Below are 56,096 nucleotides of genomic sequence, written 5' to 3'. Positions count from 1 at the left end.
CCGTGCGCCCCAGGGGCAGCTTCTCGGGGACGAAGCCCCGCAGCATGAGCGCCGCGGCGATGTAGCTGAGGCCGGCCGCCGCCAGGGCGACACCGCCCCAGCCCCACCGGGCCGACGCCACAACCTCCACCAGGTTCACCCTGCTGAGCTGGGAGAGCAGGAAGTAGGCGGCGAAGGCGCTGGCGATGATCGTCACGAGGGTGCGGGGCTGGAACCGCTCCAGCCGCACCTCCTCGACGTGCTCCCGCGGGGTGAGGGACAGGATCTGCTCGCGCAGCGCGGGCAGCAGCTCCTTGTCCTTGGCGACCTCGGCGCGGGTGCCCCTGGTGAGGGCGATGCGCTGCAGGAGCGGCAACGCGCCCGCGAGCTCGCGCTTGGGCATGACCTCGGCGGCGCAGGCCACCGAGCGCTCGGGACCCACCCGCAGCGCCAGGTAGGTGAGGAGCTGCGCGACGTCCAGGCGGAGCAGCAGGTCGCCGGCGGCGATCTCGCCGCTGCGGGCGTCCATGAGCACCACGCCGCCCTCGGCGTCGATGTGGATGCTGTCGCCGGTGAGGCGGCGATGGGCCAGGCGCTGCGCCTGGAGCAGCTCCACCTGCCGCCAGATCCGGACGAGCAGCCGGTCATCCAGCTCGTCGTCGGGGATGTCGGCGAGCTGCCGCGTCTCCAGGTGCTCGTACGCCAGCAGCGCCGCCTCGGTGCCGATCTCGCTGGTGGCGACCAGGCGCGGGGTGCACACGCCGGCGGCCTGCGCCGCGTAGGCCATCAGGGCCTCGCGCTCCAGCTCCGCGCGCAGCGAGCGGATGGCCCGGCGGCGGGTCTCGGAGTTGAGGCGCATGCGGCGCCACAGCCGGTAGAGCACCCCGGCGACCTGCCGGTCGCGGTCGAGCACGGTGACGTCGAAGCGGCGGCCGTCGGTGAGCATGACCCCGTACCTGCGGCTTCCCTGCGCGTCGTCGGCGATGCGACGGGCGTGCGCGGGCACGAGCCCGAGACGGCGCAGCGCGCCCATGACCGCGCCGCCGGGCGGGCGGGTGTTGGGGCTGCCGACGGCGTACAGGGTGGCGAACCCGACGGCCAGGCCGACGAGGTAGGTGACGATGACGCCCAGGGCGGTCGCCTCGGCACCGGTGAACAGGGCGAAGACGTCCAGCGCGATGGCCGCCCACATGAGCCCGCGCCAGGTGGGCCGCCGGGACAGGCGCACGGCGGTGACGTAGGCGACGACCGACGTGAGCAGGGTGTTGATCGGCTCGACGTCGCGGTTGCCGGTCAGCAGGAGGCGCAGGTCGTCCGGGCCGGCCACGGCGAGCCACTCGCCCAGGACGAAGGAGACGAGCATGCCGACGATCGCGGCGATCAGGCCCTCGGCGACCCGCAGCCCGTCGCGGTGGAAGACCCGCTCGACGGCGAAGGCGGCCGGGACGGCGAGGACGGCGGTGCCGGCCAGGAAGGCGGCCACGCCGATCAGCAGGTCGGGGGCCCGGCTGGTGCCGTCGGCGACGTCCCTCTCAAGGCCGTTGAGGGTCTGCTTGGCGACGAGGGCCAGCAGGATGACGGCGCCGAGGCTGAGCAGGGTGGCGAGGAAGCGCAGGGCGTCGGACGTGCGGCGGATGCGCTGGGGCAGCAGCGGCTCCACGACGAGCACGAACGGCTCGCCGGAGCCCTCAGCCGAGGCCCGGCCGTTCTCCTGGGCCGTGGCCGGCGCCGGAGCCGCCGCGCCGAAGTCCTGTGGCCCGTCGTCGTCCGCCTCGCCCACGGGGGAGTCTGAGAGCGTGACGGAACGCGCCGCGGAGTCGTCGGACCCCCCGGCCTCGTCGGCTTCGTCCCGCTCGCGGATGTCGGTCACCGCCGGTCTGTACGCACCTCTCTGGTCGCAGGGCACTTTCGCGGCTCTGCTCCTATTTTGGCGTCCGAGAGGCCGACGCGCGCCGACCCCCGGCCGTCACGCGGAGATCACCGGCGATCCGGCACCACCCCGGGCATTCGCTGACACTCTACGGCGCATGGGCACTGGGGGGTCGCCCGCCCGCTCAACCCCGGCACCTCTTCGCCGCCGACCTGGTGCTGGGTACCGTTGCGGGTATGAGCCGTGAGTTGAACGTCCTCGGCGCCTGCCCCCTCGACTGTCCGGACACCTGCTCGTGGGTCGTCACGGTGAAGGACGGAGAGGCCGTCCGCATGCGGGGCAATCGTGACCATCCCTACACCCGCGGCGCCCTGTGCGTGAAGGTCAACCGCTACCTGGAGCACTCCAAGGCTCCCGACCGCATCCTGCATCCGATGCGCAGGGTGGGGCCCAAGGGTTCGGGCCGGTTCGAGCGCGTCTCCTGGGACGAGGCGCTGGACGAGATCGCTGAGCGGCTCACGTCGATCGTCGCGGAGTACGGCGGCGAGGCGATCTGGCCGTACCAGGGCACCGGGACGCTCGGGTACATCCAGGGCGTCGGCGGCAGGGCGGGGCGGCGGCTGTGGAACGTGCTCGGGGCCGCACAGCACGACATGAACATCTGCTCCCGGGCCGGGAACATCGGGCTGAGGCACACGAACGGCAACCCGGGCGGCATGGACCCCGAGGCGTTCGCCCTGTCGCGGCTCATCCTGCTGTGGGGCACCAACACGCTGACGAGCGGCCACCACCTGTGGAAGTTCATCCAGGACGCGAGGGCCGCCGGGGCGCACGTGGTGGCGATCGACCCGATCAGGACCCGCACCGCCGACCAGGCCGACGAGCACCTGGCGATCCGGCCGGGCACCGATGCCGTCCTGGCGCTGGCCCTGATGCACGTGGTGCTCGACGAGGACGCCGAGGACCGCGACTTCCTGAACCACCACACCAGCGGGTTCGAGGGCTTCGAGCGGGAGATCCGGAAGTATCCGCCGGCCGTGGCCGCGGAGATCACCGGCATCGCGGAGAAGGACATCCGCGCCCTGGGCGTGCGTCTGGCGCACACGCGGCCGACCGGCATCCGGGCCACGATGGGCCTGCAGCGGCACCGGGGCGGCGGCACGGCCCTGCGCACCATCGCCTGCATCCCCGGCCTCACCGGCGACTGGCGGCATCCGGGAGGCGGCGTCTCCTACTCCACCACCGGCCACGTGCCCATCGTCCCGGACACCCGCCCCGATCTGCTGGCCGGCCCGGTGCGCACGCTGACCATGACCCGGCTCGCCGAGGGCCTGGAGGACACGCTCGCCCCCGTTAAGTGCCTGTGGGTGTACGCCGCCAACCCGATGGCCAGCACGTCCGACCAGAACCGCATCCGGCGGGGCCTGATGCGCGACGACCTGTTCACGGTGGTGATGGAGCAGTTTCCCACCGACACCGTCGACTACGCCGACATCGTGCTCCCGGCCACCATGCAGACCGAGCACACCGACCTGCACTCCGGATACGGGCACCTGTACCTCATGTGGAACGAGCCCGCCGTGGCGCCGCCCGGCGAGTGCCTGTCCACGACCGAGACGTTCCGCAGGCTGGCCCTGCGGCTGGGCCTGACCGAGCCGTCCCTGTACGACTCCGACCTCCAGCTGGCCGAGCAGATGCTGTCGGGGGGCCATCCCTTCCTGGAGGGCATCACGGTCGAGCGGCTGCGTGCCGAGGGATGGGCCCGGCTGAACGTCCCCGAGCCGTTCCTGCCGTACGCCGAAGGGTTCCCCACCGCCTCCGGCCGGCTGGAGTTCGCCCCGGAGGGCCAGGCCTACGTCGCCCCCTTCACCGCGGAGCCGGCCGGGCCGTACAGGCTCGCGATGATCACCCCGGCCTCGCACACGTTCCTCAACACGGTGTTCGCCAACAACCCCGAGCTGCTGCGCCGCGCGGGCGGGCCGAAGATCCTGGTGAACGAGAAGGACGCCGCCGAGCGCGGGCTGGCCGGCGGCCAGCGTGTCCGCGTGTTCAACGACCACGGCGAGCTGGTCGCCGAGCTGGAGGTCAGCGACCGGGTGAGCCCCGGCGTCGTCGCGACGAACAAGGGGAACTGGCCGAAGCTCAGCCCCGGGGGCGGCAACGTCAACACCCTGGTGCGGGAGAGCGACGCCGACATGGGCAGGGGCGCGGTCTACCACGACAACCTGGTGGAGATCGCGGCGCTGTGAGCGCCCGGCCGCGGGCCGGGGCGGGTCAGGGGAGGATCAGGGTCGGACCCCGATGTGCCGGAACCGCCCCGGAGGGCAGTCTGTCGGTATGAACGAACTGACCCGACGCGACGAGATGTCGCTCGCCGGCGCCGCCCTGCGGGGCGCGCCCTGGAAGGCCGCGGCGATCTCCGGTGGAGCGATCGCGGCGATCAGTACGGTGCTCGGCTTCCTCACCGGGGACCCCGACCTGAGCTGGGCGTTCTGCGTCGGCATCAGCGTCTTCAGCCTGGTCGCCGCCGTCGGCGCCGTGAGCAAGCCCACCGTCGGCGACCGGGTGACCCGCCAGGCGCGGGTCTGGTCGCTGCGGCACCCGTGGCGGTTCTCCCTGTACCCGGGCGCCGGGGCGGCCGTCCTGATGTACCCGGTGCAGCTCGTCTTCGACCAGGAGGGCGTGTTCGGCGCCGCCTGGGACGCGCTGTGGGGCGGCGCGGTGGTCTACGTGCTGTCGGGCCTGATGACCCTGGCCCTGAAGGGAAGGATCCGCCCGACCGGATGACCCCGCACCCCGCGCCGTGACGGCGCGGCACGAGCGCGGCGCCCAGGAGCCTGCCGGCTCCCGGCGCCGCGTTCTCTCGTTGCCGGGCCGGGCGCGTGTCCTCTCGTCGCCGGGCCGGGTGCGTGTCGCCCTCCGGCCGTGGACGGCCCCTCCAGACGCCGGTCTCCTCGATCTCCCCCAGAATTCTCCGCGGGAGCGGAAACACTTCCGCGCGTCCGGACATGTGGAGAGATGACTGGCTCTTCTGGCAGAGCCGGTCGGACAGCTCCCCATCGGGAAGGCGGGCGGCGTGGGACCACCAGACCCCAGGCGGCACTTCGAAGAGCTCTACACGGCCAACTACGAGGATCTCCTCGGTTACGTCCGGCGGCGCACCGACTCCCCGGACGACGCGGCCGACGCGCTCGCGGAGACGTTCACCACGGCCTGGCGCCGCATGGACGACATCCCCGGCGGGGACCAGACCCGCCTCTGGCTGTTCGGGGTGGCGCGCCGGGTGCTCGCCAACCAGCGCCGCGGCGACTCGCGGCGGACGGCCCTGGCGGCGCGGCTGCGCGCCGAGCTGGCCGACTGGGAGGACACGGCGCCCAGCCACGAGGCGGACGCGATACGCGACGCCTTCCGGCGCCTGGCCCCCGCCGACAGGGAGGTGCTGTCGCTGGTGAGCTGGGAGGGCCTGAGCACGGCGGAGATCGCGACGGTGCTCGGCTGCTCGCGGGGCGCGGTGCGGCTGCGCCTGCACCGCGCGCGTAAACGCCTCGCAGGTGAGCTGGAGTCCGCCGACCTCGACCTCGTCCGCTACGGCCCGCGCGCCACCGCGCTCGTGAGGGAGCAGCCGTGAACGCCGACCTCGACCGCCTGGTCGCCTCGATCGCCCCCCGCCCCGGGCCGGGGATGACACCGGGCGCCCGGGAGCTGCTGCGGGAGATCACCGACACCGTGGCCCGCGAGCCGGAGGCTCCTCCCGTCGCCGCGCCCGCCCGGCGCCGGATCGCGGGGCTCGTGTCACACGGCCGGCGCGGGTGGGCGAACGCCCGGCGCCCTCCGGGCTCACCGCTCAGGCGCCTGCGCCTCGTGGCCCCGCTGGCCTTCGTCATGGTCCTGACGACCTGGCTCCTGCCGTCCACGGCGGTGCTCGGCCCGGGAACGGCCTCCGCTCTGGACATCAAGCGGGTCGCGGACACCTACCACGTCGTGGTGGCCGACGTCTTCGCCTCCCCCGAGCGTTACGAGCGGGAGCTCAGGGCCGTCCACCTGAACATCCGGCTGAGCACCGAGCCCGTCGCCGCGAGCCTCGTCGGCTACATCCTGACGGGGACGGACGAGATCACCGCCCTGGCGATCTCCGGCCGCTGCCGGCCGGCCGCCCGGACCGGCCGCTGCCGGATCGGGCTCAGGATCCCGGTGCGCTTCACCGGGAGAGCCCACGTCATCCTCGGACGCGAGGCGCGCCCGGGCGAGGTGTACCGGGGCCGCGAGTCGCTGGCCGCGCCGGGCGAGCCGCTGCGCTGCGTGCCGTTCGTCAACCAGACCGTCGCCACGGTGGTCCGTGCCCTTCGCGGCCGGGGGGTCGGCGCGGTCACGTTCGCGTCCTCCGGCCGGGTAGGCACGGCGGCGCCTGACTCGTGGTTCGTGCGCGACGGCGTGACCAGCGGGCCCGGCAGCGCGATCCTGCTGGTCGATCCGGCCCCCGGCCCGGACCCCGAGCCGGTCGGCGCCGGCTGCGCGCCGCGCTCCTGACCCGGTGAGCCGCGGCCCGGCGCCGCCGTCCGCGCCGGGCCGGTGACCGCCCGCACCGACCTCCCCTGACACCCGGGCCGGCCTCGGACCGCCCTCGCGCGCCCTCACGCGTCCTCGCGCCCCCTCCCAGCCCGGGACGCCCTCTCAGCCTCCGTGGGCCCTAGCAGCCCTCGCACGCCCTCGCACGCCCTCGCACGCCTTCGCGTGGTCACTCCCGGAATGTGATCCGCCACCGAACGTCACAGACCCCTCACTCATGGATCGGGGCCGTCATGCTCACCGTCCTTCGCCCCATGCGCCCGTCCGCCCTCCTGCGGAGCCGCGGCCTTCGAGGCGCCCACCGCCCGTTCCTGGTCGTCCTCGCCCTCGCCGCCGCCCTGCGGGTGGTCACGATGCTCGGATATCGCCCGGCCGTCCTGTACTGGTACGACTCGTTCAGCTACCTGGACGTGGCCTCCCACCTTCGGCCGTCGCTCGGGTTCCATCCGAGCGGATACCCCGTGCTTCTCTGGCTGCTGCGGCCCTTCCACAGCGTCGCGGTGGTGGCGGGGGTGCAGCACGCCATGGGCCTGGCGATCGGGGCCATGATCTACCTCGTGCTGCGCCGCAGGCGGGCGCCCGCCTGGGCTGCCGTGGCGGCGGCCGTGCCGGGGCTCTTCGACGCCTCGTTCCTGCGCCTGGAGCACGGCGTGCTGTCCGACACGCTGTTCCTCTTCCTGGTGGTGGCCGCCCTCACGGCGCTGCTGTGGCGGCCGGAGCCGTCCGGCCGGGCCTGCGCCGCGGCGGGGCTGCTGCTGGCGTCGGCGACCCTGACCCGCACGATCGCCCTCCCCCTGCTGGCCCTCACGCTGCTGTGGCTGCTGTGCCGCCGCGCCGGACGGCGCCGGGTGGCCGCTCTACTGGTCGCGGGCACGCTGCCGCTGGTCGCATACGCCGGGTGGAACGCCCAGGTCAACGGACGGTTCACCCTGACGGGCGGGGAGGGGGTCGTGCTGTGGGCGCGCACCATGACGTTCGCCGACTGCGCCGTCGTCGACCCGCCGCTCGCGGAGGCGGCCCTCTGCCCGAACGGGGCGCACCAGGACGCGGCGTCGGAGTACGTGTGGGATCCCCGCGCCTCGCTCAACCTGCTGCCCGGCGGCCGGGCCCGCAACAACGACCTGGCCCGGTCGTTCGCCCTGCGCGCGATCGCGGCCCAGCCGCTGGACTACCTCGCCGACGTCGCGCGCGATACCGCCCTCGCGTTCCCCTGGACGCCCGTCCGCCATCCGGAGCGGGTCACCCCCGCCTTCGGCTTCGCGCGGGGAGAGTGGACGGCCCCTGACTATCCGCTGGTCGGCAAGGTGCTGGCCGAGTACGACCCGGCGGCGGGCGCTCTGCGTTCGGTCGATCCCCACGCGGGCTTCCTGATGGCCTACCAGTACCCGGCGTACCTGCGCGGCCCGTTGATCGGGGCGATCCTGCTGCTCGGCGGGCTGGGGGCCCTGGTTCGCCCGCGCTCGGCGGCGCTGCCGTGGGGCGTGGCGGTGTTCCTGCTGGTGGGCCCGGTCGCGGTGCTGGACTTCGATCATCGCTACGTGCTGCCGGTGATCCCGGTGGCCTGCCTGGCCGCCGTGCTGGCGGCCACCGACCTCCGGAACCGTCGGCACCCGGGGGGTTCGTCCGGTTTTATAGGGGTTACTCGCGGGTAGCATTAGCGGTAAGGTTACTGATGAGTACGTTTTCGCCGCACATGCTGGAGCCGAGGGGACGCGCAGCCATGGGTCACTACAAGAGCAACGTCCGCGACCTGGAGTTCAACCTCTTCGAAGTGCTCGGGCGCAGGCGGATCCTTGGGACGGGGCGCTTCGCCGAGGTCGACGAGGACACCGTGCGCAGCATCCTGCAGGAGATCGACCGCCTGTCCACCGGTGTGCTGGCCGACTCATTCGAGGAGGGCGACCGCACCCCGCCGGTCTTCGACCCGGCCACCGGCTCGGTGACGATGCCCCCGCGTTTCCGCAAGTCTTTCGAGACGTTCCGTGACGCCGGGTGGACCAACCTCGACCTGCCCGAGGACCTCGGCGGGCCCGGCCTGCCGCGCAGCGTCACGTGGGCGGCGGCCGAGATGATCCTGGGCGCCAACCCGGCCATCTGGATGTACTCCAGCGGCCCGGCGTTCTCCCACGTGCTGCACCGCATCGGCACCGAGGAGCAGAAGCGCTTCGCGGAGATGGCCATCGAGCGGCAGTGGGGCGCCACGATGGTGCTCACCGAGCCCGACGCGGGCTCCGACGTCGGCGCCGGCCGTGCCCGCGCGATCCCGCAGCCGGACGGCACCTGGCACATCGAGGGCGTGAAGCGCTTCATCACCAGCGCCGAGCACGACCTCAGCGACAACATCTTCCACCTGGTGCTGGCCCGCCCCGAGGGCGCCGGGCCGGGCACCAAGGGCCTGTCGATGTTCCTGGTGCCGAAGTACCACGTGGACCTGGAGACCGGCGAGCTGGGCGAGCGCAACGGCGTCTACGTCACCGGCGTCGAGCACAAGATGGGCCTCAAGGTCTCCACCACCTGCGAGCTCACCTTCGGCGAGCGGCACCCGGCCGTCGGCACCCTGGTCGGCGGCGTGCACGAGGGCATCAAGCAGATGTTCATGGTCATCGAGCACGCCCGCATGATGGTCGGCACCAAGGCGATCGCCACCCTCTCGACCGGCTACCTCAACGCGCTGGCGTTCGCCAAGGAGCGGGTGCAGGGCGCCGACATGGCGAGCATGGCCGACAAGAGCGCCCCGCGCGTCACCATCACCCACCACCCGGACGTGCGCCGCGAGCTCATGCTGCAGAAGGCGTACGCCGAGGGCATGCGGGCGCTGGTGCTGTACACGGCGTCCTTCCAGGACGCGGTGCAGCTCGCCGAGTACGAGGGCGTCCGCGACATCGCGGCCGAGGCCATGAACGACCTGCTGCTCCCGCTGGTCAAGGGCGTGGGTTCCGAGCGGTCCTACGAGATGCTCTCCCGTTCGCTGCAGACGCTGGGCGGCTCGGGATACCTGCAGGACTACCCGATCGAGCAGTACGTCCGGGACGCCAAGATCGACTCGCTGTACGAGGGCACCACGGCGATCCAGGGCCAGGACCTGTTCTTCCGCAAGGTCCTGCGCAACCAGGGGGCCGCGCTGGGCGCGCTGCTCGCCGAGGTGAAGGAGTTCGCCGGGTCCGAGGCCGGCAACGGCAGGCTCAAGCAGGAGCGCGAGCTGCTCGGCGAGGCCGCCGACGACCTCAAGGCGATGGCCGACACCCTGGCCGGCTGGGCGATCGCGTCCGTGGAGCAGCCGCGTGAGGTCTACAAGGTCGGCCTCAACACCACCCGGTTCCTGATCGCCCTCGGCGACCTCGTGATCGGCTGGCTGCTGCTGCGGCAGGCGGAGGTCGCGCTCGCCGCCCTCGGCGCCTCCGACCGCGACAAGGCCTTCTACACCGGCAAGCTGGCCGCCGCGTCGTTCTTCGCGCACACCGTCCTGCCCCGCCTGGCCGCCGAGCGCCGTTCGCTCGCCGCCACCGACCTGAGCCTGATGGAGGTCCCCGAAGAAGCCTTCTGACCGCCCGCCCGATCGGCCGCCCGGTACGAGCCTCGTACCGGGCGACCGCCGTGTCCGGGGCCCGTGCGCGGCCCGCCGCCGGCGCGGCGGCGGAAGCGCGGGGCGCGATCGGTGGTGTGCGCGGCGAGAGTTGGGTATTACGCTCGCGCTAGGCGCTCTTTACCCGCAGAACATCGAGTCCCGGAGGTCTAGATGGGCATCGGGGTCAGCATCTTCTTTCTGACCGTCGGGGCGATCCTCAGATTCGCCATCGATCCAGACGTGCTCGGCGACAGCGTGCACATCGACATCATCGGTGTGATCTTCATGGTGGCGGGCGCGATCGGCCTGACGACCAGCTTCTTCCTGCTCAACCGCGCCCGGGCGAGCTCGGAGGCCACGCTGATGGAGCACGAGCAGAACCGCCCCCCGACCATCTGACCCCGGCCGCCTAGAACACGTACTGCACGGCCACCCGGTCGGCCACGATCGGGACGACGGCCTCCGCGATCACGGCCTGGTGCACCGGGTGGTCGCGGTACACCAGGTAGTCGTCGGCCGAGTCGAAGTCGGCGACGACCACGAACTCGTGGTTCCCCGGCGCGATGCCCGCGTCGTTCCCGATGTCGTAGCGCCGGATCTGCGAGATCTCGCCCGGCAGCTTCCTGAGCCGGGCCTCCAGTTCGGCCTTGCGCTCCTCCGAGGTCCCCTCTTTGAACCTGAACATCACGACGTGCCGGAACATGGTCTCTCCTTCGCTGCCATCCCCCGCAAGGGTAGGGCCACCCCCCGTCCCGACGGGCGGGAGGTGGCCGCGCGAGCGGGAGCCTCAGCCCCAGGCGAGCATGCGCAGAGGGTCCTCCAGCATGGCGCCGAGGTCGCGCAGGAAGTAGGAGCCGAGCTCGCCGTCCACGACGCGGTGGTCGAACGACAGGGCGAGCGTGGTCACCTTGCGCGCGACGATCTGGCCGTCGACGACCCAGGGGAGGTCGCGGATCTGGCCGACGGCCAGGATCGCCGCCTCGCCGGGGTTGAGGATCGGCGTGCCGGCGTCGACGCCGAAGACGCCGACGTTGGTGATCGTGATCGTGCCGCCGGCCATGTCGGCCGGCTGCACGCGGCCAGACCGCGCCTTCTCGGTCAGCTCGCCGAGCGCCCGGGCCAGCTCGGGCAGCGTGAGCGCCTGCGCCTCCTTGACGTTGGGCACGACCAGGCCGCGCTGGGTCGCGGCGGCGATGCCGAGGTTGACGTAGCGCTTCACCACGATCTCGTCGCCGGCCCACGTCGAGTTGATCATGGGGTAGCGCCTGACCGCCGTCAGCAGCGCCTTGGCCACCAGCAGCAGCGGCGACACCTTCACCTCGGCGAAGTCGGGCAGCTCCCGCAGCCGCCGCACGGCGTCCATGGTCGCTGTGACGTCCACCTGCAGGAACTCGGTGACGTGCGGTGCGGTGAAGGCCGAGGACACCATGGCGGCGGCCGTCGCCTTCCGCACGCCCTTGACCGGGACGCGCTCCTCCCGCTCGCCTGCGGCCACGCCGGGCGTGACGGCCGGCGCCGCCGCGCCGGGACGGGCGGCGGCGTGCACGTCGTCGCGGGTGATCGACCCGCCCGGGCCGGTGCCGGTGAGGCCCGCGAGGTCGACGCCGAGGTCCTTGGCCAGCTTGCGCACCGGAGGCTTGGCCAGCACCGCCACACCGGCCGGACGGGACGGCGGGGCGGCGGGGGCGGGTTCCGGCTCCGGGGCGGGCTCGGGGGCCGCCCTCAGGGACGCGGCGGCGTCCGCGGGCCCGGCGGCCTTGCGCGTGCGGCGGGTGGTGGGGCCCTGCTTGACGCCGTAGCCCACCAGGACCGGCTGGCGGGCCGGCGGCCCGGCGGCCTCGGCCGGCAGCGTGGGCACCATGTCGTCGGCCAGGGCGGTCTCCCTGGTGGTGCCCGCGCCCTCGCCGGTGTCCACGGAGATGATCGGCAGGCCGACGTCGACGGTCTCGCCCTCGGCGGCCATCAGCGCGCTCACCACCCCCTCGAACGGGCATGGCAGCTCGACCACGGCCTTGGCCGTCTCGATCTCGACGATCGTCTGGTTGATCTCCACCTTGTCGCCCGCGGCCACGTGCCACTTGACGATCTCGGCCTCGGTGAGGCCCTCGCCGACGTCGGGGAGTTTGAACTCTCGAAGCACTACCCCTCCTAGAAGGCGAACGTGCGGTCGACGGCGTCGAGCACGCGGTCGAGATCGGGCAGGTAGTCGTCCTCCAGCCGCGACGGCGGATAGGGCGTGGAGAAGCCGCCGGCCCGCAGCACCGGCGCCTCCAGGTTGTAGAAGCACGCCTCGGTGACGCGGGCCGCGATCTCGGCGCCGAGCCCGGAGTTGACCGGCGCCTCGTGCGCCACGACGCACCGCCCGGTCTTCCTGACCGACTCGAAGATGAGGTCGGTGTCCAGCGGCGACAGCGACCTGAGGTCGACGACCTCCAGCGACCGGCCCTCCTCGGCCGCGGCGGTGGCGGCCTCCAGGCAGGTCTTCACCATCGGGCCGTAGGCGAGCACGGTCACGTCGGTGCCGGGGCGCGCGACCACGCCGCGGTGCATGGGCAGGGCCTCGGCGGCCTTGTCGACCACGGCCTTGTCCCAGTAGCGCCGCTTGGGCTCGAAGAAGATCACCGGGTCTTCGCAGCGGATGGCCTGCTGGATCATGTGGTAGGCGTCGGCCGGGTTGGAACAGGCCACGACCCGCAGGCCGGCGGTGTGGGTGAAGTACGCCTCGGGCGACTCGCTGTGGTGCTCGACGGCCCCGATGCCGCCGCCGCAGGGGATGCGGACGACCACCGGGAGCCTGAGCTTGCCGAGCGAGCGCAGCGGCATCTTGGCGAGCTGGGTGATGATCTGGTCGGCGGCCGGGAAGACGAAGCCGTCGAACTGGATCTCGCAGACCGGCCGGTAGCCGCGCAGGGCGAGCCCGATGGCGGTGCCGATGATGCCCGACTCGGCGAGCGGGGTGTCGATGACCCGGCTGTCGCCGAAGTCCTTGTAGAGGCCGTCGGTGACGCGGAACACGCCGCCGAGCTTGCCGACGTCCTCACCCATGATGAGGACCTTGGGGTCGTCCTCCATGGCGGCCCGCAGGCCGTCGTTGAGCGCCTTCGCCAGGGTCAGCGTGGACATCACTCGCCTCCCTCGAAGGTCGCGAGGTAGGCGGCGTACTGGTCGCGCTCCTCGGCGAGCATGGCGTTCGGCTCGACGTACACGTGCTCGAAGATCTCCAGCGGTGCGGGGTCGGGCATCTCCAGGCACCGTTTGCGCACGTCGCGCCCGAGGTCCGCGGCCTCGGCGTCGACGGCGTCGAAGAAGTCCTGGTCGCCGATCTGGCTCTTGAACATGTACGCCTTGACCCGCTCGATCGGGTCCTTGAGCTTCCACGCCTCCAGCTCGGTCGCCACACGGTAGCGCGTCGGGTCGTCGGAGGTGGTGTGGGCGCCCATGCGGTAGGTGAACGCCTCGATCAGGGTCGGGCCCTGGCCCTCGCGGGCGTTCTTCAGCGCCTGGCGGGTGACGGCCAGGCAGGCGAAGACGTCGTTGCCGTCGACACGGACGCCGGGGAAGCCGAAGCCGCTGGCCCGCCGGTACAGCGGGATCTTCGACTGCTTCTCCAGCGGCTCGGAGATCGCCCACTGGTTGTTCTGGCAGAAGAACACCACCGGCGCGTTGAACACCGACGCCCAGATGAACGCCTCGTTCACGTCGCCCTGGGAGGTGGCGCCGTCGCCGAAGTAGACGATCGAGGCGGCGTCGGCGCCGTCGCGCTGGATGCCCATCGCGTAGCCCACGGCGTGCAGGGTCTGGCTGCCGATGACGATCGTGTACAGGTGGAAGTTGTGGTCGGCGGGGTCCCACCCTCCGTGGTTGACCCCGCGGAACAGCCCGAGCAGGTTGACCGGGTCGACGCCGCGGCACCAGGCCACGCCGTGCTCGCGGTAGGTCGGGAACGCCATGTCGGCGTCGGTCAGAGCCCGTCCGGAGCCGATCTGGGCGGCCTCCTGGCCGAGCAGCGAGGCCCAGATGCCCAGCTCGCCCTGCCGCTGCAGCGCCACGGCCTCCATGTCGACGCGCCGCACCAGGACCAGGTCGCGGTACAGCGCGCGGATCTCTTCCGGGCTCAGGTCGATGTCGTAGGCGGGATGCTCGACGCGTTCCCCCTCGGGGGTCAGCAGTTGTACGAGCTCCGGAGGTGCCTCGGCACCACGAGAGGCGTCGACTGTCACGTGCCGCTCCTGTGCGTTCAGGGCCGTGCTGATGGGGTCGCCATCCGCGTCCGGCCGGATAGCCACCGCTTTCGTACCGTCTCGTGGTGGTACGAACGCGTTTGGGGACATGGTGGCAGACGTCACAGGCCCCTGCGCAAGGCCGACCACCCTGTCGGATCCACTCTCCCCCGTTCCCGGTGCCGTCCGCCACACACCCCTGCGGCTGTTCCACCCCCCTGCCTCCCGTTAGGCTGGGCGCGCCGAACGGCAGACCACCAGGGAGGAAACACACGTGGCACGCGTCATCGTCGACGTCATGCTCAAGCCGGAGATCCTCGATCCGCAGGGCCAGGCGATCGCCAGGGCGCTCCCCCGGCTGGGCTTCTCGGGTGTCGCCGAGGTGCGGCAGGGCAAGCGGTTCGAGGTCGAGATCGAGGGGCCGGCCGACGAGGCCGCGCTCGAAGACGTCCGCAAGATGGCCGAGACCCTTCTGGCCAACACGGTGATCGAGGACTACTCCGTGCGCGTCGAGTGACGGGCGGGGCGCGCGAGGCCCGCTGCCAAGCTTTCGCAAGTCATCACAAAAAGAACTTTGGACCGACTCGAACGCAAGAGTCTGACCAACACTAAATAACAACAGCGTGATTTTGCGGTTAGCCCTGTTTGTTCGGGGAAACCTCCCCAACGTGACTTTCGGCGCCACGGAGGGGTGCAGGCGGGTGGATATCGAGTTCTCGTTGGCCCTGCCGCGGGATGCCATAGGCATCCCGATGGTCCGGCGGGTGCTGGGCGACACCCTTCGCTGCCTCGGCGTCACCGAGGACTGCGTGTCCGACATGCTGCTCGCGACCTCCGAGGCCTGCGCCAACGCCGTCCGCCACGGAGGCCCCGCCAAGCGCTACGAGGTCTGCGCCGCCATCGGCGACGGCCGGTGCGAGCTGCGCGTCGTCGACCGCGGCCTCGGCCTCGGGGCGATCCCCAGGCAGTACCCCGCCGGCGACTCCGAGCACGGCCGCGGCATCCTCATCATGCAGTCGGTCGTCGACGAGCTGTCCTTCCACATCACCCCCGGCAGCGGCACCACGGTGTTCCTGCGCAAGGAGCTCGCCTGGGACGAGGAGTTCCTCGCCCACCACGACCGCGAACTCGCCGCCGTCTGAGCTCGCCACTTCCGGTCGTCCACAGGCGCGCCTCGGTGTCCCGGGCGCCGCATGGCGACAGGTAGCCTGAACCCACCGCCGCAGACCGTCGTCCGGAGAGTGGACGCCGGCGCGGCGCTCGCGTGTGGAGGGGTACGAGAGCCATGGGTGCTGCCCGTGTGGGTGTGGTCACATTTCCCGGAACTCTTGACGATCAGGACGCGGCGCGGGCCATCAGGCACGCGGGCGGCGAAGCCGTCTCGCTCTGGCACGCCGACCGCGATCTGCGGGGCGTCGACGCCGTCTTCCTGCCCGGGGGGTTCTCCTACGGCGACTACCTCAGGTGCGGGGCGATCTCCCGGTTCGCCCCCCTGATGGAGGAGCTCGTCCCGGCCGCGAACGCCGGCCTGCCCGTGCTGGGCACCTGCAACGGCTTCCAGATTCTCTGCGAGGCCCACCTGCTGCCCGGCGCGCTCACCCGCAACGTGGGCCTGCACTACGTCTGCCGCGACCAGCGCGTCCGCGTCGAGAACGCCACCACCGCCTGGACCGGCGACTACGCGCCCGGCCAGGAGCTGCTGCTGCCGGTCAAGCACGGCGAGGGCCGCTACGTCGCCGACCAGGCGACCATCGAGTCCCTGGAGGCCTCGGGCCGCGTCGTCGTCCGCTACCTGGACGTCAACCCCAACGGCTCCACCAACTTCATCGCGGGCGTCAGCAACGAGGCCGGCAACGTCGTCGGCCTCATGCCGCACCCCGAGCACGCCGTCGAGGAGCTGACCGGCGCCCCCAGCGTGGACGGCCGCGGCTTCTTCACCTCGATCCTGAAGAGGTTCGTCAACCTGTGAGCGAAGCGTCCGGGCAGTCCGTGAGCAGTGCGCGAGGAGAACACATGACCGACTCAGTCGAGCGGGCGGCGAAGACGCCGGACGACCCCCAGCCGTACGCCGAGCTGGGCATGAAGCCCGACGAGTACAACCGCGTCCGCGAGATCCTGGGTCGCAGGCCGACCTCCTCCGAGCTGGCCATCTACTCGGTCATGTGGAGCGAGCACTGCTCCTACAAGTCGTCCAAGGTGCACCTGCGCCAGTTCGGCACCAAGGCGCCGAAGTCCGAGGCTCTGCTGGTCGGCATGGGGGAGAACGCCGGCGTCGTCGACATCGGCGACGGCTGGGCCGCCACCTTCAAGATCGAGTCGCACAACCACCCGTCGTACGTCGAGCCCCACCAGGGCGCGGCCACCGGCGTGGGCGGCATCGTGCGCGACATCATGTCCATGGGGGCCCGGCCGGTCGCGGTCATGGACTCCCTGCGCTTCGGCGCCCTGGACGCCCCCGACACCCGGCGGGTGCTGCCCGGCGTCGTCGAGGGCATCAGCTTCTACGGCAACTGCCTCGGGCTGCCCAACATCGGCGGCGAGCTGCTCTTCGACGACTGCTACATCGGCAACCCGCTGGTGAACGCGCTGTGCGTGGGCCTGCTCCGCAAGGACCAGATCAAGCTGGCCACCGCCCCCGGGCCGGGGAACAAGGTCGTGCTGTTCGGCGCGCGCACCGGCCCCGACGGCATCGGCGGCGCCTCGGTGCTCGCCTCGGCGACGTTCGAGGACGAGTCGCACGCCAAGCGGCCCGCCGTGCAGGTGGGCGACCCGTTCATGGAGAAGCTGCTCATCGAGTGCTGCCTGGAGCTGTTCGAGGCCGACGTCGTGGTCGGCATCCAGGACCTCGGCGCCGCCGGGGTCTCCTGCGCCACCACCGAGCTGGCCGCCAAGGGCACCGGCGGCATGCGCGTCGACCTCAACCGCGTCCCGCTCCGCGATCCCTCGCTCCTGCCCGAGGAGATCCTCATGAGCGAGTCGCAGGAGCGCATGATGGCCGTCGTCGTGCCCGACGACATCGACGCCTTCATGGCGATCTGCGCCCGCTGGGACGTCCCGGCCACGGTGATCGGCGAGGTCACCGACACCGGCCGCCTGGTGATGACCTGGGACGGCGAGGTGATCGTCGACATCCCGCCGGGCACGGCCGCCGACGAGGGCCCGGTCTACGAGCGCCCGTACCACGAGCCCTCGGGGCAGGCCGCGCTGAACGCCGACGGCCCCGCCCGGCTGGCGCGCCCCTCCGACCTCCGCGCCACCCTGCTGTCGCTGCTCGGCTCGCCCAACGTGGCGTCCAAGGAGTGGGTGACCTCCCAGTACGACCGCTATGTGCGGGGCAACACCGTGCTGGCGATGCCCGCCGACGCCGGCGTGCTGCGCATCGGCGAGATCATGCCCGGCGCCGAGGAGACCGACCGCGGCATCGCCCTGGCGACCGACGGCAACGGCCGCTTCGCCCGGCTCGACCCCTACGCCGGCGCCCAGCTCGCCCTGGCCGAGGCCTACCGCAACGTCGCGGTCACCGGCGCCCGCCCGCTCGCGGTGACCAACTGCCTCAACTTCGGCTCCCCCGAGGACCCCGAGGTGATGTGGCAGTTCGCCGAGGCCGTGCGCGGCCTGGCCGACGCCTGCAAGACCCTGGGCGTGCCGGTCACCGGCGGCAACGTGTCGTTCTACAACCAGACCGGCGCAACGGCCATCAACCCCACCCCCGTCGTCGGCGTGCTCGGCGTGCTCGACGACGTCGGCAAGCGCGTCCGTCACGGCTTCACCGAGCCCGGCCTGCGCATTCTGCTGCTCGGCGAGACCCGCGACGAGCTCGGCGGCTCCGAGTGGGCGCACGTGGCCCACCGTCACCTCGGCGGGCTGCCGCCCGAGGTCCAGCTGGAGGCCGAGCGCTCGCTGGCCGCCATCCTGGTGACGGCGGCCGAGCGCGGCCTGCTGGTGGGCTCGCACGACGTCTCCGACGGCGGCCTCGCCGTCGCGCTCGCCGAGGCCGCCATGGCGCACGGCGTGGGCGGCACGGTGCGGCTGCCCGGCGAGGACGCTTTCGTCGACCTGTTCAGCGAGTCGTCGGCGCGGGCGCTGGTGACCGTCCGGCCCGAGAGCTTCGAGGAGTTCGCCGAGCTGTGCGCCCGGCACGAGGTGCCCTGCTCCAACCTCGGCGCCACCGGCGGGCAGGAGCTGCGGGTGGAGGACGTGCTGGAGATCCCGGTCACCGAGCTGCGCGCCGCCCACCAGGCGACGCTGCCGGCCACCTTCTCGGCCTGATCGTCCACAACGGTCTCCCCGTCGCCCACCCGGCCACCCGTCGAACGGGATAATCGGTTCGTCATGGGGGAACGCGAACGCTTGATGCGGAGGCGACCGTGCCGTCGAACGACCAAACGGTGACCGTTGTGGGGGAACTGGGCTCGGCTCCGGAACGCCAGCCGTTCCTGCCCCCCGCCACGCATCCGGTGCGGGGGGTGGTGTGGGCCGTCCACCTGGCGGCGCCGCTGCTCGGGCTGTGGCTGCTGCTCCGCTTCCCCGACCGCCTGAACGTCAGGTGGGAGCACCACGTCAGCCACTTCTGGCTGATCGTCGGGGTGGCGGGCGTAAACGTCGCGCTGGGCCTGCTGATCAGCCAGGCGGCCACCCGGCGCCGCGACGCCCGGCTGCTGCTGGTCTCGCTGGTCTTCCTCAGCAGCGCCGGGTTCTTCCTCCTGCACGGGCTGGCGACGCCGCAGATCATCCTGCTCAAGGGCAGCTACGGGTTCGACATCGGCCAGCCGGTGGGGCTCACCCTGGCCGCGGTGCTGGCCTTCGCCTCGGCGCTGCCGCTCAGCGAGCGGGCCGCGGCGGCCGTCCTGGCCCGCGCCGACCTTCTGCGCGCGTGCCTGGTGCTGCTGCTGGTGGCCTGGGGCTGGGCCTCGCTGGTCGAGGGCCTGACCCCGCTGAGCGCGCCGCCTCCCCCGGGCGGGGCGAGCATCGGCGCGCTCACCTGGGTCGCCGCGGCCCTGTACGCGCTGGCCGCGGCGCTGATGTTCCGCATCCACCGGCGGCGGCCCTCCGCGATGATCATCAGCCTGGTCACCGCCTACGCCCTGCTGGGCGAGGCCATGATCGCCGGCCACTTCCGGCCCAACTGGGTGATGTCGTGGTGGGAGTGGCATCTGCTGCTCACCATGGCCTTCGTGTTCGTCGGCTACAGCGCCTACATCCAGTTCCGCCGCGAGGGCTCCAGCCAGGGGTTGTTCGACTCGGTGGCGCTGGCCGCGACCGTCCGCCGCATCCAGGGCCAGTACGACCAGGCGCTGGAGGAGCTCGTCGGCCACCTGCGCCGCATGGGCGAGCGCGGCGCGGGGGCGCCGGTGGCGACCCGGCTGGCCGGCAAGTTCCGGCTCACCGAGGGCCAGGCCGCCGTGCTCGACCGCGCCGGCCAGGCGCTCGCGGCCGAGCGCGAGCTGTCCTTACGGCTGGGCGCGCTGGTCGACGTGGGGCGCCAGGCCCGGGTGGGCCTTCGCGAGGAGGACCTGCTGGCCCACGCCCTCGACCGCGTGCGCGAGGCGTACGGCGACGTGCGCATCGGGCTGGTGTCGGCGGGGCGGGTGCCGCTCGGCGGCCGGTCGTTCTCGGCCGACGACTTCAAGGACGGCGAGCCGGTTCCCGGCGCCGGCACGGTCGTCCACCCCCTGACGGTCAAGGGCGTGCTGGCCGGGGCGCTGGAGGTGCCCGTCGGCACCACCCGCCAGGACGAGGCGCTCGCCGCCACCCTGGCCAGCCAGGTGTCCATCGCCCTGGAGAACGCCCGCCTGTACAGCGAGTTGGAGACGCTGTTCCGGCAGTACATGTCGCCCGACGTGGCGGCGTCCCTGCTGGCCGACCCGGCGCAGGCGGCGCTCGGCGGCTCGCTGGTGGAGCTCACGGCGCTGTTCGCCGACCTCAAGGGGTTCACCTCGTTCTCCGAGCGGGTGGAGCCGGGCGAGATCGTCGAGATGCTGAACCGCTACCACGCCGCCGCGGTGCCCTGCGTGCTGCGCAACGGCGGCACGATCGTCCAGTTCGTCGGCGACGCGCTGCTGGCCCTGTTCAACGCCCCGGCGACCCAGGAGCGGCACGCCGAGCAGGCCGCGCGGGCGGCGCTGGAGATGCAGGAGGCGGCCGAGGAGATCGCCGCCGGCCACGAGGGCTACCCGAGGTTCCGGGTGGGGATCAACACCGGCATGGCGCTCGTGGGCAACATCGGCAGCCCCGAGCTGCGCGGCTTCAACGCCATGGGCGACGCCGTGAACGTGGCCGCCCGCCTGGAGTCGCTGGCGCAGCCCGGCACCGTGGTGATCGGCGCCACCACCCGCGAGCAGATCGGCGCCGCCGCCACGGTGCGCCCGCTCGGCCCGCTGGCGCTCAAGGGCAAGGAACAGAGCGTCGAGGCCTTCGTGCTCACCGCCCTCGGCCGGTGAGCGCACGCCGGGTATGGCCCGTGCGTGAAAAAGGACAGTGAACATCCACCGCCGCGGGCCCATAATCAGGGCATCGCGGCGTAGAACGGAGCGACCATGACGTCCTCACCACCCCCCGAGCCCGGTGAGTTCCTCGCCCTTCTCACCGACGAGGAACGGTCCGATCTGTACGCGGCCGGGCGCAAGCGGCGCTGGGAGCGCGGCGCCACCGTGCTCTCCGAGGGCGACACCTCCGACTGGGTGCTGGTGCTCACCGCGGGCCGGGTGAAGGTCTCCTCGCACACCGCGAGCGGCACCGAGGTCGTGCTCGCCATCCGGGGCCCCGGGGCGCTGATCGGCGAGATGTCGGGGATCAGCGGGCACCCACGCTCGGGCACGATCACCGCGCTCGAGCCCGTGGAGGGGTGCGTGGTGCGCGACTTCCCCGGGTTCCTCAAGGAGCACGGCCGGGTGGCCGTCCTGCTGTTGCAGATGGTCGTGAGCCGGCTGCGCGACGCCGACCGCAAGCGGGTCGAGTACGGCGCCTTCGACACCACCGGCCGGGTCGCGACGCGCCTGGTGGAGCTCGCCGAACGCTTCGGCGAGCCGGTCAACGGCGGCGTCCGGGTGCAGCTCCCGCTGTCCCAGGACGAGCTGGCCGGGTGGACCGGCGCCTCTCGCGAGGCGGTCAGCAAGGCCCTGCGCTCCCTGCGCGACCGCGGCCTGATCGAGACCGGCCGCCGCCGCGTGGTCGTCCACGACCTGGAGGGGCTTCGCAAGCGCGCCCGCTGACCGGTACCACCGTGACCCGGCTGACCAGCAGTGTGACCTAAGCGACAATCATCACTTATCACCCCGAGTCTTCGAAAGCGGACGTACGCCGTACGCCAGACTGAGGGGATGGTCGCCGTCCCCCAGAAGGCCAGCTCCCCCCTCCCCGGCACTCCCGAATACTCCAGAGACCTGCGTTACGCGTGGCGCGTCTGCTCGGTGACCAGCCTCGGCCTCGTGCTCATCGGCATCAACGCCAGCACGCTGAACGTCGCGCTCCCCGAGGTGGTGCGGCACTTCGACGCCGGCGCGTTCGCCGCCTCGTGGATCCTGCTGTCGTACCTGCTCGTCAACACGGCGACCCTGGTGTTCTTCGGACGGGTGGCCGACCTGCTCGGCCGGCGTGAGGTCTACCTCGGCGGCTTCGCCCTGTTCACCCTGTGCTCGCTGATGGCGGGGCTGTCGCCCGACGTGGGATTCCTGATCGCCATGCGGGCGCTCCAGGCCCTGGGCGCGGCGATGATCCTGGCCAACGGCACCGTCATCATCACCGGCGCCTTCCCGCCCGACCGGCTCAGCCAGGGCATGGGCGTGTACATCGGCACCCTGTCGGTGGCCCAGCTCGCCGGGCCGACCCTCGGCGGCCTCATCGCCGACACCCTCGGCTGGCAGTGGGTCTTCTGGGTCAACGTCCCGCCCGGCGTGGTCGCGCTGGTGTGGGGGTGGACGACGCTGCGGCGGGTGCGCCCGGGGCCGCGCACGCCGGTCGACGCGGCGGGCAACCTCGTCGTCTTCGCGGCGCTGTCGGCCGTGCTGATCGCCCTGTCGGAGGCCGGTTCGCGCGGCCTGTCCAGCCCGGTCGTGCTCACCGGCGGGCTGATCTTCCTGGTGCTGGTACCCGTGCTGGTCGTCGTCGAGCGCCGGGCGTCCCACCCCGTGCTCGACCTGCGCCTGTTCGGCGGCCGCATGCTGGCCTTCGCCAACCTCGCCTCGTTCTGCACCGCCCTGTCCCGCTCGGCGCTGGTCCTGCTGGTGGCGCTGTACTTCCAGGCGGCGCGCGGCATGGACGCGTTCACGGCGGCCCTCGGCGTGCTGCCGCTGCCGATCGGCATGGCGCTCGCCTCCCCCATCGCGGGCGCCCTCGGCCGCCGGATCTCCCCGCACGCCCTCTCCGTGGGCGGCTGCCTGCTCAACTTCGCCGGCCTGCTCACGCTGGGGCTGTCGGTCGGCACCGCCACGCCGTACTGGATCATCGGGGTGGGCCTGTTCCTGGCGGGGGGCGGCAACGGGACGTTCCTCACCGGGAACACCACGCAGGTCATGAGCGCCCTGCCGGCCGGGAGCCTGGGCGTGGTCAACGGCTTCCGCCTCATGATCATGAACGTGGGCATCGTGCTCAGCGTCGCGCTCACCCTGAGCCTGCTGACGAGCACGCTCTCCCCCGAGCTGCGCGAGCTGGTGTACGCGGGCACGCTCTCGCGGCTGAGCCCCGTGGCGGTCGGCCACCTCCTGGCGGGCGTCGAACGCACCTACCTGGTGCTGGCGGCCGTCGCGCTCGCCGGCGTGGCCTCCGCCGTCCTGGCACGCACCCCCCGCGGGGCCTGACCTCAGCCCGCGGGCTCGCCGGAAGGACCCGTCCGGCGTTCGGCCATGGCCTCGACGCCGGCGAGCAGCAGGTCGACGCCGAACGTGTAGTAGCGGTCGATGTCGGGCTGTTCGGCGTACGTGGCCCCGTACGCCACCATGCGCGGGAAGCGGCCGGCCGGCAGGGACTCCATGCGGAGCCGGGCCTGCCGGCGGGCCTCGGCCTCCTCGGCGTCGCTGGCGTCGGAAGGGCAGACGGGCTGGCCCTTGACCAGGGCGATCGCGCCGTTGAGCAGGTACGACGAGATGTGGAACCCCTCGCGCAGCGTGAACCCCGCCTCGCTGAGCACGTCGAGCGCGGCCTCGGTGGCGCGGCGGAAGCTGTCGACGTCGTGCTTGTCGGGCAGCTTGGTCAGCAGGTCGGGCAGGCAGGGGTGGTCGCGCAGCACGCGGACGGCGGCCTCGACCATCACCCGCAACCGCACCCGCCATGGGTCGCCGGGCGAAAGCTCGGCCGTGACGCCGGACATGGCGTGCTCGGCGAGCGCGGACATCAGCTCGTCCTTGTGCTTGAAGTGCCAGTACAGCGCCATGGGGGTGACGCCCAGCCGCCCGGCCAGGCGCCTGATGGTCACCGCGTCGACACCCTCCTCGTCGCCGAGCGCCAACGCCTGCTCGACCACGGCCTCACGGGTCAGCTTCTCTGGGGCCACTTGACAACTATACGACGTACAAGTTCTCCTGTACGACGTACATGTACGCCGTACAAGTACATCGTAGAGGGGAACCCTTGTGCATCGTCGGTGGTGGGTACTCGTGGCCGTCTCGTTGGCCACCTTCATGACGTACCTGGACAACAACATCGTCAACGTGGCGCTCCCGACCATCCAGAAGGACCTCGGGCTGACGCTCTCGGGCCTGGAGTGGATCGTCAGCGGCTACATGCTGGTGTTCGCCGGGCTGCTGCTGGCCGGCGGGCGGCTCGCGGACGTCTTCGGCCAGCGCCGGATCTTCCTGATCGGGCTCGCCGTCTTCACCCTGGCCTCCGCGGCGGCCGGCCTCGCCGGGGACGGCGCGACGCTGATCCTCAGCCGCGGCCTGCAGGGGGTGGGGGCCGCCTTGCTCACGCCCCCGGCCCTGTCGTTGATCCCCAAGACCTTCCCCGACCCGCGCGAGCGCGGCCTCGCCGTGGGCCTGTGGAGCGCTGCCGGCGGCCTGGCCCTGGCTCTCGGCCCGCTCTCCGGCGGCCTCATCAGCGAGAGCTGGCACTGGGGCTGGATCTTCCTGGTCAACGTCCCCATCGGCGTCGCCACGCTGATCCTCGGCGCGTGGGCCATCCGCGCCTCCAAGGGCGACGGGGCCGGCGCGACCGTCCCGCCGGCCCTGGCCACCACCGACTCGGCAGTCCCGCCGGCCCCGGCCGCCACCGGCCCGGCCGCCCGCGTCAGGCGCCGGCTGGACCTGCCGGGGCTGGTGACCTCCTCGATCGCGCTGTTCGCCCTGACCTACGCGCTCATCGAGGGCGCGAACCTCGGCTGGACGTCCGCGGCCATCCTCGGGGCGTTCGGCGCCGCGGCGGCGGCAGCGGCGGTCTTCATGGTGATCGAGCGCCGCACCGCGGAGCCGATGATGGACCTTTCGCTGTTCCGCGAGCGGGTCTTCACCGGCGGCGTGCTGTCGATGGGCCTGTGGGCGTTCGGCGTCTTCGGCATCTACTTCTTCACCACCCTCTGGTTGCAGAACGTCCTGCGCTTCTCGCCCGTCCAGGCGGGCGCCGCGTTCATCCCCATGGCGCTGCTGCTCGCCGTGCTGGCGACGGTCGCGCCGCGCATCGCGTCCCGGTTCGGCACGGGCCCGACCGTCGCGACCGGCCTGGGCCTGATGGCGGTGTCGGTGGTCGGCCTGTCCCCCATCGGCGCCGACGGCACCTACGGCCGGCTCCTGCCCTGGCTGATGCTCTACGGCCTCGGAGCCGGCCTCCTGGTGCCGCTCACCAACGCCATCCTCGGCGCGCTTCCGGCGGGCCGCGGGGGCGTCGCGTCGGGAGTGCTCAACGTCTTCCGCGAGGTCTTCGGCCTCCTGGGCGTCACCGTCCTCGGCGCCATCCTCACCACCCGCCAGAACGCCACCATCAGCACCGGCGCCAACCCCCTGACCGCCTTCCTGGACGGCTACCAGCTGGCCCTCGTCGTGGCCGGCGCCATCGTCGCCCTGGGCATCCCGCTCAGCCTCTACTCCCTTCGCACCCGACCCCAGCCCACCCCCGCCGCCGAACCCCGCGTCCCCGAGCCCGTGGCGTGACCCCCGCCCCCGCGCGCACCGGCTCACGCGCGGGTGCCACCCCCCGGCTAATTCCTTTGCGTGGCTTGCATCGGACGCCTAGCGTTGATCTCCCGGGGGCGCGCGGGACGTGCCCTGCCGCAGCTTGTACCAGCAGATCGGAGGTGCGGAGCGGGATGACCTGTCACCTGCACGCACTCTGCTTCGACGCGAACGACCCCCTCCGCCTCTCGCGCTTCTGGGCCGGAGTCCTGGACTGGAAGAGCGCCGACGACCCCCGGGGCGACATCGCGCTCCTGCCGGGCGACGACACCGGGTTCCGCATCCGGTTCCTCCCGACCCAGGAGCAGAAGTCCGTCCCGAACCAGATGCACTTCGACCTGACGAGCACGTCCCTGGAAGACCAGCGGCAGACGGTGGCGAGGGCGCTTGAGCTGGGCGCCCGGCACATCGACGTCGGCCAGCTTCCGGAGGAGGACCACGTCGTCCTCGCCGACCCCGAGGGCAACGAGTTCTGCGTGATCGGGCCGGACAACCGGTTCCTCGCCGACTGCGGGTTCATCGGAGCGCTCGCGTCCGACGGCTCGCAGGAGGTCGGCTACTTCTGGAGCGCGGCGCTGGGCTGGCCGCTGGTCTGGGACCAGGACCAGGAGACCGCCATCCGCTCCCCGCACGGTGGCCCGAAGATCACCTGGGGCGGCCCGCCGCACGACCCCAAGCCCAGCGGCAAGTACCGCCTGCACTTCGACCTCGCTCCCCCCGCCGACGGCGACCAGCAGGCCGAGGTCGACCGTCTCGTCTCCCTCGGAGCGACCCGCGTCGACATCGGCCAGGGCGAGGTCAGCTGGGTCGTCATGGCCGACCCCGACGGCCACGAGTTCTGCGTCCTGACCCCCCGATGACGCGACCGGGACCCCGGCAGCGGCTCCCCCGGGAAAGCGCCGGCCCCTCAGACGGCGCGGCCCCGCGCCGCCAGGCCGAACGCAGTCGCACCAGATCGGCCCCGGTGGACGGCATCAGAAGCGGTCGAGGACGGTGGCCAGGGCGCGGATGACGCCGGTGCGCCAGCCGCCGTTCATGATGGTGCGGGAGAGCTGCTGCCTGGGGTCGTCGGGGTCGAAGCCCTCGTGCAGGAGGAACAGGCGGGTGCCTCTTCCCTCGGGGTGCAGCGTCCAGGTGATCGTCCAGTCGGCGTGGTCGCCGGGCTGCGGGGCGGCGTCCTGCCACGAGATGCTGAGCATCTTGCCGATCTCGAAGGCCAGCACCTCGGCCTGGACGGTGCCGGAGAAGCCGGTGGCCGGGATCGCCACGCCCTGCATGGTGTAGCGGTGGCCCACCTCCAGGCGGAAGTCGCCGGGCATCATCCACTGGGCGAGCAGCTCCGGCTCGGTGAGCGCCCGCCACACCTTGGCGGGCGGGTGCGGCAGGAACTGGTCGACGCGCAGGGTGGTCGGGTCGTCGTCGGTCATGGTCGTCTGGTGGTCTTCGGTCATGATTCGTCTTCCTCCATACGGTCGAGAAGGGCGCCGAGGCCGGCGAGCCTGTCGCGCCAGAAGCGCTCGAACGGGTTGAGCCACTCCTGCACGTCGTTCAGCGGGACCGCCTCCAGCCGGTAGAGCCGCTGCCGCCCCACCTTGCGCTCGCTGACGAGACCGGCCTCGCGCAGCACCCTGAGGTGCTCGGAGAAGCTCGGACGCGCCATCTCGAACTTCCCCGCCAGTCGCTGGACGGGCTGAGGCCCCTCCTCGCGCAGCAGCCGGAGCACCTCCCGCCGCACCGGACTCGCGAGCGCCGCGAAGACCCGATCCTCGGCCGCCGCTACCGCGGGCATCGGCGGATCGCGGACACGTCGGGAGCCGGGACGGCCAGGGCTAAGGGAACCTCGCAGACGCGGGCGAAGCCCGACGCCACGGTTCTGACCTGCGTGATGTGCATGAGGCGACTATACGTAGGAAATATCCTACTTGTCACGTCGATCACAGGCCGACGTGGAACGGGCCGCTCCCGGCACGGCGTAGCCGGTTCCCGGTTCGCAGCGTCTTGGGACGGGTGCGGTCGCCGTGCGCCACAACCTCCCGGGGCACTCATCTCGCACCAGCCCGGCCGCCATCTCGAAACGGCGCCTTCGGCACGCCCTCTGAAGGGCGACCCTTCGCTTCGTCGCGCGGGGCCACGCCCTGGGTCGCCCGAGGGCGCACCGACTACGTCACCCCGAAGCTCTAAGCCTTCGGCTGGGTGAAGCGGATGTGGTTGCCGAAGGGGTCGCGCATGCCGCAGTCGATTCCGTACGGGCGCTCGGTGGGCTCCTCGGTGAACTCGATACCCCGGGCCTGCAGCGTCTCGTAGGTCTTGCGGCAGTCGTCGGTGCTGAAGATGAGGTGGCCGCCCGTCGCGCCCTTGGTCAGCAGCTCGCGGACCCGCCCCGCGGTCTCCTCGGACATCGTCGGACCGCCCGGCTTCTCCAGCAGGATCTGGCGCTCCGGGTGTCCAGGGACGTTGACGGTCAGCCAGCGCATGAAGCCGAAGTCGACGTCCGCGCCGACCTCCAGCTCCAGCTTGCCGACGTAGAAGTCGAGGGCCTCGTCCTGGTCGAGGACGAAGATCTGTGAGTGTGTGATTGCGTTGAACATGCGCATCACGTTAATCGGCGGTACGGCGGAAAACTTATCCAAAACTGACCAGTGCCGACCCCCGTGGCCGGTCAGGCGCTCGGCCGTGTCCACGCCATCGTGAAGCACGTGGGGACGCCCGTGACCTGCGCTTCCTTCCGGTACGTCCTCGGTGACCGGCCCACGATGTCGTGGAACGTGCGGCTGAAGGTTCCGGGGCTGCCGAAGCCGACCATGAAGCAGATGTCGGTCACACTGCGGTCGGTCTCGCGCAGCAGGTGCATCGCCCGCTCGACCCGCCGCCGCTGCAGATAGCGGTGCGGCGTCTCCCCGAACGTGGCCCGGAAGGTACGTGCGAAGTGCGCCTCGGACACATGCGCGATGCGCGCAAGCGCCGGAACGTCCAGCGGCTCCGCATAGGCGCGATCCATCGCATCCCGCGCCCGCAGCATGCGCCGATTGCTCTCCTCCACGGCCCGACTCACGCCGCCATCACACCACACCCCTCCGACAGCCCGCTCACCTGGGACAAGAGTCCTCCGGAGAACACGGTCCGAGCCGCGCAGCGCGCGGAGAACGCGACCGCGGGCGGTGCACGGCCGGGGGCCGGTCACCGCCCGGGGTGGGGGTCAGGAGCCGATCTTCTTGCCCTGCTTGTGCCAGGCGACGGCCACCGAGGGGCGGGGCTGGCTGCTGCCGCCGTCGGGCCAGTGGCTGGCTGGGGCGTCGGGACTGGCGCCGGTGAGCTCGCCGGGGTGCTGGACGGCGACGAAGACGCTGCGCTGGTCGTCGAGGATGAGCGGGCCGCAGGTCTCGGCGCCCACGGGCACGGTGAGGAACTGGCGCACGTGGCCGCGCTCCGGGCCCGCGAGCGGCATCGCGAACAGGCCGTCGTTCGAGCCCAGCGCGTTGCCGTCCGTGGAGATCCACAGATTGCCCTCGGCGTCGAAGGTGACGTTGTCGGGGCAGGAGATCGGGGACACCTTGGTCTTGTCGTACCCGGCGAAATAGGTCGCCGGGTCGGCGGGGTCACCGCAGACCAGGGGAACGGCCCACGAGAACGTCGTCGCCGCGGGGTCGTTCCGGCGCTCGACGATCTCCAGGACGTGGCCGTGCTTGTTGGCCGCGCGGGGGTTCGGCTCGTCCACCTGAGCGGCCGTGCGGTTGGTGTTGTTGGTCAGGGCGACGTAGACGGCCCCGTTGACCGGGTTGCGCTCGATGTCCTCGGGGCGGTCCATCTTGGTCGCGCCGGCCTTGTCGGCGGCCAGGCGGGTGTAGACCAGGACCTCCTCGGCCGTCATGCCCTCGACGTACGACCGGTCGCCGCTCACCAGGGGAATCCAGGTGCCGCTTCCGTCGAACCCGCCGTCGGACGGCAGCTTGCCCGTGCCGTCGATCTCGGCCGCCGGGCTGTCGCCGGTGAACTTGGCGACGTACAGCGTGCCCTCGTCCAGCAGCGAGAAGTTGTGCCGGTCGAAGCCGGGGATGTAGCGGTCCTTGGAGACGAACTTGTAGACGTACTCGAACCGGCCGTCGTCGCCCATGTAGACCGCGAGGCGGCCGTCACGGGTGATCGTCGTCGTCGCGCCCTCGTGGGCGAACCGGCCGAGCGCCGTGCGCTTGACGGGGGTGGAGTCGGGGTCGAACGGGTCGATCTCGACGATCCACCCGAAGCGGTTGATCTCGTGGGGGTGCTTGGCGAGGTCGAAACGCTCCTCGACCCGGTCGAAGCGGCGGTTGCCGCTCGGGATGGCCGTGGTCGTGCTGACGCCGTACCTGGTCAGCGACGCCTTCTGGGCCTCGGGCACGCCGTTGCCGCCGACGAAGTACTGGTTGAAGTTCTCCTCGGCGGTGAGGACGGTCTTCCACGGGGTGGTGCCGCCCGCGCAGTTGTTGAGCATGCCGTAGACCGTCGTGCCGCGCGGGTCGGCCGCGGTGCGCAGCAGGTCGGAGCCTGCCGCCGGGCCCGAGAAGCGCATGCGGGTCTGGGCGGTGACGCGGCGGTTGTACCGGCGGCGGCCCTTGGTCACGAGCTTCCACTGCCCGGTGTCGCGGGCACGCTCCAACTCCACGACCGAACCGCCGTGCGCGGCGAGCCCGATCTTGATCTCCTCGACCGTGGCGGTGTCACCGGTGGACCAGTCGCGGAACATCAGGTTCTCGTCGGTGTACTCGTGGTTCACCCAGAGCAGGCTGCGGTCGCGGCCCATCGGGAAGAAGGTCACGAAGTCGCAGTTGTAGCCGAACTGCTTGGCCTGGGCGGCGGCGGTCTGGTTGTCGAAGTCGAAGGCCGGGGCGTCGGGCAGCACCGGGTCGCCCCACCGCACCACGACGGAGGACGCGTAGCCGTCGGCCACCGTCAGGACGTCCCGGGTGTTCGGCGCCACGGGGGCGAAGCGCAGACCGTTCTTCTGGTGCCCCCGAGCGAGCGGCTCGACGGCCGGATCCGCCGGCTCGGCGAGGGCGGGCGCGGCGCCGGCGACGCCGACGGTGGCGATCAGGGTGCCGAGGGCCCCCGCCCGAAGCGCCCCGCGACGCGAGAGCGCGCCCGTCAGGATGTCGCTGAAGTAGGCGTTGTCGCTGGTGTTCGGGACTTCGTGTGCACAGGCGTTGCCGCAACGGAACTGGCAAGTCATGGCGTCGCGTCCACCACCAGGGGTGGAGAGCAACGTGAGCATCCTGCGCGGCGAAGGGTTCGCCACAGGTCCTCCAGGGTCGCGCGTGTATGTCAACGTCGGACCGTACGGCGGCCATGACAACGCGAGGTGAATCATGCCCGCCGCTGAGATGAACCGTTCATATTGACGGGACGGGCAAGATGGGCACGTGGCCACACGCAAGTTCGATGCCGGCAAGGTCCGCGCCGCGCTGGACACGCAACTCGCCGACCTCGGCGAGCCCGCGTACGACGGCCCGGACGCCGGGGTGCTCGACGCCGCCGTGCACGTCGTGCTCGGCGTGTACGAGAAAGGTCTGCGGCCCGGGCGCGAGCTCGCCCGGTTCGCCGTGCGTCACCTTCTCGACCGCCTGGCCGCCGAAGCCCCCGGCCGCACGGTGGAGGTGCGGGTGCCGCCGTTCGCCGCGGTGCAGTGCGTGGCCGGGCCCCGGCACACCCGGGGAACCCCGCCCAACGTGGTCGAGACCGACCCCCACACCTGGCTGGCGCTCGCCACCGGCCGCCTGAGCTGGGCGGAGGCGTACGAGGCCGGCAAGATCAGCGCCAGCGGCCTCCGGGCGGATCTGACGGAGTACCTGCCGGTGCGCTGAGGCGGTGTCACGGTGACACGTTCTCCACGTTGACACCCAGCTTACGCTCCACGCACTGCTGCGCCTCGGCCTGCGTGGGCAGGCTGAAGCAATCCTGGAAGTTGCTGATGAACCACCCGATGCCGATCACCGCCAGCACCAGGGCCAGGGCGCTCAGGATGATGCCGGCGATCGCCCTCCCCTTGCGGGAGTTCCGGAACACGGCGATGAAGCCCACGATGAGCCCGGCGATGGCGGTGAGCACGCCGATGCCGCACACGACCAGCAGCAGAATGCTGAGGATGCCCAGCACCAGGGCGGCCGTCCCGAGCCCGCCGGGCCGGCCCTCACCCGGTGGCGGCCCTCCCGGCGGCTGACCGTAGGGAGGCTGCCCGCCATAGGCCTGCCCGCCATACGCCTGGCCGCCGTAGGGCGGCGGCCCGTACGGAGGCGTGGCGCCCCCTGGCTGCTCACCGTAGGGCCCGCCTCCGGAACCCGGCTGGCCGTACCCGCCGGGCTGCTGCTCACCGTACGGCCCGCCCCCGGAGTCCGGCTGGCCGTACCCGCCGGGATGCTCACCGTAAGGACGGCCCCCGCCCGGCTGTTCTCCGTGGGGACGGCCGCCGGAAGGCCCCTCCGCGTGGGGAAACCCCTCGGGCGCCCCGCCGGATGGCCGCTCGCCGCCGTACGGGTCGCGTGAAGGCTCGCCGGGCGACGCTCCCTCGTGAGGGGGACGGCCGCGCGGGTCGTCTCGGGGGAGGGGGTCGTTCGGATCGCCAGGAGTCGTCACGGTCAGCTCTTTCGACCAGTATCGGGCATGCCGGAATCCCACTCTCTCCTGGCGCTCGACGGGGCGCCGGGGCGACACGGCAAAGCCAGGGGGATCTTTCTCCCATGGGGGCCGGGGAGCGTTCCGTTCCATGAGATCACGTCAACCTCACCACACCCGGATTACCGTGCATCGAGACCCCCAACTTAGACTGAAGCACGTGCTAAAGGGCGACGGCCGTCTCGGCCACGACGTTGACCCAGGTGACCGCGCGCCGCAGGACGCATGTGGCGTCTTCGGTGTGTGGGCGCCCGGGGAGGACGTGTCCAAACTCACCTACTACGGGCTGTACGCGCTGCAGCACCGCGGGCAGGAGTCCGCGGGTATCGCCGTCAGCGAAGGCAGCCGGATCCTCGTCTACAAGGACATGGGGCTTGTGGCCCAGGTCTTCGACGAGTCGGTGCTCGGCACGCTCCGCGGCCACCTGGCCATCGGTCACTGCCGCTACTCGACCACCGGTTCCAGCGTCTGGGAGAACGCCCAGCCGACCCTCAGCTCCACCGACGGGGGCGGTCTCGCGCTCGCCCACAACGGCAACCTCATCAACACGCCCGAGCTCGCGGAGCGGCTGTCCGGCCCCGCGATCAGGGCGACCACCGACACCGAGGTGCTGACCGCCCTGCTCGCGCAGGACCGCAGCAGGTCGATCGACGACGCGGCGGCCGACCTGCTGCCGCAGGTCAAGGGCGCCTACTCCCTGGTCTTCATGGACGAGAAGACCCTCTACGCCGCCCGCGACCCCCAGGGCATCCGCCCGATGGTGCTCGGCCGCCTGGAGCGCGGCTGGGTGGTCGCCTCCGAGACCGCCGCGCTCGACATCGTCGGCGCCACCTTCATCCGCGAGATCGAGCCCGGCGAGCTGGTCGTGATCGACGAGCGCGGCGTGCGTTCGCGCCGGTTCGCGCTCGCCGAGCCCAAGGGCTGCCTGTTCGAGTACGTCTACCTGGCGCGCCCGGACACCACCATCGCCGGGCGCGGCGTGCAGGCCACCCGCGTGGAGGTCGGCCGCATGCTGGCGCGCGAGCACCCCGTGGACGCCGACCTCGTGATCCCGACCCCCGAGTCGGGCACCCCGGCCGCGATCGGCTACGCCGAGCAGAGCGGCATCCCCTACGGTCAGGGCCTGGTCAAGAACTCCTACGTGGGGCGCACCTTCATCCAGCCGTCCCAGACGATCCGCCAGCTCGGCATCCGCCTCAAGCTCAACCCGCTGCGCGAGGTCATCCAGGGCAAGCGCCTGGTCGTCGTGGACGACTCCATCGTCCGGGGCAACACCCAGCGGGCGATCGTCAAGATGCTGCGCGAGGCGGGGGCCGCCGAGGTCCACGTCCGCATCTCCTCGCCGCCGGTGGCCTGGCCGTGCTTCTACGGCATCGACTTCGCCACCAAGGTCGAGCTGATCGCCGGGTCGCGCACCATCGAGGAGATCCGCACCTCCATCGGCGCCGACACGCTCGGCTTCATCTCGCTGGAGGGCCTCACCGAGGCCACGACGCTTCCGGCCGAGCGCCTGTGCCGGGCCTGTTTCGACGGGAAATACCCGATCCCCATCGACAACGACAACGTCGGCAAGTACGTCCTGGAGGCCAGGGCGTGACCGGTCGCCAGGCGATCACCGGCGGTTACGCCGTCACGGCCGCACAGGAGGGTTCATGACCGGCTACGCCGCGGCGGGCGTCGACATCGAGGCGGGCGACCGGGCGGTCGCGCTGATGAAGTCGCGGGTCGCGCGGTCGCGGCGGCCCGAGGTGGTGGACGACGCCAGCGGGTTCGCCGGCCTGTTCGACGCCTCGGCGCTGCTGCGCTTCAAGCGTCCCCTGCTGGCCACCTCCACCGACGGCGTGGGCACCAAGGTCATGCTGGCCCAGGCCCTCGACAAGCACGACACCATCGGCATCGACCTCGTGGGCATGGTCGTCGACGACCTGGTGGTGTGCGGGGCCGAACCGCTGTTCATGACCGACTACATCGCCTGCGGCAAGGTCGTCCCCGAGCGCGTCGCCGAGATCGTCGGCGGCGTCGCCGAGGGGTGCCGCCTGGCCGGGTGCGCGCTGGTCGGCGGCGAGACGGCCGAGCATCCGGGCGCCATGGAGCCCGGCGAGTACGACCTCGCCGGGGCAGGCACCGGCGTCGTCGAGGCCGCCGAGCTGCTCGGCCCCGACCGCGTGCGCGCGGGCGACGCCGTGCTGGCCCTGGCGTCGTCGGGCGTCCACTCCAACGGCTACTCCCTCGTGCGCCACGTGCTGCGCACGGCGGGTCTGAAGCTGGAGGCGTCGCTCCCCGAGCTGGGGCGCACGCTGGGCGAGGAACTGCTGGAGCCCACCCGCATCTACTCGCTCGACTGCCTGGAGCTCACCCGCGCCGTGCGGGTGAGCGCCTTCGCGCACATCACCGGCGGCGGGCTGGCGGCCAACCTCGCCCGCTCGCTGCCCGGCACGGTGGACGCCGTCCTCGACCGCTCGTCGTGGACGGTCCCGCCGATCTTCGACGTCATCGCCGGGCACGGCGGGGTGGCGGCCGAGGAGATGGATCGCACGTTCAACCTCGGCGTCGGCATGTGCGCGGTCGTGCCGGCCGAGTCGGCCGACGCCGCGCTCCGCCTGCTGCGCGAGCGCGGTCAGGCGGCGTGGGTGCTCGGCGAGGTCGTCCCGGGCACCGGGCGGGCCCGTTTCACATCCTGACCCCTTACTTGGCGGGCGACACCCGGACCGCGGCCCAGCCAGCGTGGTCCGGGGGCTCCAGGCGTGCGTGATCATGCCGAAAGCGGTCTCGGGCGATCCGTGGAAGGCCGGCGGCGCGGCGCGCATGCGCCTGAACACGCCAAAAGGCTCCTTGCCGTGCGGGTGGCAAGGAGCCTGTCCGGTGAGCGCTAAGGAGGGCACTCGGTGAGCCACTGCTCACCGGGTGCCCTACCAGCGGGTCAACCCGAAAGTCGCCTAACGGCGACCGGACTTGTGATCATCGTCGTCGTCGGCGATGTCGTCGGCGTAATCGGCGTACCGATCGGCCAGCTCATCGTCGATGACCTCGTCATCGGTCTGGTTGGAGTCGTGGTTGACTCCGAGCTCCTCGCGAAGACGGTCAAGATCGGTGCCGCCGCTGTTGTACTTGAGCTGGCGGGCAACCTTCACCTGCTTGGCCTTGGCTCGGCCGCGCCCCATCGGCTCGACCCCCTCATGCGGGGTCGTGCCCGACCCCTCGTCGCTAACGCACCACGCGCTGCCGCCGCCTGACTTCCGACGTCAGCTCTCGTTCGACTACAACCGTACCTGTTTTGCGCGCCGCTCGGTACGCCGTATAGGCGTCCGTAGTCAGCGGCCCAGCCAAATACCCCTAAGCCGCCCGACTTCCGACATTCTGCGCTCCGCCAGCCTATCGGCAGCCGCCGCCGGCGGAACCCCCTCCTCATCGGCGATCGCAAAGATCTTCAACGTCGTGTCGAAGATCTGCGTCGCCTTTGCCCTCGCGCGGTTCATGTCGAACCCCTCGATCTCGTCGGCGACCTGGATGACCCCTCCGGAGTTGACGACGTAGTCGGGAGCGTAGAGGATGCCCCGCCCCGCGAGCTGCTTCTCCACGCCGGGGTGCGCGAGCTGGTTGTTCGCGCCGCCGCAGACGATCTTGGCGCGCAGCCCCGCGACGGCCTCGTCGTCCAGGGCGCCGCCCAGCGCGCACGGGGAGTAGACCTCGATGTCGGCGGCCTTCATGGCCGCGGCGTCCGCCACGACCTCCACCCCGGGGTGCCGCGCGAGCACCCGCTCGACCGCCTGCTCGCTGACGTCGCACACGACGACCTCGGCGCCGTCCTCCAGCAGGTGCTCCACCAGCCGGAACCCGACCTTGCCGACGCCCTCGACGCCGACCCGCCTGCCGCGCAGGGTGGGGGAGCCGAAGGTGTACTGCGCGGCCGCCCGCATGCCCTGGAACACGCCGTAGGCGGTCAGGATGGAGGAGTCGCCCGCGCCGCCGTGGGCGACGGTGCGCCCGGTGACGTAGGAGCACTCGCGGGCGACGATGTCCATGTCCTCGCTGTAGGTGCCGACGTCGCAGGCGGTGAAGTAGCGCCCGCCGAGCGACTGGATGAAGCGGCCGTAGGCCCGCAGCAGCGCCTCGCTCTTGTCCTTGACCGGATCGCCGATGATCACGGCCTTGGCGCCGCCGAGGTCGAGCCCGGCGAGGGCGTTCTTGTAGGCCATCGCCCTCGACAGGTTGAGGACGTCGTCCAGCGCCGCCTGCTCGCTCGTGTAGGGGTAGAACCGCGTGCCGCCGAGCCCCGGGCCGAGGGCGGTGGTGTAGATGGCGATGATCGCCTTGAGGCCGCTGCGATCGTCGGAGCAGAAGACGACCTGCTCGTGTCGTGCTTGACCTGTTGAGGGGCCGGTGTCCTTGTGGGACAGCCCGAAGACGTCGGTCACTGTGGTGACTCCCGGTCGTTTACGTCCGCCGCCTCGTCGCGGCGGATTCCGGCTCCACCTTATCCAGCCCCGCATTCGCCGACCATGATCGTCCCGCTCGCGACACGCCCGGGCGGCGGTCGCGCCGCCCGCCTTCCCCGCTCGTGCGCGGGATACGCCCTCCCCCGTCTCATGGAGAGGCCACGCGCTCGCGTCGGCTCGCCGCTCCGTGGCACCATTCGATTGTGCTGCCCTACGCCGCCTATCTCCGTGTCTACGAGCCGCTGTCGGCGTTCAACGAGCGCGACCGCGCCTTCTGGGCCGCCTACGCGGACTCCAAGCAGCGCCCCCGGCGGGCGTTCGCCCTGGAGGCCGAGCACGCCGAGGCCGTGCGCAGGCTGCTCGGCGTCTCCGCCGTACCCGCGCCCGGCACCGAGAGCCCCAACGCCTACCTCAGGCGCATAGAGGACACCCTGTATGTCTGCCCGTGGCAGAGCCGGCTCCGGTCGTGGATGGCCTTCGCCCGCTTCAGGGGCGGCACCCCGCTGAGGCTCGCCGACCGCTTCGTCCCCCGGGCCATCGCCGAGCAGACCGCCGACGACTTCGACCGCTTCAAGCAGCGGGGCGGCTCGTCCGCCCTGCGCACCCACATCCGCACGAGCACCTGGCACATCCCCACCCCCTGGTTCGTGCCGTTCGACTCCGCCGAGCGCTGGCTGGTGCTCGGACGCCAGGACGAGACCGCCACCGAGCCCACGGCGGCCACCACCACGGCCCCGGCGCGCAACCTGCTGTACGTCACCTCGATGGCGCAGGCCCGGCGCAGGGTGGCGCGGGCGCTGGTGGTGATCCGGCGGCACGTGGGCGAGGTGACCACGCTGAGCGACGTCGAAGAGGTCGGCCGCTGGCTGGAGGAGTTCCACCCGCACTCGCTGGTCGAGCTCGACTACGGCGGGCTCGTGCACGTCATGGACGACGCCACCCTGCAGGCCGACCAGTCCGCCGCCGAGCTCGCGGCGGCACTCACCGGGTTGGACACGGGTCAAGAAGAACTGGCCTTCGCCATGTATCAGCGCGTCATCCTGCGCTGGAAGTCAATACAAGCCCTCGAATCGGCGAACTGAACCGCAAATCATGCACGTGACCTGCAAAAGTAGGTAACGGGAGTCACCAGCTCGCTTCTGCGAACTGAGTAGTTTGCCGTTTTCACTGCGATACCACGAAACGTGTCGCTAGAATCACCGAGCGTGACATCAACCCGTGGACAAGGCGTTGTGCTCTGAGGGCTCGCCAATCGCTCTGCGTGGCTGTATGGTCACATCGGGTGATACCGCATATGGTCCGGAAAATCCGCACGTATTGGATCATTGAGGGACATCCGTGACAAGCGCCAACACAAATCGCAGGATCGCTGTCGCCGGTCCACGGAGGAGAGGCCGCACAAATGTCAGCTCGTACACCCGAGGCCGAGCCACTGCTCACCCCGGCGGAGGTCGCCACCATGTTCCGCGTCGACCCCAAGACCGTTACTCGGTGGGCGAAGGCGGGCAAGTTGACGTCCATCCGCACCCTCGGCGGTCACCGGCGCTACCGGGAGACCGAGGTTCGTGCGCTGCTCGCGGGCATCCCGCAGCAACGGTCGGAGTGAGGCGGGGACCGTCAGGGACGTAGGGGGGAGTACCGGCGCGCTCGCGTCCCGTATGTGAGCGCGTCAAACCACACACCCATGGATTTCCGTGACGCGGGGAGTCGGGCTTCAAGGACGACATGCGCACCGCGCCCGAGCCCACCGCGAGCGGAGACCATGGGAGGGTGTGGACGGCGCCGACCGCGCCCGGCGCCAACCGCACCCGGGCCACGGCCCGTGCCCGGCCGTGTCAGGCGCCGGCCTCGCGGCCGAGCCCGGCGAGCAGCTCGCCGACCTGCGTGTCGTGGCCGGCGGCCACCCGCAGGAGGGCGACCATCTGGTCGACGAGCAGGCGTTCGAGGTCGCTCCGCGCGATGTCGCGGTTCTCCAGCCAGTCGAGGCCGGCGGTCTCCACCGAGGCGATCCACGACCGCAGCGTGATGCGCAGCGCCGGCCCGGGCTCCACCACCTGAAGCTGATAGATGATCATCTTGAACAGGCGCCGCCGCACCCCCTCGACGATCTCGCCGACCTCGCCGGCCCGGTTCGCCGGGCCCCCGCGCAGCAGGGCCGCGAAGCCCGCCGCGTGGTCCTCCACGAAGTCGAAGTAGCGGGTCAGGCCGCCGGCCACCTCCTCCAGCGGGCCGCCTCCGTTCACCGGGCGTAAGCGCGCCTCGAGCTCGGCGGCCGCTCCGCGCAGCGCGGCGACGTAAAGCTCCTGCTTGCCGCCGAAGTAGTGGTAGACCAGCGCCCGCGACGCCCCCGCCGCCGTGGCGACGTCGTCGACCGAGACGTCTTCGGCGTCGTGCCGGCTGAACAGCTCAAGCGCGGCGGCCATCAGTTCCTCGCGACGGCGGTCGACGCTGAGCCTGCGCCGTGCCGGCCTGGCGCCCCCGGAAGCGGGGTCCTCCCGCTCGCCCGAGGCCCTTGATGTCGCACCCACATGCGCACACTATCGGAGGGGATGCTCGATAAGCGCGGCCCCGATGACCATCAGCCGAGCCGCAACCCGTACCCTCGACGCGACTCGATCGTTTGGTCTGACAGGTGCACATCCACTCATCGTGGGGAGAACCATGTCAGGACCGTCCATGCAGACGACCGCCCGGTACCGTTCGGATCTCGGCACGACCGACACCGGCCTCGGCGACGCCCACGCGCCGCGCCCTCGGCCGACGATCCGCAACGTCGCCGAGCGAGCGGGCGTCTCCAAGTCGCTGGTCTCCCTGGTGCTGAGGGGGTCCCCGCACGTCAGCGAGCATCGGCGCGAGGCGGTGCTGCAAGCGGCGCGCGAGCTCGGGTACCGGCCCAACGCGGTGGCGCGCAGCCTCGTCGAGGGGCGCACCCACCTGGTGGGCGCTCTGGTGGCCGACCTGCACAACCCCTTCTACGCCGAGTTCCTGGACGGCCTGCAGGAGAGCCTGCACGGCGACGGCCTGCGCCTGCTGATCGGCAGCGGCCGGTGGAACCCCGCGTTCGAGGAGGAGGCCGTCGAGGCGTTCCTGGAGCTGCGGGTGGACGGGCTGGTGCTGCTCGGGGTGGCGCCGTCCAGCGAGAACCTGGCGGAGGCCGCGGCGTACACGCCCACGGTGGTCGTCGGCGAGCGCGACGTGCAGCTCGACAGCGTGGACATCGTCGTGGACGACGACCAGCTCGGCGCGCGGCTCGCGGTCGACCACCTGGTCGAGCTGGGGCACCGGCGGATCGCCCACATCGAGGGCACCCCGTCCTCCTCTGCCCGCTTCCGCTGCGAGGGCTACCTGGTGGCGATGCGCGGGCACGGCCTGGCGCCGCACATCATGGTCGAGCACGGCGACTTCACCGAGGAGGGCGGCCGCCGGGCGGCGCGCGCCCTGCTGGAGCGCGACCCGCGCCCGACGGCGATCTTCGCCGCCAACGACGTCGTCGCCCTCGGCGTGCTGGTCGCGGCCAGCGAGCTCGGGCTGCGCGTGCCGGAGGACCTGTCGGTCGTGGGGTACGACAACACCCACCTGGCCGCCGTGCACCACATCTCGCTGACCAGCCTCGACCAGCCGCGGCGCGCGATGGGCAGATCGGCCGCCGCGCTGCTGAGCGACCGCATCTCCGACCCCGGCAAGACCTCCCGGCTGCGCGAGGTCACCCCCCGCCTGGTGGTGCGGCACAGCACCGGCCCGGCTCCAAGTGACCCCCAAGGGTAGGTCAACGTCCACGGCGGGCGCCGCCGGCAGGTGTTGACTCTAGAAACATGGCGCCGGTCCCCGGCGTGCCGGACCGGCCCGAGGCGGGCCGGCACCGCTCACCGTCACGGGGACGGCGGGCGGGCACGCGGTGCCCGCCGGGCCAGGCGGCCGGTGCCCGAGCGGGGGTACACATGCGTGATCCGGAACTGGTCTCGTGCGCGCAGCACGCCGCGGCGGAGCTCGAACGCGCGTGGGCGCACTGGCGGGCCGCCCGGGGCAAGGACGACGAGGGAGCCACCGAGTCGGTGGCCGGCTACGTCGCCCACTCCATCGACCATCCGTGGGGCCGCCCCCGCGTCGTGCTCGGCCTGGACGCCGAGGACGCCAGGGAGCTGGCCGCGCTGCTGCAACGGCAGGAGCTGGGACAGCACGCCTGGTGACCCGGGCGGGCCGTCCGCGCGGCCCGGTATGACCGCCTTTCGCATCGCGGCCGGTCCATCGCGCCTCTGCGCGTAAGTTGGAGACCGTGAGGTCGTCTGCGAAGGGATCATCGTGACCAGTCGAGCACTGGCCGTCACGTGCATGGCGCTCTTAGGCGCCGGCGTCACGGCGTGCGGCGGGGCCGCGAGCACCGCCGCCACCGGTCTTCAGGAGGCGCCGGCCGCGCGCGTCACGACCGTGTCCACCGCGCCGGCCTCCGCGGGGCGCACCCCCGTCGGCGCCGCCGCCGCGCCCGAAGCGGCCCCCGAAGCGGCCCCCGAGCCGCTGGCCGGCAAGGTCATCGTGATCGACCCCGGGCACAACGGCGGCAACCACCGCGACCCGAAGGCCATCAACAAGCAGGTCAACGTCCTGACCCAGTGGAAGGCCTGCGACACCACCGGAACCGCCACCAACAACGGCTACTCCGAGGCGGCGTTCACCTGGGACGTCTCCCGGCGCCTGGCGAAGATCCTCAGGGCCGAGGGCGCCACCGTGAAGCTCACCCGCGACGGCAACTCCGGCGTCGGCCCCTGCATCACCCAGCGCGCGGCCATCGGCAACCAGGCCCACGCGGACGCGGCGGTCTCCGTGCACGCCGACGGCGCGGCGGCGCAGAGCCGCGGCTTCCACGTCATCATGCCCGAGAAGATCGGCGGGCCGGTCGACCCCGTCGTCGGCAAGTCGAGGAAGCTCGGCATCGCCCTGCGCGACGCCTACCGCGCCGGCACGGGCCTGCCGTACTCCACCTACATCGGCAAGAACGCGCTCGACTACCGCGACGACCTCGGCGGGCTCAACCTGTCGACCGTGCCCAAGGTCTTCATCGAGACCGGCAACATGCGCAACGCCGCCGACGCCTCGCGCCTGACGAACGCCGCCTTCCGCCAGCGGATCGCCGAGTCGCTCGCCAAGGGCCTGCGCGACTACCTCGGCTGACGCGTCGTCCACAGGCTGTGGACGAGGCCGGCCGGTCGCCGGGCGTCTTTGGCATGATCGACCCATGACCGACCTCATCCCCCGCCCACGCGCCGTTCGCACCACCCCGGGCTCGTTCACGCTCGCCGCCCGATCGGCGGTCGCCGGTCCCGCCGACCTGGCCGACCCCGTGCGGCTCGCCCTGGCCGTCCTGGACCTCCGGCACGACCCGTCCTGCGGAGACGGCCCCCAGGGCTCCCCAGAGGGCCGTGGGGCCGCGATCAGCGTGCGCCGGGACACCGCCCTGGGCGCCGAGTCCTACACGCTCGACGTCCGCGCCGGCGGCGTGGAGATCGCGGCGGGCGACGCGGCCGGGGCGCTGTACGCCGCCCAGACGCTGCGCCAGCTCCTGCCCGCCGAGGCGTTCCGCTCGGTGGCTCCGCCCGGCGCGCGCTGGGCCGTGCCGTTCGTGCACGTGGCGGACGCCCCGCGGTTCCCCTGGCGCGGAGCCCACCTCGACATCTCGCGGCACTTCATGCCGAAGCGCGAGGTGCTGCGCATGATCGACCTCCTCGCCCTGCACAAGCTGAACCGCCTCCACCTCCACCTGGCCGACGACCAGGGCTGGCGGGTGGAGAGCCGGGCCTACCCGCTGCTGCACGAGGTCGGCTCGCACCGGGCGCGCACCACCACCACGCCCTTCCGCCAGGAGGGCGAGCCGTCGTTCGACGAGACCCCGCACGGCGGCCACCTCACGCTGGCCGACCTGTCGGAGATCGCCGGCTACGCCCGCGCCCGGGCGGTGACGATCGTGCCCGAGATCGACGTCCCCGGCCACGCGTCGGCGATCCTCGCGGCCTATCCGCACCTGTCGGCCGACCCCGGCGTGCGGCACGCCGTCCTCGACCGCTGGGGCATCTCCCCGGCCATCCTGTCGCCGCTCCCGCCCACGGTGGAGTTCCTGACGACGGTCTTCACCGAGATCATCGACGCGCTGGGCCCCGTCCCGTACTTCCATCTGGGCGGCGACGAGTGCGTGCTCGACGCCTGGGCCGCCTCTGACGAGATCGGCGACTACCGGCGCTCACTCGGGCTGGACACCCCCGCCGACCTGCACGCGTGGTTCCTGCGGCGGCTCGCCGACGTGCTCGCCGGCCTCGGCTCCCGGGCGGTCGTCTGGGACGAGGCGTTCGTCAGCGGCATGCTCCGGCCGGACACCGTCGTCATGCCGTGGCGCGGCATGGAGGTCGGGCGGCGGGCCGCGGCGGCCGGCCACGACGTCGTGGCGACCCCGGTGTTCCCCCTGTACTTCGACTACGCCGAGGCGGCCTCGCCCGAGGAGCCGGTGGCGATGGGCGACGCCGTCACCGTCGACGACGTGGCGGCGTTCGAGCCGGCGCCGGCCTCGTGGACGGCCGGAGAGGCGGGGCACGTGCTGGGCGCGCAGTTCCAGCTGTGGACCGAGCGCATCCCGGACGGCCGCGCGCTCGACTACCGGGCCTGGCCGCGCGGCTGCGCGCTCGCGCACGTCACGTGGTCGGGCGCCGGCGAGGGGTTCGCCGGGGCGCTGCCCGCGCACCTGGCCAGGCTGGACGCCTACGGGGTGGAGTACCGGCCGCCGGCCGGGCCGCGGCCGTGGCAGCGCGGCGGCACCGGCGCCCGGCGCCACCGGCCCGGCGCGGTGACGGTGAGCGAGGCGATGCGTCACCTCGAAGGGCTCACCCGCGAGGCCGACTCCACCCGCCCCAGCATCGGCTGACGCGCTCAGACGACGGTGTAGCCGGCTTCCTCGATGGCGGCTCGGATGGCGGCGTCGTCGAGGGGCTGGTCGCCCGACACCTCGACGACGCCGGTGCCGAGGTCGACGCGGACCTCGCTGACGCCGCGCACCTCGCCGACCTCCTCGGTGACAGACCTCACGCAGTGGTCGCAGGTCATGCCGGTGACGGTGAACGCGCTGGTGGCCATGGTGCTTCCCCTCCTGTCATCGGTACCTCACGAGGGTAGGGGACGCGCCGCCGGCGCGAGACCCGCGCCCACCGCCCGGGGCGGCCGCCCTCAGGCGCCGACCCGGCCGATCACCTCGCGCACGGAGGAGTATCCGTGGCGGCGCAGGCGGCGCGACAGGCCCCGGTGGATGCGCCAGGCCCACAGCGGGCCCTCGTAGATCATGCCGGTGTACCCCTGCACCAGGGTGGCGCCGGCCAGCAGCCGCTCCCACACGTCGTCGACGGTCTCGACCCCGCCGACCGACACCAGCACGAGGTGGTCGCCCACCCGGCCGCGCAGCCTCCTCAGCACCTCCAGCGAGCGCTCCTTCAGCGGGCGGCCGGACAGCCCGCCCGTCTCGGCCGCCTCCGCGGCCTTGGAGCCCGGCAGGCCCTCGCGGGAGACGGTGGTGTTGGTGGCGATGATCCCGGCCAGGCCGAGCTCGACGGCGAGGTCGGCCACCGCGTCGACGTCGGCGTCCGCGAGGTCGGGGGCGATCTTCACCAGCACCGGCGTGCGGCCCGCCGCCCGTTGGACCTCGCCCAGCAGGGGCCGCAGCCGCTCGACGGCCTGAAGGTCGCGCAGGCCGGGGGTGTTGGGGGAGCTGACGTTGACCACGAGGTAGTCGGCGAGCGGGGCGAGCTTCCCCGCGCTCGTTGCGTAATCGCGGACCGCGAGCTCCTCGGGGATGACCTTGGTCTTGCCGATGTTCACGCCGACCACGACGGGCACGCCGCGCGGGCGGCGCAGGCGGCGGGCGGCCCGCTGTGCGCCCAGGTTGTTGAAGCCCATGCGGTTGACGATCGCCCGGTCGGCGCGCAGCCGGAACAGCCGCGGCCGGGGGTTGCCCGGCTGGGCGTGCGCGGTGATCGTGCCGACCTCGACGTGGCCGAAGCCGAGCGCCGCGAGGGCCTCGACGCAGGCGGCGTCCTTGTCGAAGCCCGCGGCGAGGCCGAAGGGGCTCGGGAAGTGCACGCCGAACGCCTGGACGCGCAGCGCCTCGTCCCGCGGCGCCAGCACGCGGTGCAGACGGCGCTTGACCACCGGGGTCGCCGACAGGACGCGCAGCCCGCGAAGGGCGGCGTGGTGCACGGCCTCGGCGTCGAACCGGCTGAGCACCTGCGAGAAGAGCAGTCGATACATCACCGACCAGGGTAGCCCGGTTCAGTTGGCGCTCGGCGCGTGGTCCGGGCGGAACGACCGGAGCCGGATGATGCGCCAGTTCTCCGGGAGGCCGCCGTCCTCGCCGGCCCGCTCGTCGATGCGTAACCGGCCGTCGAACCGCAGGAGCCGTAACAGGCGCAGCACCGGGCGGGAGGGCCGCGTGATCGCCAGCGTGCCGCCCTGCCTGCGCATGTGGAGGTCGAGCCAGCTCAGGGTGCGGGCGCCCGAGCAGTCGATGAAGGTCACGTCGGTCAGGTCGAGGGTCAGCCGGGACGGCCGGTGCCGGTCGAGCAGCGCCGTGAGGCAGCCGCGCAGCTCCGCGGCGGCGCCGCCGTCGAGGTCGCCGTGCAGGCAGACCCCGACGGCGGCCCTCGACGGCAGCTCGCGTGACGAAATCATCATCACCATGGACGGATTCCCGTCAATTGGGAGGGGCCTGCTCGCCCAGGATCTCCGCGGCCAGGTCGGCCACGCGGCGCCGGCTGTCGCGGGCCCGCTTGCGCAGGCCCGTGAACGCCTCGGCGGCGGTCAGGTCGTGCTTGCCCATGAGGTAGCCGATGGCCCGCTCGATCACGATGCGGTAGTCCAGCGCGTACTGAAGCTGGTCGGCCAGCACGGTCTTCTCCTCGGCCCTCACCGCGGCCGCCAGCACCTCCTCTATGACGTGCGCGTAGGCGAGCAGCGCCTGGGTGTCGGACTCCTCCCATTCGTGCCGCGCGGCCTGGTAGACGTTCAGCGTGCCGACCGGCCCGCCGCCCAGACGCACCGGGACGCCCGCGACCGCCCGCACGCTCGGGTCGAGCAGCTCGGCCAGGCCGGGCCACCGCTCGTCGTCCTGCACGTCGCGGGTGGTCACCGCGCCGTTGGTGAAGTACGCCGACACACAGGGCCCACGCCCCAGCGCGGCCTGGGCGTGTTCGAGGCTGCGCCCGGCCTCGTCCGTCGTCACGAGGTAGCGCAGGCTCTTGCCCTCGTCGGCGAACATGAGCCCGGCGCCGGCGTAGCCGAACAGCCGGTCGACCACCTGAACGATACGTTCCAAGTGGTGGACCACCCCGCTGCCCTCGGTGGTCGTCTGGAGGCCCCTCAGGCTCGCCACCAGAGCCTCCGGATCAATACGTGTCATCTTCCATCCTCTTGTGAACCCCGCACCTGCGCCGGCGCGTTCATGCAGAGGCATACGCGTTTACCGTGGCATGTGCCCGAAAACGGGCAGAACAGCCCCGTTCGCGCGAGCGCCTGCTTCTCGGCGAGCTGGACGGCGCCGGTCGCGCGGCGATCCCGGCGAGCGCGGGAACGCCGGACCGGCCGTCCGGCCGGCGGAAGAGACCGGCGTACGCGGCCGGCGCAGTGCGCGGCCGCGACGCGGCATGCAAGGTCAACACCCGTGCCAATGGCGGTGCCACCTCCAGTTGAGGGAGCTCCGCGGACACAGGGCGGAATGATCTGCGCAAAGCGTAGTGCGGCACGACGACTAAGGCCAAGTGGTTGACCCACCCAGTAGTGATAATCGGCATGCCCAGGTGCGCGGGGACCTTCCGCTGCGGCCGAGAGCAGGTGGTCGGGGTCCGCCGGCCCCTTCCCCCGCCACAATATGCGCTGTTCCGAGTGCGCGCGGATTCGCGGGGCCACCTTTACCTTTCCGCACGTCCGCGCCCCGCTCCACCGGTCGCGCCGGGCCGGGCGCGCGGCGCGGCGGTGCGGGTGCGAGGGTGGGGACCGGTGTGGTCCGGCGGACGGCCGCCGGACGTCGGCAGCCCACGAGAAGGGATGCATCGATGACGGACACGTCCGCGGTCGCGAGCCCGATCGACTTCGCCGTGCACGGTGACTACGGCGACTACAAGAAGAAGGCCCCGGCCGCCGAGCGGGGCGCCTTCACCCGGGCGCCGTACAGCTTCAGGGGCCGGATCACCGCCGACGGCTCCGGCGGCTTCCGGGCCGAGCCGGGCCGCTACCACCTCTACGTGTCATGGGCCTGCCCGTGGGCGCACCGGACGGCCATCGTCCGGGCGTTGAAGGGGCTGGAGGAGGTCGTCTCGCTGTCGGCCGTGGACCCCGTGCGCGACGGCCGGGGCTGGGCCTTCCGCGAGGGCCCCGGGCACACCGCCGACCCGGTGAACGGCTTCACGCTGCTGCGCGAGGCGTACGAGCTGAGCGAGCCGGGGTACGACGGCCACGTCTCGGTGCCGGTGCTGTGGGACCGCCAGACCCGGCGGATCGTCAGCAACAACTTCCCCGACATCACGATCGACCTGGACACGGCGTTCCAGGAGTGGTCGGGCACCGGCGTCGAGCTCTACCCGGCCGGCCTGCGGGCCGAGATCGACGCCCTGAACGATCGGGTCTACGCCGCGGTGAACAACGGCGTGTACCGGTGCGGCTTCGCGACCTCCCAGGAGGCGTACGACACCGCCGTGGCGGAGCTGTTCACGCTCCTGGACGAGCTGGAGGAGCGGCTGGGCGGCCGGCGCTTCCTGTTCGGCGACCAGCTCACCGAGGCCGACGTGCGGCTGTGGGTGACGCTGGCCCGTTTCGACACGGTCTACGTGACCCACTTCAAGGCGAACATCCGGCGCCTGGTGGACTACCCCAACCTGTGGGCCTACGCCCGCGACCTGTACCAGCGGCCGGCGTTCGGCGGCACGACGAACTTCGACCACATCAAGCGGCACTACTACACCACGCACCCCAGGATCAGTCCGAGCCGCATCGTGCCGGCGGGGCCGCTGCTCGACTGGGCGGCGCCGCACGGCCGCGACCGCACGGCCGGCTGACCGGGGCGCCCGCCCTCGGCCAGGGAATGCTTCTGCCATGGAAAGGTAAGGTGGAGGAACGCTCGACGGCGCGGAGGAGGACGGCATGTCGGCTGACACGCCGGAGCGGGACGCCGCCACCGCGGTCGAGCTGATGACCCTGATGCGGCGCCTCACCGTGGAGTTCGACCGCTTCGCCGAGCGGTTCGCCGCCGTCCACGGCCTGCACCGCACCGACCTCAACGCCGTGATCGTGATCACGGACGCCGTCCGCGACGGCCGCCCGCTCACCCCGGGCGGCCTCGGCACCGCGCTCAACCTCAGCGCCCCCGCCACCACGGCGCTGCTCAACCGGCTGGAGCAGTCCGGGCACGTCGAGCGGCACCGCAGCCCCAACGACCGCCGCAAGATCGAGCTGGCCCCGCGCGAGCAGGCCGTCACGCTGGCCGGCCGGTTCCTCACCCCGCTCACCGGCCACCTGTCCACCGCCCTCGACCGGTTCACCGACCAGGAGCGCGAGATCATCAGGCGTTTCCTGGCGACCGGCATCGAGGGCGCCGTCTCGGCCGGCCACCACCTGGAACGGCGCGGCATCCGGGGCGGCTGACCCTCTCCGTCCGGGCCGCGGCCCCGCTCCGGTCCCCGCCGCGAGGGCGCCGCGCCCCCCACCCGCGCGCACCGCGCCTCCGCGATAATCGGGCGATCGCGCACGAAGGGGTAATCCAGCGGCGCGCGGAGGGACTACTGGGTGTGGACGATCCCCGAGAACGCTTCACCGACCTCTACGACCGGCACTACCGGAGCGTGCTGGGCTACGCCCTGCTGCGGGCCGAGCACGGCGTGGCCGAGGACGTGGCCAGCGAGGCATTCCTGATCGCCTGGCGACGCCTGGACGAGGTGCCCGATCCCCCGCTGCCGTGGCTGCTCGGCGTGGCCCGCAACCTGCTGGCCAAGCAGCGCGACTCGCGGCACAGGGGCAAGGCCCTCGTCGACCGGATCGCGGCGCTGACGACGCCGCGGGACCAGGTGGACTGGGACGTCGCCGACCACGTCGTCGACAGGGAGCACGCGCTCGCCGCGCTGGCCCGCCTGCCTGAGCGCGACGTGGAGGCGATGGCCCTGGCCACCTGGCACGGTCTGCCGCCCGACCAGGCCGCCGCCGTGATGGGCTGCTCGACCCGCACGTACAACGTGCGGCTCCACCGCGCCCGCAGGCGCCTGGAGAAGGCGCTGCGCGCCGAGCCGGGGGCCGCCCGGCCGTACACCGGTGCCGTCGGCCACCCGTTCCTTGAGGAGGCCTGATGCCCTCCTCGCCCCCCTCCCCCCGCGACCCCGACAGGGAGCAGCACATGACCGATCGACTGTTCGCCGCGCTCAGGCCCCGAGCGCTCGACGAGGTGGCAGAGGAGGCCTACGGGCGGCGCCGGGCGGGAGACCTCGCCCGCGCCTTCGACGCGCCCCACACTCCTTCGGGCCGCTCCGCGCGCGCCCGGGGGCGGTCGCGCCGCCCATCCCTCATCCTCGCCGGCACGGCCGCCGCCGGGCTCGCCGCCGCGGTGGTGCTCGTCCCCGGCCTGGTCTCCGACGACGCCTCCCCCGGCAGGGCGCCGATCCAGGCCGGCAGCCCTTCGACGCCGCCGGTCGCCTCGGCGACGCCGCTGGACGCCCGGTCGGTGCTGCTCGCCGCCGCCGAGACCGCCGCTCGGGAGCCGGCGGACTCCGGCCGCTACTGGTACACCCGCACCCGCACGGACTCGCTGATCAGGGATCTCCCGGGCGCGTACGAGGCCAGGCTCGACGAGCTGCTCCGGCAGAGGGAGGCGGCCAAGGGCGACGCGGGGGGCGACGACGCCGCGGAGAAGGCCGCAGAGAAGGAGTTCGAGCGCGAGGTCGGCCGGCTCAAGCGGGAGTCGGCACGGAGTGCCGGCCCGCCGTTCGCGGCCGCCACCTCCGAGACCAGCGAGACCTGGCGCGCCCGCGACAAGGGGGGGACCAACCGCGGCGTGACCCGGCCCGCCCCGGAGGCGACTTTCGCCTCCGCCGCCGACGAGGCGCGGTGGAAGGCCATGGGCTCCCCCGAGCTCGTACCGGACCGCCGGACGCGGACATACGAGGACGACCTCGATCGGGTGCTGTCGATCGACAACCCCGGCCTCACCATACGGAACGTGTCGAAGCTGCCCACCCGCAAGGAGGCCCTGCGCGGCCGGCTCCGCGACATGTACGAGGCGTCGCCCGGCCGGCGCGGGCAGGCCGACGCGGGGTTCGCCGCCTACCTGTGGCAGACGGGCACCGACCTGCTGACCTCGCCGATCACTCCGGGCACGCGCGCCGCGCTGTTCCGCGTGCTGGCCGAGCAGCCGGGCATCACCTCCACGGGCCGGGCGGGCGACGTCTTCGGCCGCGAGGGCGTCGCGCTCAGCACGACCACGCCGGGCGACGAGACCACGCGGGGGGACGTCGAGTACCGGATGATCCTCGACGAGGGCACGGCCGAGCTGCTCCAGATCGAGGTCAGGGACGAAAGGCCGCTTCCGCTGCTGAGCCAGGCGTTCGAGCGGACCGGCTGGGTGGACCGCCTCGGGGAGCGCCCCGCCGGCTGACCCCCGCCCCGGAGCGGCCGGGCCCTGCCCGTTCGGGGCGGGGCCCGGCCGTTCGGCGGTGTCACAACAGTGGGCGGACGGCGGTGTGCGGGCGGATAGGGGCCCCGGGAAATCCCTCCACGGCTCCGCGCGAGCATGATCAGCTCGGTACCGTTGCGTCATCGGCAGGCAAGCTGCCGGGTACGGGCGCCGGCGCGCCGCGCCGCGACCGCCGGCACGCCCCGTACGGGCCGCCCCCAGCTCTGGAGTGGACGATGACGGCGACCATAGAGTCCGCGCAGCCGGCGCCTTACGACGCGCTCTGCCCGCTGGTGGGGGTGGAGGAGGAGTACCTGGTCGTCGACCCGCTGACGCGCGAGGTGACGCCGCGCGGCACGCAGGTCGTGGAGCGCGCCGCCGCGGAGCTGGGCGACCTGGTGAGCACCGAGATCACCCAGTTCCAGGTCGAGGCCAAGACGCCTCCCTGCGCCGGCACGGTGGAGCTGCGCGAGCACCTGCGCAGGATGCGGGTGGCCATGGCCGCCGCGGCCGACGCCGAGGGCGTGGCCCTGGTGGCGTCGGGCACGCCGGTGCTCGGCACGATCGTCCCGCCGCCGATCACCGAGCACGCCCGCTACGACGTCGGCATCGCCACGTACCGCACCCTGCACGACGAGCAGAGCATCTGCGCGGCCCACGTCCACGTCCACCTGCCCGACCGCGAGCGGGCGCTTCTGGTGGGCAACCACCTGCGGCCGTGGATGCCGGTGCTGGTGGCGTTGATGGCCAACTCGCCGTACTGGGGGGGCCGCGACACCCAGTACGCGAGCTGGCGCACCCTCACGTGGTGCAAGTGGCCGGTCGCCGGGCCGGCGCCGTACTTCGCCTCCGAGGCCGAGTACGACGAGGTGATCGCCACGCTGACCCGCGTGGGCGCCCTGGTGGACCCCGGGACGATCTTCTGGGACGTCCGGCCGTCGTCCCGGCTGCCGACCTTGGAGGTCCGGGTCACCGACGTCCCGGCGACCGCCGAGGAGTCCGCGCTGCTCGCGGCCATGGTGCGCGGCATGGTGCTGGCGTTCCTGGAGCGGGTGGACGCCGGCGACCCGGGGCCGCGGCTGCGGGCCGAGGTGCTGCGGGCCTGGTACTGGAGGGCGGCCCGCGACGGCCTGGAGGGCCGGGTGATCGACCCCGCCGACGGCGAGCTGCGGCCGGCCACCGACGTCGTCACGGGGCTGTTCGACCTGATCGGCCCGGCCCTGGAGCAGACCGGCGACCTCCACGTGGTGACCCGCGGGCTGGAGCGGCTGCGGGCGATCGGCAGCGGGGCGGCACGCCAGCGGGCCGCCTTCGCCCGGCGCGGCGAGACCGCCGACGTGGTCGACTACCTGGTGGAGCGGCTGGTGGACCCCGGCGGCGCGCACGCCTGGGAATGACCCCGTGACGCCCCGGCCGGCGTGGCCGGCCGGGGCGCGGCGGACTTACGGGCGGGCCGTCTCCACGCCGAGCTGCGCGGCGAGGAACTTGCACAGCGGCTGCACGTGGCGCACCTGGTCGCGCCACTCCGCGGCGAGGTCTTCGAGCAGGTGCTGCTCGGCGACCTGCTCACCGTTGTGCCACGCCCGCACGACGGGGTGCAGGAAGGCGCTCTCGTGGGCGCGGTCGGGGGTGGGGTGCCGCACGATGTTGAACACGTCGGCCTGGTCGCGAGGCCCCCAGCGCAGGGTGGCGGTGAGCACGAACGGCTCGTCCGCGAACCGCTGGACCGCGTAGTCCTCGGGCAGGTCGATGTAGTGCCGGACCTCCCCCGTGTCCCGGTCGACGACGTACACGTCGCACAGGTACTCGAACTGGGTCCACAGCGCCGAGCTGTAGTTCAGCCGCTCCAGGATGGTGGCGGTGAGCTCGTCGGGGTCGGCGCGCAGCACCTGGGAGTCGAGCGGGGTGTTCTCGTAGCGCTCGGCCAGCAGGGCGGTCAGCGTGCGCAGGTTGTAGCGGAAGCCGTCGATGAACGCCGAGGAGGCGCCCTTGAAGTCGCGCCCCTGCATCAGGGTGCCCGCGAAGTACAGGCCGTCGACGTTCTGCGACTGGAAGTCGGGGCGGATCACCGGCAGCCGGCCGCCGAACCCCATCTCGGGCATGCACGACTCGTCGAAGACGCTGGTGTCCATCCGGAAGCCGGTGCAGCGCACGACGTGGTCGTACTCCAGCACCGCCTTCTCGCCCTGGGCCAGCGTGTAGGTGATCTCCGCCTTGAAGCAGTCGCCCTCGCTCCAGATGCGGTCGATCTCGCACTCCAGCACGCCGTCCAGCGTCTTGAACCAGTAGCTGTCCAGCAGCGCGCCGTACTGGCCGCGCACGTGGCCGGGGTGCTTGGTGTCCCAGGCGAACCGCACGGCGTGCGGGCTGGCCAGGTGGATGACGGACGCGTGGCCGAGCATGGCGTGCGCGGTCTCGAACGCGGAGTTGCCCTTGCCGATGACGAGCACCCGCTTGCCGGTGTACTGCTCCCCCGAGCACGACATGTCCTCGTAGCCCGTCGCCAGCTCGATGCCGGGGATGTCGGGGATGAACGGACCGCCCCAGCCGGCCGCCATGATCACGCACTCGGCGCGGAAGACCTCGCCGCCGGCGTGCACCGTGAACAGGCCGTCCACCTTCTCGATGCGCTCGACGGCGGTGGAGTACCGCACGTTGAGGTCGTGCTCGCGCTGGAAGTCGGCGAGGTAGCGCACCAGGTCGTCCGCGCGTGGGAAGTACTCGCGCGAGTACTGGGGGAACAGCAGGTCGGGGTTGTCGTTGAGCAGGGAGTTCCAGTCCCAGCGCAGCGCGATCTCCGGGTCCTTCTGGCCGATGTTCACCTTGTTCAGCGAGATCAGCTTGCGGTGGCGCGGATAGCGGCGGAAGAAGGCGCCGGGCGCGTCCTCGCGTTCGAGGGTGAGGTAGTCCGCGCCGGTGCGCTGCAGGTAGTAGCTGAGCTGCACACCACCGGGCCCGGCACCGATGATCAGGTAACGGTGGACGTGGCCGTCCGGTCCCGTCGTCGTCATCAGACCTAGTACTCCGAATCTGTCAGAACGCCGAGGTAACCGCCGCAGATCAGATGCCCGGCGATCGAGATGTACTCCGCGGGGTCATCGGGTGTGGACGCGGCGAGGCCGTCGACGTAGCGGTTGAACATGCAGAAGGCCGCCGCGATGAGCACCGTGTCATGGATCTCCAGGTCGGTCGCGCCCGCCTCACGGGCGACCATGACCTGCTTCTCGGTGACCTCGCCCCCGCCCTTCTGCACCGAGGCGGCGATGCCGAGCAGCGCCCGGAGCTTCTCGCCGATCGGAGCGGAGGCCAGGTCGGTCTGCACCTGCGCCACCAGCGTCATGCCCTTGGGCAGTTGCAGGGCGGCACAGGCCCCGTGCGAGGAGGAGCAGAACCGGCACTCGTTCAGCTCCGACACGTACGCGGCGATGAGCTCGCGCTCGCCGCGCGACAGCGTGTTCGCGTCGCGCAGCAGCACCTCGGCCAGCTCCGCGAGCGGGCGGGCTGTCTCGGGCCTGTAGCGCAGCAGGCCGACGATGCCGGTTTCGCCGTCGTTGAGAGCGATGTGAGCCATGGATCCTCCTCATGCCATCGACGACGTGGCTCTCCCGACGCGCGTTGTGCACATCCCGGCTACCTCGGCACTGCACCGAGTCTCCGTGGCAGCGTCGGTTTTCACGACAGGTCGACGCGTTTGTAGGGGTGAGCGTTTCGATCGGACTAGGGGTCAGGCCCGGCGCTGTGACTCCTCCAGCAGCGCGAGGTAGCCGTCGGCCACGATGCGCGGCGCCCGCGCGGCGTAGACGGCCGGGTCGTCGGGGGCGAAGGTGGCCAGCCCGTCGACATAGCGGTTGAACATGCAGAACGCCGCGGCGATCAGCACGGTGTCGTGCACCTCGAGCTCGGTAGCCCCCGCCTCACGGGCCGACTTGATCTGCTCTTCGGTGACGTCCTGGCCACTGCGCTGGACCGAGGCGGCGATGCCCAGCAGCGCCCGGAGCTTGTCGCCGACCGGGGCCGCGCCGAGGTCGTCGCGCACCTGCTCGACCAGGTCCATGCCCTCCGGGAGCTGCGCCGCCGCGTAGGCGGCGTGGGAGGAGTAGCAGTACTTGCACTCGTTCAGCGCGGACACGTAGGCCGCGATCAGCTCGCGCTCACCGCGGGTGAGCGTGCTCTCGGCGCACAGGAGCACGTCCACGAGCGCGTTCAGGGGACGCGCGGTCTCCGGGCGAAACCTAAACAAGCCCCGGATGCCGGGCTCGTCCGAGTTAAGAGTGATGTGAGGCATGGTGCTCCCCCGGCGAGAACGGCGGTATCGGCAGAAAGCCAGCGAACGGCCCAGCACGGCATGGCGGGCCCAGCAGGCCTGTGCCGATGATCCATCGCCCCCTCCCGGCTGTCAACGGCCGGTGGCCCGATGTCCGCTTTCGGGCCGGCGCCGTTTACCCGGCCGGACCGGGGATCGTCGGCCGGATTTCATTTCCGGGGACACCCCTTAACGACATAGCGGATTCCTCCGGAACCTGTGCGTGACAATGCGTGGTCAGCCGCCCGGGTGTCCATAATGCGGAATGCGGCCTGTTTCGGCGGGCCGTCTCGCGGGAATGCTCCACTGTTTCTCCGGGGCAACGGCGGGATTACCACCATGGACAGGTTGTTCTTACTCCCTTTGTCGGCTCAGACTCGCGCGGCGTAGCGTCACCGAAGCCGCCTAAACAGGCTGACCCGCCGTCTGAAGGAGCGTTCTCCATGTCCGAACACCCGAACGCGACCGTCGCCCGTGACAGCTACGAAGCCCTGGCCAAGGGCGATCTCAACCGCATCAGCGAACTCCTGACCGACGACGTGGTGTTCCACGTGCCGGGCCGTGGGCCCCTCGCGGGCGACTACCGCGGCAAGGACGAGGTGCTGCGCTACCTCGGGAAGATGACCGAGGTCACCGACAGCAAGCTTCGCTTCGAACCCGACTCGTACCTGGCCGGGGAGGATCACGCGGCGGTACTGCTCCACATCAAGGGGGAACGCGACGGCAGGGAGATCGACGACCAGGGCGTGCACGTCTTCCGCATCAGCTCGGGCAAGATCAGCGAACGCTGGAGCTACCCGCAGGACTCGTACGTCGTGGACGAGTTCTTCGCCTGACCGATGGCGCGCCGGCCCGGCCGCCGAGCGGCCGGGCCGCCGGGTGACACTGTGTCTCCGTGTCACCCGGCACGGCCGGCGAATGGTTGTGGATTCTCCTTCAGCTCACGCCCCTTCCTTTCTCGTGGCGGGCCTTTCACCTCTGTGGTTCCTTGGCCCGGCCTTTCTCCGTCTGTTTCGCTCGTCGTGCCGCCTGATGGGCCGGCGCGTATCGGGGCCGCCTTCGCGCGGTCGTCGTGCCCGATGATGTGGCGCGTCCTTTCTTTTGGGTGCGCGGTGCGTCTCCGGCGCTTTCCGCCGTCTCAGGCGGCGTGTACGGAGTCGGCCGCCAGCACCCCCAGGTATCCCTCGGTCCGCTGGGCTCTCGCCACATAGACCTCCGGATCGTCGGGGGCGAACGTGGCCAGACCGTCCACGTACCGGTTGTACATGCAGAACGCCGCCGCGATGAGCACGGTGTCGTGGATTTCGACGTCCGTCGCGCCGGACGACTTGGCCTGCGCGACCTGTTGCTTGGTGACGTTGCGCCCGCTCTCCTGCACCGATCCGGCGATGCTGAGCAGCGCTTTCATCTTGTTCGACACCGGCGCGGTGGTCAGGTCGGCGCAGATCTGGTCGACCAGGTCCATGCCTTCGGGCAGCCGGGCCGCCGCGAACGCCGCGTGGGTGTAGTAGCAGAACCGGCATTCGTTCAGCGAGGAGACGTAGGCGGCGATCAGCTCCCGGTCGGCCCGGCTCAAGGTGCTGTCCCCGCAGAACAGCACCTCGCTGAGGTGAGCCAGTGGAAGCGCGGTCTCCGGGCGGAACCGGAACAGCCCTCGGATCCCGGGTTCGTCGGTGTCGAGTTTGATGTGCGGCGAGGTGGGGCTCTCCAGCCCCGCGAAGGACGGTTCTCGCCCGCCGACGCG

The 56,096-nt window shown here is 72.0% G+C and carries 54 protein-coding genes (2 of these 54 running past the window's edge); 31 read left to right on the top strand and 23 right to left on the bottom strand.

Features of this window, described 5'->3' with window-relative positions; all coding sequences use genetic code 11:
- Window positions 1-1,849, bottom strand: partial view of a lysylphosphatidylglycerol synthase transmembrane domain-containing protein gene (locus PYR91_RS28800; protein ID WP_279784771.1) — the 5' portion only. The gene continues 704 nt to the left of window position 1, outside the view; 1,849 of the gene's 2,553 nt are visible here — the first part of the coding sequence; the start codon lies at window positions 1,847-1,849; its stop codon lies beyond the left edge, outside the window.
- A 236-nt stretch (window positions 1,850-2,085) separates the two neighbouring features.
- Between PYR91_RS28800 and PYR91_RS28795 the strand changes: the two genes are divergently transcribed.
- The 7 genes from PYR91_RS28795 (at window position 2,086) to PYR91_RS28765 (ending at window position 10,379) form a co-directional block, all read left to right on the top strand.
- Entirely contained in the window at window positions 2,086-4,098 is a 2,013-nt protein-coding gene (locus PYR91_RS28795; protein ID WP_279784769.1) for a molybdopterin-dependent oxidoreductase, read from the top strand.
- Window positions 4,099-4,186: 88 nt separating this feature from the next.
- A complete protein-coding gene (locus PYR91_RS28790; RefSeq protein ID WP_279784767.1) occupies window positions 4,187-4,636 on the top strand; it encodes a hypothetical protein in 450 nt (149 codons plus the stop codon).
- Window positions 4,637-4,925: 289 nt separating this feature from the next.
- Window positions 4,926-5,477, top strand: coding sequence for an RNA polymerase sigma factor (locus tag PYR91_RS28785; protein ID WP_279784764.1), 552 nt, complete (start codon window positions 4,926-4,928; stop codon window positions 5,475-5,477).
- A complete protein-coding gene (locus tag PYR91_RS28780) occupies window positions 5,474-6,376 on the top strand; it encodes a hypothetical protein (protein ID WP_279784762.1) in 903 nt (300 codons plus the stop codon). The genes PYR91_RS28785 and PYR91_RS28780 overlap by 4 nt, the downstream gene beginning before the upstream one ends.
- A gap of 272 nt (window positions 6,377-6,648) precedes the next feature.
- On the top strand, window positions 6,649-8,067 hold the full coding sequence (locus PYR91_RS28775) for a hypothetical protein (RefSeq protein ID WP_279784760.1): 1,419 nt from the start codon (window positions 6,649-6,651) through the stop codon (window positions 8,065-8,067).
- Window positions 8,068-8,135: 68 nt separating this feature from the next.
- Window positions 8,136-9,959 (top strand): acyl-CoA dehydrogenase, encoded by a 1,824-nt coding sequence (locus tag PYR91_RS28770; protein ID WP_279784781.1) that lies wholly within the window; start codon window positions 8,136-8,138, stop codon window positions 9,957-9,959.
- A 192-nt stretch (window positions 9,960-10,151) separates the two neighbouring features.
- Window positions 10,152-10,379, top strand: coding sequence for a DUF6458 family protein (locus PYR91_RS28765; protein WP_279784758.1), 228 nt, complete (start codon window positions 10,152-10,154; stop codon window positions 10,377-10,379).
- Window positions 10,380-10,389: 10 nt separating this feature from the next.
- Here the strand turns inward: PYR91_RS28765 and PYR91_RS28760 are convergent, their stop codons facing one another.
- The 4 genes from PYR91_RS28760 to pdhA all read right to left on the bottom strand — a co-directional run bounded on the left by PYR91_RS28760 (window position 10,390) and on the right by pdhA (window position 14,200).
- On the bottom strand, window positions 10,390-10,683 hold the full coding sequence (locus tag PYR91_RS28760) for a Dabb family protein (protein WP_279784756.1): 294 nt from the start codon (window positions 10,681-10,683) through the stop codon (window positions 10,390-10,392).
- An 84-nt stretch (window positions 10,684-10,767) separates the two neighbouring features.
- Entirely contained in the window at window positions 10,768-12,120 is a 1,353-nt protein-coding gene (locus tag PYR91_RS28755; protein ID WP_279784754.1) for a dihydrolipoamide acetyltransferase family protein, read from the bottom strand.
- Between the two features lie 8 nt (window positions 12,121-12,128).
- Window positions 12,129-13,103 carry an alpha-ketoacid dehydrogenase subunit beta gene (locus PYR91_RS28750; RefSeq protein WP_279784752.1) on the bottom strand — a complete coding sequence of 325 codons (975 nt, stop codon included), beginning with the start codon at window positions 13,101-13,103 and terminating at the stop codon, window positions 12,129-12,131.
- Complete coding sequence (gene pdhA, locus PYR91_RS28745) at window positions 13,103-14,200, bottom strand: pyruvate dehydrogenase (acetyl-transferring) E1 component subunit alpha (protein ID WP_279784750.1); 1,098 nt, start codon at window positions 14,198-14,200, stop codon at window positions 13,103-13,105. The genes PYR91_RS28750 and pdhA overlap by 1 nt, the downstream gene beginning before the upstream one ends.
- 274 nt (window positions 14,201-14,474) lie before the next feature.
- Here pdhA and purS point away from each other — a divergent pair, with 274 nt between their 5' ends.
- From purS to PYR91_RS28710, 7 genes are all read left to right on the top strand, one after another.
- Window positions 14,475-14,717, top strand: coding sequence for a phosphoribosylformylglycinamidine synthase subunit PurS (gene purS, locus PYR91_RS28740; protein WP_279784748.1), 243 nt, complete (start codon window positions 14,475-14,477; stop codon window positions 14,715-14,717).
- A 184-nt stretch (window positions 14,718-14,901) separates the two neighbouring features.
- Window positions 14,902-15,342: an ATP-binding protein gene (locus PYR91_RS28735; protein WP_279784747.1), complete on the top strand. Its 441-nt coding sequence runs from the start codon at window positions 14,902-14,904 to the stop codon at window positions 15,340-15,342.
- Between the two features lie 143 nt (window positions 15,343-15,485).
- On the top strand, window positions 15,486-16,169 hold the full coding sequence (purQ, locus tag PYR91_RS28730; RefSeq protein WP_279784745.1) for a phosphoribosylformylglycinamidine synthase subunit PurQ: 684 nt from the start codon (window positions 15,486-15,488) through the stop codon (window positions 16,167-16,169).
- A gap of 44 nt (window positions 16,170-16,213) precedes the next feature.
- On the top strand, window positions 16,214-18,469 hold the full coding sequence (gene purL, locus PYR91_RS28725; RefSeq protein ID WP_279784744.1) for a phosphoribosylformylglycinamidine synthase subunit PurL: 2,256 nt from the start codon (window positions 16,214-16,216) through the stop codon (window positions 18,467-18,469).
- 119 nt (window positions 18,470-18,588) lie between these two features.
- Window positions 18,589-20,640: an adenylate/guanylate cyclase domain-containing protein gene (locus PYR91_RS28720; RefSeq protein ID WP_279784742.1), complete on the top strand. Its 2,052-nt coding sequence runs from the start codon at window positions 18,589-18,591 to the stop codon at window positions 20,638-20,640.
- Window positions 20,641-20,736: 96 nt separating this feature from the next.
- The gene (locus PYR91_RS28715) at window positions 20,737-21,411 is read left to right on the top strand and encodes a Crp/Fnr family transcriptional regulator (RefSeq protein WP_279784740.1); all 675 of its coding nucleotides are present in this window, start codon (window positions 20,737-20,739) and stop codon (window positions 21,409-21,411) included.
- A gap of 108 nt (window positions 21,412-21,519) precedes the next feature.
- A complete protein-coding gene (locus PYR91_RS28710; RefSeq protein ID WP_279784738.1) occupies window positions 21,520-22,995 on the top strand; it encodes an MFS transporter in 1,476 nt (491 codons plus the stop codon).
- 2 nt (window positions 22,996-22,997) lie between these two features.
- Here PYR91_RS28710 and PYR91_RS28705 read toward each other — a convergent pair whose 3' ends face one another.
- A complete protein-coding gene (locus PYR91_RS28705; protein WP_279784737.1) occupies window positions 22,998-23,687 on the bottom strand; it encodes a TetR family transcriptional regulator in 690 nt (229 codons plus the stop codon).
- Between the two features lie 103 nt (window positions 23,688-23,790).
- Here PYR91_RS28705 and PYR91_RS28700 point away from each other — a divergent pair, with 103 nt between their 5' ends.
- On the top strand, window positions 23,791-25,275 hold the full coding sequence (locus tag PYR91_RS28700; protein ID WP_279784735.1) for an MFS transporter: 1,485 nt from the start codon (window positions 23,791-23,793) through the stop codon (window positions 25,273-25,275).
- A 155-nt stretch (window positions 25,276-25,430) separates the two neighbouring features.
- On the top strand, window positions 25,431-26,156 hold the full coding sequence (locus PYR91_RS28695; protein ID WP_279784733.1) for a VOC family protein: 726 nt from the start codon (window positions 25,431-25,433) through the stop codon (window positions 26,154-26,156).
- A 114-nt stretch (window positions 26,157-26,270) separates the two neighbouring features.
- On the opposite strand, the gene PYR91_RS28690 is transcribed toward PYR91_RS28695, so the two are convergent.
- The 5 genes from PYR91_RS28690 to PYR91_RS28670 form a co-directional block, all read right to left on the bottom strand.
- Window positions 26,271-26,747, bottom strand: a complete 477-nt coding sequence (locus PYR91_RS28690) for an SRPBCC domain-containing protein (protein WP_279784731.1) — start codon at window positions 26,745-26,747, stop codon at window positions 26,271-26,273.
- Window positions 26,744-27,085 (bottom strand): metalloregulator ArsR/SmtB family transcription factor, encoded by a 342-nt coding sequence (locus PYR91_RS28685; protein WP_279784729.1) that lies wholly within the window; start codon window positions 27,083-27,085, stop codon window positions 26,744-26,746. The genes PYR91_RS28690 and PYR91_RS28685 overlap by 4 nt, the downstream gene beginning before the upstream one ends.
- Before the next feature lie 388 nt (window positions 27,086-27,473).
- A complete protein-coding gene (locus tag PYR91_RS28680) occupies window positions 27,474-27,884 on the bottom strand; it encodes a VOC family protein (protein WP_279784727.1) in 411 nt (136 codons plus the stop codon).
- 71 nt (window positions 27,885-27,955) lie between these two features.
- Window positions 27,956-28,336 carry an AraC family transcriptional regulator gene (locus PYR91_RS28675; RefSeq protein ID WP_279784725.1) on the bottom strand — a complete coding sequence of 127 codons (381 nt, stop codon included), beginning with the start codon at window positions 28,334-28,336 and terminating at the stop codon, window positions 27,956-27,958.
- A 156-nt stretch (window positions 28,337-28,492) separates the two neighbouring features.
- Window positions 28,493-30,565, bottom strand: coding sequence for a PhoX family phosphatase (locus PYR91_RS28670; RefSeq protein ID WP_279784723.1), 2,073 nt, complete (start codon window positions 30,563-30,565; stop codon window positions 28,493-28,495).
- A 124-nt stretch (window positions 30,566-30,689) separates the two neighbouring features.
- On the opposite strand from PYR91_RS28670, the gene PYR91_RS28665 reads away from it, so the two are divergent.
- Window positions 30,690-31,130, top strand: coding sequence for a sterol carrier family protein (locus PYR91_RS28665; RefSeq protein ID WP_279784722.1), 441 nt, complete (start codon window positions 30,690-30,692; stop codon window positions 31,128-31,130).
- A 7-nt stretch (window positions 31,131-31,137) separates the two neighbouring features.
- On the opposite strand, the gene PYR91_RS28660 is transcribed toward PYR91_RS28665, so the two are convergent.
- Window positions 31,138-31,899, bottom strand: coding sequence for a hypothetical protein (locus PYR91_RS28660; RefSeq protein WP_279784720.1), 762 nt, complete (start codon window positions 31,897-31,899; stop codon window positions 31,138-31,140).
- Between the two features lie 199 nt (window positions 31,900-32,098).
- On the opposite strand from PYR91_RS28660, the gene purF reads away from it, so the two are divergent.
- The gene (gene purF, locus PYR91_RS28655) at window positions 32,099-33,535 is read left to right on the top strand and encodes an amidophosphoribosyltransferase (RefSeq protein ID WP_279784719.1); all 1,437 of its coding nucleotides are present in this window, start codon (window positions 32,099-32,101) and stop codon (window positions 33,533-33,535) included.
- Between the two features lie 55 nt (window positions 33,536-33,590).
- Window positions 33,591-34,619 (top strand): phosphoribosylformylglycinamidine cyclo-ligase, encoded by a 1,029-nt coding sequence (gene purM, locus PYR91_RS28650; RefSeq protein ID WP_279784717.1) that lies wholly within the window; start codon window positions 33,591-33,593, stop codon window positions 34,617-34,619.
- A 255-nt stretch (window positions 34,620-34,874) separates the two neighbouring features.
- On the opposite strand, the gene PYR91_RS28645 is transcribed toward purM, so the two are convergent.
- Window positions 34,875-35,099, bottom strand: a complete 225-nt coding sequence (locus PYR91_RS28645) for a DUF3073 domain-containing protein (protein WP_279784715.1) — start codon at window positions 35,097-35,099, stop codon at window positions 34,875-34,877.
- A 150-nt stretch (window positions 35,100-35,249) separates the two neighbouring features.
- Window positions 35,250-36,353 (bottom strand): Glu/Leu/Phe/Val dehydrogenase dimerization domain-containing protein, encoded by a 1,104-nt coding sequence (locus tag PYR91_RS28640; RefSeq protein WP_279784713.1) that lies wholly within the window; start codon window positions 36,351-36,353, stop codon window positions 35,250-35,252.
- A gap of 224 nt (window positions 36,354-36,577) precedes the next feature.
- Here PYR91_RS28640 and PYR91_RS28635 point away from each other — a divergent pair, with 224 nt between their 5' ends.
- Together PYR91_RS28635 and bldC are read left to right on the top strand one after the other, a co-directional pair.
- Window positions 36,578-37,456, top strand: a complete 879-nt coding sequence (locus PYR91_RS28635; protein ID WP_279784711.1) for a hypothetical protein — start codon at window positions 36,578-36,580, stop codon at window positions 37,454-37,456.
- A 320-nt stretch (window positions 37,457-37,776) separates the two neighbouring features.
- Complete coding sequence (bldC, locus tag PYR91_RS28630; protein WP_013133571.1) at window positions 37,777-37,980, top strand: developmental transcriptional regulator BldC; 204 nt, start codon at window positions 37,777-37,779, stop codon at window positions 37,978-37,980.
- 229 nt (window positions 37,981-38,209) lie between these two features.
- On the opposite strand, the gene PYR91_RS28625 is transcribed toward bldC, so the two are convergent.
- Entirely contained in the window at window positions 38,210-38,902 is a 693-nt protein-coding gene (locus tag PYR91_RS28625) for a TetR/AcrR family transcriptional regulator (RefSeq protein ID WP_279784709.1), read from the bottom strand.
- Window positions 38,903-39,035: 133 nt separating this feature from the next.
- Here PYR91_RS28625 and PYR91_RS28620 point away from each other — a divergent pair, with 133 nt between their 5' ends.
- The 4 genes from PYR91_RS28620 (at window position 39,036) to PYR91_RS28605 (ending at window position 43,278) form a co-directional block, all read left to right on the top strand.
- A complete protein-coding gene (locus PYR91_RS28620; RefSeq protein ID WP_279784707.1) occupies window positions 39,036-40,139 on the top strand; it encodes a LacI family DNA-binding transcriptional regulator in 1,104 nt (367 codons plus the stop codon).
- Window positions 40,140-40,312: 173 nt separating this feature from the next.
- Window positions 40,313-40,561: a hypothetical protein gene (locus tag PYR91_RS28615; protein WP_279784705.1), complete on the top strand. Its 249-nt coding sequence runs from the start codon at window positions 40,313-40,315 to the stop codon at window positions 40,559-40,561.
- 112 nt (window positions 40,562-40,673) lie between these two features.
- Window positions 40,674-41,540, top strand: coding sequence for an N-acetylmuramoyl-L-alanine amidase (locus PYR91_RS28610; protein ID WP_347943588.1), 867 nt, complete (start codon window positions 40,674-40,676; stop codon window positions 41,538-41,540).
- Window positions 41,541-41,604: 64 nt separating this feature from the next.
- On the top strand, window positions 41,605-43,278 hold the full coding sequence (locus PYR91_RS28605; protein ID WP_279784703.1) for a beta-N-acetylhexosaminidase: 1,674 nt from the start codon (window positions 41,605-41,607) through the stop codon (window positions 43,276-43,278).
- A gap of 5 nt (window positions 43,279-43,283) precedes the next feature.
- Here the strand turns inward: PYR91_RS28605 and PYR91_RS28600 are convergent, their stop codons facing one another.
- The 4 genes from PYR91_RS28600 to PYR91_RS28585 all read right to left on the bottom strand — a co-directional run bounded on the left by PYR91_RS28600 (window position 43,284) and on the right by PYR91_RS28585 (window position 45,798).
- Entirely contained in the window at window positions 43,284-43,487 is a 204-nt protein-coding gene (locus PYR91_RS28600) for a copper ion binding protein (protein WP_279784702.1), read from the bottom strand.
- A 90-nt stretch (window positions 43,488-43,577) separates the two neighbouring features.
- Window positions 43,578-44,651, bottom strand: a complete 1,074-nt coding sequence (locus tag PYR91_RS28595; protein WP_279784700.1) for a quinone-dependent dihydroorotate dehydrogenase — start codon at window positions 44,649-44,651, stop codon at window positions 43,578-43,580.
- Window positions 44,652-44,672: 21 nt separating this feature from the next.
- Complete coding sequence (locus PYR91_RS28590) at window positions 44,673-45,080, bottom strand: STAS domain-containing protein (protein ID WP_279784698.1); 408 nt, start codon at window positions 45,078-45,080, stop codon at window positions 44,673-44,675.
- A gap of 13 nt (window positions 45,081-45,093) precedes the next feature.
- Window positions 45,094-45,798 carry a GAF and ANTAR domain-containing protein gene (locus tag PYR91_RS28585; protein ID WP_279784696.1) on the bottom strand — a complete coding sequence of 235 codons (705 nt, stop codon included), beginning with the start codon at window positions 45,796-45,798 and terminating at the stop codon, window positions 45,094-45,096.
- 652 nt (window positions 45,799-46,450) lie between these two features.
- On the opposite strand from PYR91_RS28585, the gene PYR91_RS28580 reads away from it, so the two are divergent.
- From PYR91_RS28580 to PYR91_RS28560, 5 genes are all read left to right on the top strand, one after another.
- The gene (locus PYR91_RS28580) at window positions 46,451-47,449 is read left to right on the top strand and encodes a glutathione S-transferase family protein (RefSeq protein WP_279784695.1); all 999 of its coding nucleotides are present in this window, start codon (window positions 46,451-46,453) and stop codon (window positions 47,447-47,449) included.
- Between the two features lie 85 nt (window positions 47,450-47,534).
- Window positions 47,535-48,035, top strand: a complete 501-nt coding sequence (locus tag PYR91_RS28575) for a MarR family transcriptional regulator (protein ID WP_279784694.1) — start codon at window positions 47,535-47,537, stop codon at window positions 48,033-48,035.
- A gap of 143 nt (window positions 48,036-48,178) precedes the next feature.
- Window positions 48,179-48,730: a sigma-70 family RNA polymerase sigma factor gene (locus PYR91_RS28570; protein WP_279784692.1), complete on the top strand. Its 552-nt coding sequence runs from the start codon at window positions 48,179-48,181 to the stop codon at window positions 48,728-48,730.
- Window positions 48,730-50,031: a CU044_5270 family protein gene (locus PYR91_RS28565; RefSeq protein ID WP_279784690.1), complete on the top strand. Its 1,302-nt coding sequence runs from the start codon at window positions 48,730-48,732 to the stop codon at window positions 50,029-50,031. Before PYR91_RS28570 ends, PYR91_RS28565 begins: the two co-directional genes overlap by 1 nt.
- 254 nt (window positions 50,032-50,285) lie before the next feature.
- The gene (locus tag PYR91_RS28560; protein ID WP_279784688.1) at window positions 50,286-51,446 is read left to right on the top strand and encodes a glutamate--cysteine ligase; all 1,161 of its coding nucleotides are present in this window, start codon (window positions 50,286-50,288) and stop codon (window positions 51,444-51,446) included.
- Between the two features lie 45 nt (window positions 51,447-51,491).
- On the opposite strand, the gene PYR91_RS28555 is transcribed toward PYR91_RS28560, so the two are convergent.
- From PYR91_RS28555 to PYR91_RS28545, 3 genes are all read right to left on the bottom strand, one after another.
- On the bottom strand, window positions 51,492-53,060 hold the full coding sequence (locus tag PYR91_RS28555; RefSeq protein ID WP_279784686.1) for an NAD(P)-binding domain-containing protein: 1,569 nt from the start codon (window positions 53,058-53,060) through the stop codon (window positions 51,492-51,494).
- A gap of 5 nt (window positions 53,061-53,065) precedes the next feature.
- Window positions 53,066-53,620: a carboxymuconolactone decarboxylase family protein gene (locus PYR91_RS28550; RefSeq protein WP_279784684.1), complete on the bottom strand. Its 555-nt coding sequence runs from the start codon at window positions 53,618-53,620 to the stop codon at window positions 53,066-53,068.
- A 153-nt stretch (window positions 53,621-53,773) separates the two neighbouring features.
- Window positions 53,774-54,289 (bottom strand): peroxidase-related enzyme, encoded by a 516-nt coding sequence (locus tag PYR91_RS28545; protein WP_279784683.1) that lies wholly within the window; start codon window positions 54,287-54,289, stop codon window positions 53,774-53,776.
- Between the two features lie 506 nt (window positions 54,290-54,795).
- Between PYR91_RS28545 and PYR91_RS28540 the strand changes: the two genes are divergently transcribed.
- A complete protein-coding gene (locus PYR91_RS28540) occupies window positions 54,796-55,188 on the top strand; it encodes a nuclear transport factor 2 family protein (RefSeq protein WP_279784681.1) in 393 nt (130 codons plus the stop codon).
- A gap of 302 nt (window positions 55,189-55,490) precedes the next feature.
- On the opposite strand, the gene PYR91_RS28535 is transcribed toward PYR91_RS28540, so the two are convergent.
- Window positions 55,491-56,096 carry the 3' portion of a carboxymuconolactone decarboxylase family protein gene (locus PYR91_RS28535; RefSeq protein WP_279784679.1) on the bottom strand. The gene runs 81 nt beyond the window's last position, so 606 of the gene's 687 nt are visible here — the last part of the coding sequence; its start codon lies off the right edge, out of view; its stop codon occupies window positions 55,491-55,493.

The sequence above is a fragment of the Sphaerisporangium sp. TRM90804 genome, assembly GCF_029846175.1.
Classification (GTDB): Bacteria; Actinomycetota; Actinomycetes; order Streptosporangiales; family Streptosporangiaceae; genus Sphaerisporangium.
Note: the sequence above shows the minus strand (reverse complement) of the source record. Positions and strands in the feature narration are given on the sequence as shown.

What these genes read in the sequence shown, in the direction of transcription:
- PYR91_RS28770 (WP_279784781.1), top strand. Translation starts at nt 8,136, where the DNA reads ATGGGTCACTACAAGAGCAACGTCCGCGACCTGGAGTTCAACCTCTTC.
- PYR91_RS28550 (WP_279784684.1), bottom strand. Translation starts at nt 53,620, where the DNA reads ATGGCTCACATCGCTCTCAACGACGGCGAAACCGGCATCGTCGGCCTG.
- PYR91_RS28560 (WP_279784688.1), top strand. Translation starts at nt 50,286, where the DNA reads ATGACGGCGACCATAGAGTCCGCGCAGCCGGCGCCTTACGACGCGCTC.
- PYR91_RS28600 (WP_279784702.1), bottom strand. Translation starts at nt 43,487, where the DNA reads ATGGCCACCAGCGCGTTCACCGTCACCGGCATGACCTGCGACCACTGC.
- purQ (WP_279784745.1), top strand. Translation starts at nt 15,486, where the DNA reads ATGGGTGCTGCCCGTGTGGGTGTGGTCACATTTCCCGGAACTCTTGAC.
- purL (WP_279784744.1), top strand. Translation starts at nt 16,214, where the DNA reads ATGACCGACTCAGTCGAGCGGGCGGCGAAGACGCCGGACGACCCCCAG.
- PYR91_RS28775 (WP_279784760.1), top strand. Translation starts at nt 6,649, where the DNA reads ATGCTCACCGTCCTTCGCCCCATGCGCCCGTCCGCCCTCCTGCGGAGC.
- PYR91_RS28710 (WP_279784738.1), top strand. Translation starts at nt 21,520, where the DNA reads ATGGTCGCCGTCCCCCAGAAGGCCAGCTCCCCCCTCCCCGGCACTCCC.
- PYR91_RS28695 (WP_279784733.1), top strand. Translation starts at nt 25,431, where the DNA reads ATGACCTGTCACCTGCACGCACTCTGCTTCGACGCGAACGACCCCCTC.
- PYR91_RS28790 (WP_279784767.1), top strand. Translation starts at nt 4,187, where the DNA reads ATGAACGAACTGACCCGACGCGACGAGATGTCGCTCGCCGGCGCCGCC.
- PYR91_RS28620 (WP_279784707.1), top strand. Translation starts at nt 39,036, where the DNA reads ATGTCAGGACCGTCCATGCAGACGACCGCCCGGTACCGTTCGGATCTC.
- PYR91_RS28645 (WP_279784715.1), bottom strand. Translation starts at nt 35,099, where the DNA reads ATGGGGCGCGGCCGAGCCAAGGCCAAGCAGGTGAAGGTTGCCCGCCAG.
- PYR91_RS28555 (WP_279784686.1), bottom strand. Translation starts at nt 53,060, where the DNA reads ATGACGACGACGGGACCGGACGGCCACGTCCACCGTTACCTGATCATC.
- bldC (WP_013133571.1), top strand. Translation starts at nt 37,777, where the DNA reads ATGTCAGCTCGTACACCCGAGGCCGAGCCACTGCTCACCCCGGCGGAG.
- PYR91_RS28760 (WP_279784756.1), bottom strand. Translation starts at nt 10,683, where the DNA reads ATGTTCCGGCACGTCGTGATGTTCAGGTTCAAAGAGGGGACCTCGGAG.
- PYR91_RS28595 (WP_279784700.1), bottom strand. Translation starts at nt 44,651, where the DNA reads ATGTATCGACTGCTCTTCTCGCAGGTGCTCAGCCGGTTCGACGCCGAG.
- PYR91_RS28685 (WP_279784729.1), bottom strand. Translation starts at nt 27,085, where the DNA reads ATGCCCGCGGTAGCGGCGGCCGAGGATCGGGTCTTCGCGGCGCTCGCG.
- purM (WP_279784717.1), top strand. Translation starts at nt 33,591, where the DNA reads ATGACCGGCTACGCCGCGGCGGGCGTCGACATCGAGGCGGGCGACCGG.
- PYR91_RS28605 (WP_279784703.1), top strand. Translation starts at nt 41,605, where the DNA reads ATGACCGACCTCATCCCCCGCCCACGCGCCGTTCGCACCACCCCGGGC.
- PYR91_RS28795 (WP_279784769.1), top strand. Translation starts at nt 2,086, where the DNA reads ATGAGCCGTGAGTTGAACGTCCTCGGCGCCTGCCCCCTCGACTGTCCG.
- PYR91_RS28765 (WP_279784758.1), top strand. Translation starts at nt 10,152, where the DNA reads ATGGGCATCGGGGTCAGCATCTTCTTTCTGACCGTCGGGGCGATCCTC.
- PYR91_RS28590 (WP_279784698.1), bottom strand. Translation starts at nt 45,080, where the DNA reads ATGGTGATGATGATTTCGTCACGCGAGCTGCCGTCGAGGGCCGCCGTC.
- PYR91_RS28715 (WP_279784740.1), top strand. Translation starts at nt 20,737, where the DNA reads ATGACGTCCTCACCACCCCCCGAGCCCGGTGAGTTCCTCGCCCTTCTC.
- PYR91_RS28615 (WP_279784705.1), top strand. Translation starts at nt 40,313, where the DNA reads ATGCGTGATCCGGAACTGGTCTCGTGCGCGCAGCACGCCGCGGCGGAG.
- PYR91_RS28580 (WP_279784695.1), top strand. Translation starts at nt 46,451, where the DNA reads ATGACGGACACGTCCGCGGTCGCGAGCCCGATCGACTTCGCCGTGCAC.
- PYR91_RS28540 (WP_279784681.1), top strand. Translation starts at nt 54,796, where the DNA reads ATGTCCGAACACCCGAACGCGACCGTCGCCCGTGACAGCTACGAAGCC.
- PYR91_RS28680 (WP_279784727.1), bottom strand. Translation starts at nt 27,884, where the DNA reads ATGTTCAACGCAATCACACACTCACAGATCTTCGTCCTCGACCAGGAC.
- PYR91_RS28690 (WP_279784731.1), bottom strand. Translation starts at nt 26,747, where the DNA reads ATGACCGAAGACCACCAGACGACCATGACCGACGACGACCCGACCACC.
- PYR91_RS28750 (WP_279784752.1), bottom strand. Translation starts at nt 13,103, where the DNA reads ATGTCCACGCTGACCCTGGCGAAGGCGCTCAACGACGGCCTGCGGGCC.
- PYR91_RS28575 (WP_279784694.1), top strand. Translation starts at nt 47,535, where the DNA reads ATGTCGGCTGACACGCCGGAGCGGGACGCCGCCACCGCGGTCGAGCTG.
- PYR91_RS28585 (WP_279784696.1), bottom strand. Translation starts at nt 45,798, where the DNA reads ATGACACGTATTGATCCGGAGGCTCTGGTGGCGAGCCTGAGGGGCCTC.
- PYR91_RS28565 (WP_279784690.1), top strand. Translation starts at nt 48,730, where the DNA reads ATGCCCTCCTCGCCCCCCTCCCCCCGCGACCCCGACAGGGAGCAGCAC.